Origin of the sequence: Phyllobacterium zundukense, assembly GCF_002764115.1 — a bacterium.
Lineage (GTDB): Bacteria > Pseudomonadota > Alphaproteobacteria > Rhizobiales > Rhizobiaceae > Phyllobacterium > Phyllobacterium zundukense.
On sequence record NZ_CP017945.1, the window covers coordinates 57,672 to 112,855 of the forward strand.

The 55,184-nt window shown below is 56.3% G+C and carries 62 protein-coding genes and 1 pseudogene (1 of these 63 only partly in view); 21 read left to right on the forward strand and 42 right to left on the reverse strand.

The features are described 5' to 3' along the window. The 4 genes in view from BLM14_RS30080 to BLM14_RS30095 are tightly spaced (at most 36 nt apart) and all read left to right on the forward strand, a layout consistent with a single transcriptional unit that may run on beyond the window. Positions 1-114: the final stretch of a YcaO-like family protein gene (locus BLM14_RS30080; protein WP_100003861.1), read on the forward strand. The gene continues 1,041 nt to the left of window position 1, outside the view; the window shows 114 of its 1,155 coding nt (coding positions 1,042-1,155); the start codon falls outside the window, past its left edge; its stop codon occupies positions 112-114. Between the two features lie 8 nt (positions 115-122). After that, positions 123-887, forward strand: a complete 765-nt coding sequence (locus BLM14_RS30085; protein WP_100003737.1) for a TfuA-like protein — start codon at positions 123-125, stop codon at positions 885-887. Positions 888-923: 36 nt separating this feature from the next. Then, positions 924-2,108 carry a gluzincin family metallopeptidase gene (locus BLM14_RS30090; protein ID WP_100003738.1) on the forward strand — a complete coding sequence of 395 codons (1,185 nt, stop codon included), beginning with the start codon at positions 924-926 and terminating at the stop codon, positions 2,106-2,108. 19 nt (positions 2,109-2,127) lie between these two features. Further along, the gene (locus tag BLM14_RS30095; protein ID WP_100003739.1) at positions 2,128-2,829 is read left to right on the forward strand and encodes a hypothetical protein; all 702 of its coding nucleotides are present in this window, start codon (positions 2,128-2,130) and stop codon (positions 2,827-2,829) included. Positions 2,830-2,886: 57 nt separating this feature from the next. Here the strand turns inward: BLM14_RS30095 and BLM14_RS30100 are convergent, their stop codons facing one another. Continuing rightward, complete coding sequence (locus tag BLM14_RS30100; protein ID WP_100003740.1) at positions 2,887-3,672, reverse strand: LssY C-terminal domain-containing protein; 786 nt, start codon at positions 3,670-3,672, stop codon at positions 2,887-2,889. A gap of 33 nt (positions 3,673-3,705) precedes the next feature. Next, positions 3,706-4,470 (reverse strand): bestrophin-like domain, encoded by a 765-nt coding sequence (locus tag BLM14_RS30105; protein WP_100003741.1) that lies wholly within the window; start codon positions 4,468-4,470, stop codon positions 3,706-3,708. A 344-nt stretch (positions 4,471-4,814) separates the two neighbouring features. Between BLM14_RS30105 and BLM14_RS30110 the strand changes: the two genes are divergently transcribed. Further along, positions 4,815-5,927, forward strand: coding sequence for a calcium:cation antiporter (locus tag BLM14_RS30110; RefSeq protein ID WP_100003862.1), 1,113 nt, complete (start codon positions 4,815-4,817; stop codon positions 5,925-5,927). 187 nt (positions 5,928-6,114) lie between these two features. Further along, positions 6,115-6,459, forward strand: a complete 345-nt coding sequence (locus BLM14_RS30115; RefSeq protein WP_100003742.1) for a PilZ domain-containing protein — start codon at positions 6,115-6,117, stop codon at positions 6,457-6,459. A 31-nt stretch (positions 6,460-6,490) separates the two neighbouring features. On the opposite strand, the gene BLM14_RS30120 is transcribed toward BLM14_RS30115, so the two are convergent. The 6 genes from BLM14_RS30120 to flhA form a co-directional block, all read right to left on the reverse strand. Beyond that, entirely contained in the window at positions 6,491-6,961 is a 471-nt protein-coding gene (locus BLM14_RS30120) for a hypothetical protein (protein WP_100003743.1), read from the reverse strand. After that, positions 6,958-7,395 (reverse strand): flagellar protein FlgN, encoded by a 438-nt coding sequence (locus BLM14_RS30125; protein ID WP_418314294.1) that lies wholly within the window; start codon positions 7,393-7,395, stop codon positions 6,958-6,960. Before BLM14_RS30125 ends, BLM14_RS30120 begins: the two co-directional genes overlap by 4 nt. A gap of 26 nt (positions 7,396-7,421) precedes the next feature. After that, the gene (locus BLM14_RS30130) at positions 7,422-8,003 is read right to left on the reverse strand and encodes a rod-binding protein (RefSeq protein ID WP_100003864.1); all 582 of its coding nucleotides are present in this window, start codon (positions 8,001-8,003) and stop codon (positions 7,422-7,424) included. A 75-nt stretch (positions 8,004-8,078) separates the two neighbouring features. Next, positions 8,079-8,483 (reverse strand): hypothetical protein, encoded by a 405-nt coding sequence (locus BLM14_RS30135; RefSeq protein WP_100003744.1) that lies wholly within the window; start codon positions 8,481-8,483, stop codon positions 8,079-8,081. A 3-nt stretch (positions 8,484-8,486) separates the two neighbouring features. Continuing rightward, the gene (fliR, locus tag BLM14_RS30140) at positions 8,487-9,236 is read right to left on the reverse strand and encodes a flagellar biosynthetic protein FliR (protein WP_100003745.1); all 750 of its coding nucleotides are present in this window, start codon (positions 9,234-9,236) and stop codon (positions 8,487-8,489) included. Between the two features lie 7 nt (positions 9,237-9,243). Continuing rightward, positions 9,244-11,334 carry a flagellar biosynthesis protein FlhA gene (flhA, locus tag BLM14_RS30145; RefSeq protein ID WP_100003746.1) on the reverse strand — a complete coding sequence of 697 codons (2,091 nt, stop codon included), beginning with the start codon at positions 11,332-11,334 and terminating at the stop codon, positions 9,244-9,246. A gap of 125 nt (positions 11,335-11,459) precedes the next feature. On the opposite strand from flhA, the gene BLM14_RS30150 reads away from it, so the two are divergent. Next, positions 11,460-11,756: a ribbon-helix-helix domain-containing protein gene (locus BLM14_RS30150; RefSeq protein WP_237143762.1), complete on the forward strand. Its 297-nt coding sequence runs from the start codon at positions 11,460-11,462 to the stop codon at positions 11,754-11,756. Here the strand turns inward: BLM14_RS30150 and BLM14_RS30155 are convergent. From BLM14_RS30155 to BLM14_RS30295, 30 genes and pseudogenes are all read right to left on the reverse strand, one after another. Further along, complete coding sequence (locus BLM14_RS30155) at positions 11,707-11,973, reverse strand: flagellar biosynthetic protein FliQ (protein WP_100003747.1); 267 nt, start codon at positions 11,971-11,973, stop codon at positions 11,707-11,709. The genes BLM14_RS30150 and BLM14_RS30155 overlap by 50 nt on opposite strands. Positions 11,974-11,975: 2 nt before the next feature. Beyond that, positions 11,976-12,371, reverse strand: a complete 396-nt coding sequence (flgD, locus tag BLM14_RS30160) for a flagellar hook assembly protein FlgD (RefSeq protein ID WP_100003748.1) — start codon at positions 12,369-12,371, stop codon at positions 11,976-11,978. Next, positions 12,368-12,808: a flagellar biosynthesis repressor FlbT gene (gene flbT / locus BLM14_RS31650; RefSeq protein ID WP_204252066.1), complete on the reverse strand. Its 441-nt coding sequence runs from the start codon at positions 12,806-12,808 to the stop codon at positions 12,368-12,370. The genes flgD and flbT overlap by 4 nt, the downstream gene beginning before the upstream one ends. A gap of 6 nt (positions 12,809-12,814) precedes the next feature. Next, complete coding sequence (gene flaF / locus BLM14_RS31655; protein WP_204252067.1) at positions 12,815-13,159, reverse strand: flagellar biosynthesis regulator FlaF; 345 nt, start codon at positions 13,157-13,159, stop codon at positions 12,815-12,817. A 47-nt stretch (positions 13,160-13,206) separates the two neighbouring features. Further along, the gene (locus tag BLM14_RS30170) at positions 13,207-14,256 is read right to left on the reverse strand and encodes a flagellar hook-associated family protein (protein ID WP_100003749.1); all 1,050 of its coding nucleotides are present in this window, start codon (positions 14,254-14,256) and stop codon (positions 13,207-13,209) included. 2 nt (positions 14,257-14,258) lie between these two features. Continuing rightward, positions 14,259-15,722, reverse strand: a complete 1,464-nt coding sequence (flgK, locus tag BLM14_RS30175; RefSeq protein WP_100003750.1) for a flagellar hook-associated protein FlgK — start codon at positions 15,720-15,722, stop codon at positions 14,259-14,261. A gap of 31 nt (positions 15,723-15,753) precedes the next feature. Then, entirely contained in the window at positions 15,754-17,016 is a 1,263-nt protein-coding gene (locus BLM14_RS30180; RefSeq protein WP_100003751.1) for a flagellar hook protein FlgE, read from the reverse strand. Between the two features lie 127 nt (positions 17,017-17,143). After that, a complete protein-coding gene (ftcR, locus tag BLM14_RS30185; RefSeq protein ID WP_100003752.1) occupies positions 17,144-17,815 on the reverse strand; it encodes a flagellar transcriptional regulator FtcR in 672 nt (223 codons plus the stop codon). Positions 17,816-18,052: 237 nt separating this feature from the next. Next, on the reverse strand, positions 18,053-18,643 hold the full coding sequence (locus tag BLM14_RS30190) for a transglycosylase SLT domain-containing protein (protein WP_100003753.1): 591 nt from the start codon (positions 18,641-18,643) through the stop codon (positions 18,053-18,055). Then, the gene (locus tag BLM14_RS30195; protein ID WP_100003754.1) at positions 18,576-19,784 is read right to left on the reverse strand and encodes a flagellar hook-length control protein FliK; all 1,209 of its coding nucleotides are present in this window, start codon (positions 19,782-19,784) and stop codon (positions 18,576-18,578) included. Before BLM14_RS30195 ends, BLM14_RS30190 begins: the two co-directional genes overlap by 68 nt. Further along, the gene (locus BLM14_RS30200) at positions 19,781-20,986 is read right to left on the reverse strand and encodes a chemotaxis protein MotC (protein WP_100003755.1); all 1,206 of its coding nucleotides are present in this window, start codon (positions 20,984-20,986) and stop codon (positions 19,781-19,783) included. Before BLM14_RS30200 ends, BLM14_RS30195 begins: the two co-directional genes overlap by 4 nt. Next, on the reverse strand, positions 20,983-22,230 hold the full coding sequence (locus BLM14_RS30205) for a MotB family protein (RefSeq protein WP_100003756.1): 1,248 nt from the start codon (positions 22,228-22,230) through the stop codon (positions 20,983-20,985). The genes BLM14_RS30200 and BLM14_RS30205 overlap by 4 nt, the downstream gene beginning before the upstream one ends. Next, complete coding sequence (locus tag BLM14_RS30210) at positions 22,227-22,886, reverse strand: hypothetical protein (protein ID WP_100003757.1); 660 nt, start codon at positions 22,884-22,886, stop codon at positions 22,227-22,229. Before BLM14_RS30210 ends, BLM14_RS30205 begins: the two co-directional genes overlap by 4 nt. Then, positions 22,886-24,532, reverse strand: a complete 1,647-nt coding sequence (fliF, locus tag BLM14_RS30215) for a flagellar basal-body MS-ring/collar protein FliF (protein ID WP_100003758.1) — start codon at positions 24,530-24,532, stop codon at positions 22,886-22,888. Before fliF ends, BLM14_RS30210 begins: the two co-directional genes overlap by 1 nt. Before the next feature lie 143 nt (positions 24,533-24,675). Beyond that, positions 24,676-25,476, reverse strand: coding sequence for a flagellin N-terminal helical domain-containing protein (locus tag BLM14_RS30220; protein WP_100003759.1), 801 nt, complete (start codon positions 25,474-25,476; stop codon positions 24,676-24,678). Between the two features lie 258 nt (positions 25,477-25,734). Beyond that, positions 25,735-26,618, reverse strand: a pseudogene (locus BLM14_RS30225) (flagellin N-terminal helical domain-containing protein). A gap of 159 nt (positions 26,619-26,777) precedes the next feature. Continuing rightward, the gene (gene fliP / locus BLM14_RS30230) at positions 26,778-27,512 is read right to left on the reverse strand and encodes a flagellar type III secretion system pore protein FliP (RefSeq protein WP_100003760.1); all 735 of its coding nucleotides are present in this window, start codon (positions 27,510-27,512) and stop codon (positions 26,778-26,780) included. Continuing rightward, a complete protein-coding gene (locus BLM14_RS30235; protein ID WP_100003761.1) occupies positions 27,509-27,997 on the reverse strand; it encodes a flagellar basal body-associated FliL family protein in 489 nt (162 codons plus the stop codon). The genes fliP and BLM14_RS30235 overlap by 4 nt, the downstream gene beginning before the upstream one ends. 14 nt (positions 27,998-28,011) lie before the next feature. After that, positions 28,012-28,725 carry a flagellar basal body L-ring protein FlgH gene (gene flgH / locus BLM14_RS30240; RefSeq protein ID WP_100003762.1) on the reverse strand — a complete coding sequence of 238 codons (714 nt, stop codon included), beginning with the start codon at positions 28,723-28,725 and terminating at the stop codon, positions 28,012-28,014. Further along, positions 28,722-29,255, reverse strand: coding sequence for a MotE family protein (locus tag BLM14_RS30245; RefSeq protein ID WP_335672100.1), 534 nt, complete (start codon positions 29,253-29,255; stop codon positions 28,722-28,724). The genes flgH and BLM14_RS30245 overlap by 4 nt, the downstream gene beginning before the upstream one ends. Next, positions 29,252-30,478 carry a flagellar basal body P-ring protein FlgI gene (locus BLM14_RS30250; RefSeq protein WP_100003763.1) on the reverse strand — a complete coding sequence of 409 codons (1,227 nt, stop codon included), beginning with the start codon at positions 30,476-30,478 and terminating at the stop codon, positions 29,252-29,254. Before BLM14_RS30250 ends, BLM14_RS30245 begins: the two co-directional genes overlap by 4 nt. Next, positions 30,478-30,957, reverse strand: a complete 480-nt coding sequence (gene flgA, locus BLM14_RS30255) for a flagellar basal body P-ring formation chaperone FlgA (protein WP_418314295.1) — start codon at positions 30,955-30,957, stop codon at positions 30,478-30,480. The genes BLM14_RS30250 and flgA overlap by 1 nt, the downstream gene beginning before the upstream one ends. 10 nt (positions 30,958-30,967) lie before the next feature. Then, positions 30,968-31,756 (reverse strand): flagellar basal-body rod protein FlgG, encoded by a 789-nt coding sequence (gene flgG, locus BLM14_RS30260; protein WP_100003765.1) that lies wholly within the window; start codon positions 31,754-31,756, stop codon positions 30,968-30,970. 9 nt (positions 31,757-31,765) lie between these two features. After that, entirely contained in the window at positions 31,766-32,089 is a 324-nt protein-coding gene (gene fliE, locus BLM14_RS30265) for a flagellar hook-basal body complex protein FliE (RefSeq protein ID WP_100003766.1), read from the reverse strand. Then, positions 32,089-32,508, reverse strand: coding sequence for a flagellar basal body rod protein FlgC (gene flgC / locus BLM14_RS30270; protein ID WP_100003767.1), 420 nt, complete (start codon positions 32,506-32,508; stop codon positions 32,089-32,091). The genes fliE and flgC overlap by 1 nt, the downstream gene beginning before the upstream one ends. Positions 32,509-32,512: 4 nt before the next feature. Continuing rightward, positions 32,513-32,893: a flagellar basal body rod protein FlgB gene (gene flgB, locus BLM14_RS30275; protein ID WP_100003768.1), complete on the reverse strand. Its 381-nt coding sequence runs from the start codon at positions 32,891-32,893 to the stop codon at positions 32,513-32,515. Between the two features lie 128 nt (positions 32,894-33,021). Continuing rightward, positions 33,022-33,594, reverse strand: a complete 573-nt coding sequence (locus BLM14_RS30280; RefSeq protein ID WP_100003769.1) for a hypothetical protein — start codon at positions 33,592-33,594, stop codon at positions 33,022-33,024. Continuing rightward, on the reverse strand, positions 33,591-34,937 hold the full coding sequence (fliI, locus tag BLM14_RS30285) for a flagellar protein export ATPase FliI (protein WP_100003865.1): 1,347 nt from the start codon (positions 34,935-34,937) through the stop codon (positions 33,591-33,593). The genes BLM14_RS30280 and fliI overlap by 4 nt, the downstream gene beginning before the upstream one ends. A gap of 76 nt (positions 34,938-35,013) precedes the next feature. Further along, positions 35,014-35,739: a flagellar basal-body rod protein FlgF gene (gene flgF / locus BLM14_RS30290; RefSeq protein WP_100003770.1), complete on the reverse strand. Its 726-nt coding sequence runs from the start codon at positions 35,737-35,739 to the stop codon at positions 35,014-35,016. Beyond that, positions 35,736-36,518 carry a DUF1217 domain-containing protein gene (locus tag BLM14_RS30295; RefSeq protein ID WP_100003771.1) on the reverse strand — a complete coding sequence of 261 codons (783 nt, stop codon included), beginning with the start codon at positions 36,516-36,518 and terminating at the stop codon, positions 35,736-35,738. The genes flgF and BLM14_RS30295 overlap by 4 nt, the downstream gene beginning before the upstream one ends. A gap of 196 nt (positions 36,519-36,714) precedes the next feature. Here BLM14_RS30295 and motA point away from each other — a divergent pair, with 196 nt between their 5' ends. From motA to BLM14_RS30330, 7 genes are read left to right on the forward strand one after another with little or no spacing between them, the layout of a single operon-like run. After that, positions 36,715-37,587 carry a flagellar motor stator protein MotA gene (motA, locus tag BLM14_RS30300; RefSeq protein ID WP_100003866.1) on the forward strand — a complete coding sequence of 291 codons (873 nt, stop codon included), beginning with the start codon at positions 36,715-36,717 and terminating at the stop codon, positions 37,585-37,587. 5 nt (positions 37,588-37,592) lie between these two features. Continuing rightward, positions 37,593-38,531 carry a FliM/FliN family flagellar motor switch protein gene (locus tag BLM14_RS30305; protein ID WP_100003772.1) on the forward strand — a complete coding sequence of 313 codons (939 nt, stop codon included), beginning with the start codon at positions 37,593-37,595 and terminating at the stop codon, positions 38,529-38,531. Then, complete coding sequence (locus BLM14_RS30310) at positions 38,512-38,994, forward strand: BAB2_0123 family type IV secretion system effector (protein WP_100003773.1); 483 nt, start codon at positions 38,512-38,514, stop codon at positions 38,992-38,994. Before BLM14_RS30305 ends, BLM14_RS30310 begins: the two co-directional genes overlap by 20 nt. Before the next feature lie 24 nt (positions 38,995-39,018). Beyond that, complete coding sequence (fliN, locus tag BLM14_RS30315; RefSeq protein WP_100003774.1) at positions 39,019-39,372, forward strand: flagellar motor switch protein FliN; 354 nt, start codon at positions 39,019-39,021, stop codon at positions 39,370-39,372. A 49-nt stretch (positions 39,373-39,421) separates the two neighbouring features. Continuing rightward, positions 39,422-40,450: a flagellar motor switch protein FliG gene (locus tag BLM14_RS30320; RefSeq protein ID WP_100003775.1), complete on the forward strand. Its 1,029-nt coding sequence runs from the start codon at positions 39,422-39,424 to the stop codon at positions 40,448-40,450. A 20-nt stretch (positions 40,451-40,470) separates the two neighbouring features. After that, positions 40,471-41,535, forward strand: a complete 1,065-nt coding sequence (locus tag BLM14_RS30325; RefSeq protein WP_100003776.1) for an EscU/YscU/HrcU family type III secretion system export apparatus switch protein — start codon at positions 40,471-40,473, stop codon at positions 41,533-41,535. 27 nt (positions 41,536-41,562) lie between these two features. After that, entirely contained in the window at positions 41,563-42,003 is a 441-nt protein-coding gene (locus tag BLM14_RS30330; RefSeq protein ID WP_100003777.1) for a hypothetical protein, read from the forward strand. A gap of 4 nt (positions 42,004-42,007) precedes the next feature. Here BLM14_RS30330 and BLM14_RS30335 read toward each other — a convergent pair whose 3' ends face one another. Then, positions 42,008-42,799 (reverse strand): helix-turn-helix transcriptional regulator, encoded by a 792-nt coding sequence (locus BLM14_RS30335; RefSeq protein WP_100003778.1) that lies wholly within the window; start codon positions 42,797-42,799, stop codon positions 42,008-42,010. 329 nt (positions 42,800-43,128) lie between these two features. Here BLM14_RS30335 and BLM14_RS30340 point away from each other — a divergent pair, with 329 nt between their 5' ends. Beyond that, positions 43,129-44,283, forward strand: coding sequence for a DUF3095 domain-containing protein (locus BLM14_RS30340; protein WP_100003779.1), 1,155 nt, complete (start codon positions 43,129-43,131; stop codon positions 44,281-44,283). Between the two features lie 14 nt (positions 44,284-44,297). On the opposite strand, the gene BLM14_RS30345 is transcribed toward BLM14_RS30340, so the two are convergent. Beyond that, the gene (locus BLM14_RS30345) at positions 44,298-45,629 is read right to left on the reverse strand and encodes a nucleotide sugar dehydrogenase (RefSeq protein WP_204252069.1); all 1,332 of its coding nucleotides are present in this window, start codon (positions 45,627-45,629) and stop codon (positions 44,298-44,300) included. Between the two features lie 385 nt (positions 45,630-46,014). On the opposite strand from BLM14_RS30345, the gene BLM14_RS30350 reads away from it, so the two are divergent. Beyond that, on the forward strand, positions 46,015-47,352 hold the full coding sequence (locus tag BLM14_RS30350; RefSeq protein ID WP_100003780.1) for an adenylate/guanylate cyclase domain-containing protein: 1,338 nt from the start codon (positions 46,015-46,017) through the stop codon (positions 47,350-47,352). Then, complete coding sequence (locus BLM14_RS30355) at positions 47,349-48,314, forward strand: polysaccharide lyase family 20 protein (RefSeq protein ID WP_418314296.1); 966 nt, start codon at positions 47,349-47,351, stop codon at positions 48,312-48,314. The genes BLM14_RS30350 and BLM14_RS30355 overlap by 4 nt, the downstream gene beginning before the upstream one ends. An 8-nt stretch (positions 48,315-48,322) precedes the next feature. Here the strand turns inward: BLM14_RS30355 and BLM14_RS30360 are convergent, their stop codons facing one another. Both BLM14_RS30360 and BLM14_RS30365 read right to left on the reverse strand, forming a co-directional pair. After that, the gene (locus BLM14_RS30360; protein WP_100003781.1) at positions 48,323-48,715 is read right to left on the reverse strand and encodes a type II toxin-antitoxin system VapC family toxin; all 393 of its coding nucleotides are present in this window, start codon (positions 48,713-48,715) and stop codon (positions 48,323-48,325) included. After that, positions 48,702-48,977 (reverse strand): AbrB/MazE/SpoVT family DNA-binding domain-containing protein, encoded by a 276-nt coding sequence (locus BLM14_RS30365; protein WP_100003782.1) that lies wholly within the window; start codon positions 48,975-48,977, stop codon positions 48,702-48,704. The genes BLM14_RS30360 and BLM14_RS30365 overlap by 14 nt, the downstream gene beginning before the upstream one ends. A gap of 187 nt (positions 48,978-49,164) precedes the next feature. On the opposite strand from BLM14_RS30365, the gene BLM14_RS30370 reads away from it, so the two are divergent. From BLM14_RS30370 to BLM14_RS30385, 4 genes are read left to right on the forward strand one after another with little or no spacing between them, the layout of a single operon-like run. Continuing rightward, positions 49,165-51,054, forward strand: coding sequence for an ABC transporter ATP-binding protein (locus tag BLM14_RS30370; RefSeq protein WP_100003783.1), 1,890 nt, complete (start codon positions 49,165-49,167; stop codon positions 51,052-51,054). Further along, positions 51,048-52,958, forward strand: coding sequence for an ABC transporter substrate-binding protein (locus BLM14_RS30375; protein WP_100003784.1), 1,911 nt, complete (start codon positions 51,048-51,050; stop codon positions 52,956-52,958). The genes BLM14_RS30370 and BLM14_RS30375 overlap by 7 nt, the downstream gene beginning before the upstream one ends. A gap of 1 nt (position 52,959) precedes the next feature. After that, complete coding sequence (locus BLM14_RS30380; protein WP_100003785.1) at positions 52,960-53,958, forward strand: ABC transporter permease; 999 nt, start codon at positions 52,960-52,962, stop codon at positions 53,956-53,958. Next, positions 53,955-55,130: an ABC transporter permease gene (locus tag BLM14_RS30385; RefSeq protein ID WP_100003786.1), complete on the forward strand. Its 1,176-nt coding sequence runs from the start codon at positions 53,955-53,957 to the stop codon at positions 55,128-55,130. The genes BLM14_RS30380 and BLM14_RS30385 overlap by 4 nt, the downstream gene beginning before the upstream one ends. Positions 55,131-55,184 lie beyond the last annotated feature (54 nt).

Sequence of the window (55,184 nt, forward strand, 5' to 3'; positions counted from 1 at the left end):
TCTGCCGGGTTGGGGCCGGTCCTGGCTGTCCCCGTCGGCTCGGATGCAGGCACGGGTGTTCAGTGCGTGAAAACCATTCTTCCTGGCACCCTTCCCTTCTCAGTTGTGCGTTGAGTATTCAGATGGCCGCATCGAGCAACAAAGGGCCGATTTTGGTGTTTCTTGGTCCGACGCTCCGGCTGCCCGACGCTGAGAAGGTGCTCGATGCTATTTACTTGCAGCCTGTTGCACAGGGCGACATCCTGCTTGCCGCCCATGCTTTCCATCCGCGGGCGATGGTCTTGATCGATGGACAATTCGAGGACAGGCCTGCTGTCCGGCATAAGGAAATCCTTTGGGCGATGGCTCAAGGAATAATCATGATCGGTGCCGCGAGCATGGGAGCGCTGCGGGCGGCAGAACTGAGCAGCTTCGGAATGGTCGGTATCGGTCTGATCTACAGATGGTACCGGCGGTGGCCGCTTGCTCCGGATGATGCGGTTGCGATACACTCTGCGCCTGCGGCGCTTGGCTTTCTCCCTTTGACGGAGTCATTGGTCGACATTCAACGGACGCTCTCTAGCCTTATGCGACGCGGTATCATCACCCCTGCCGAGCGTAACGAACTCTGCGCCCTCGCACGCAGGATCAATTTTCGTGATCGCACGATACCAGCCGTGTTACGCGCTGCGGAATGGCCCACTAACAGGTATGCCGAGATACGACAGGGGTTCACAGCGCAAAAACGAGCTGACGCAATGCTCGCGTTGAAATTGGCACCATCTATAGTCAATCAAATTAATCAAAAAGAATTATATACATGGATATCAACTAATACTTTCGATAGAGACCTCGAAGCATCTGGGATTGACAGAAAACTTCTCAACACTTATAAGAATAATGTATAGTTGGGGAACTATTCTTACCGAAAGAGCTATTGTACGATGGCTGTGCTTGAAAACACTGCCCTTGAACGCGTGGCAACGCGGGTAGGGACGCGATTCTGGATTTTCCCGCAGCCTCCGTTCATTCCGGGCTACGAACAGCCAGATCGCGTTTGGCTTTCAATACTGCCCGATGAGATCGGCGACGGTCCCAGCGACGTTTCAATGTATGTGGCGGACCCCCTTTTTGACAAGGCACCATATGGTCTTAGCCGGTTTCCACCATTCGATGGAGCAAGGCGCCCGTTGGCCAAACCAGGTCCGGATCGTCATTTTGACAATCTGGATCCAAACTCGAGGGCTTTTCTTGGTGTCCACGCCTATGCATGCGTTCACTTCGTTCTCGATATTTGGCAGAGCTACCTGGGTCGTCCGATCCGTTGGTTCTTTGACCAGGCTTTTCCAAAGCTTGAAATCGTTCCTCTTGTGGATTGGGAGAATGCCCAGGCAGGCTATGGCTATCTTGAATTGGGCTACGCACAGGTTGGCGGCATAAAACGGCCCTACGCATTGAACTTCGACACTATAGCCCACGAGGTAGGACATTTCATAAGCCTGTCGCAGACGGGGATTCCCGGGGGAATCCCACGCGAAGCCGATTTCTTCCCGTTTTCCGAAGCGTTTTCAGACCTTGTGTCGCTCATTTCATTCCTGCATTTTGATTCCGCCATCGATCGACTGCTTCGGCGAACGAAGGGCAATCTTCTGCTCTACAACGAGCTTAACCGCTTTGCAGAAACAAGCCCGGAGACGCAGATCCGCCTCGCAACCAATTCCCGGCGAATGTCCGAGGTAACCAGCCAAGTGCACGACCGCGCCCTTCCTTTCATCGGTGCCGTATTCGACAGTATTGTTGAGTTGTATCATCGCCAACTGGTGGCAAATGGTTGCGCGGATGAGCGGCTTCTGCATGTCGATCTTCGCCAACTGACCCTGGACGAATTTGATGGGTTTCGCGAAATGACAGCGGAAGCTTTCAAGTACAAACCACTCTTTTTCAAACTCGCGCTGATCACTGCCCGAGACCAGGTTGGCCGGGCACTTGCAGCGTCATTGAGATCTCTCGATCCAAATACACTGAGCCTTGAGCAGGCGGCAGGCGCCATAATCTCCGCTGCCGAAGGGTCCGCCGCCGAACGGCTAGAAGAGAATTTTGCATGGCGCGAGGTTCCCGGCTCAAGATGAGCCAAAAAAGGAGGGGAAGATGAGCAATTATTGTGTAAATCCCGGTGTGGGTGATCCTCCAGATCGGCTGGGATCCCTGGATTATAATTCCTATTGCCCAGGCGAAGTACGACTATATGGACGCCCCGCTTTGCGGCGGCAAATACCCAAAATGTCCGCTAAAGATTTTGAAAAGAAAATAAGAAAAGAACTACAAAAGAACGACATAACTGCTGAAAATATAGGGGATATAACAGGAATTATAAAAGCAATTATGGAAATGATCGAATGGAATATGAACTCAGAATACATCATGGGTATCGTTAGCAAGAATATCACATTCGCGATATACGATGGAGAATATATACATGCCCTGCCAATAGATTTTAATATGCCTTCAAAGGATTATTCTGAAGATTATTATAAATATATAAAGAGTATAGGAGTCATATATGGCTATGCCTACGAAGGGCATTGCTATAAATTACCAAAGCCGCAGATCATGTTTTTGCCTGAACCTGCGCGAAATATTGTCCCCGGTGATTGCGGTGGTGATTGCGGGTATGACCCGAAACTCGGTTATGCCGTGTGGCAGATTGACAAGCTTGAACGTGTCATAGCGTTGAACGTTCGTTCCGATGATGTCAAAACACTGGTTTTAGACGAAAACATGCCGGGAAGCCGCTCACCACAGGCTTACGCGCAATCGATGATGCTGGCTCCGCAACGCCCACATGACTAGTTGATCGTACAGTTAGCGGGGCGGATCAATCATGTTTGGGGCCATAGAGCAACCGCTTCAATATCCAAGCATGCTCTTGATCCCCTGCCACGCCCTGTCCTTGGCCTGTATAAACGCCGGAGGCGCAAGTGTCTCGGGAGGCAGGCTTCGGCGCTTTCCGTCAAGGACAAGAGTGAGCATGCGGATCTCACCGTCGGTAAAGTAGCGGCTTCCCTCCCCATTGCGCCCGTTGAGCGTTGGCCCAACACCCGAGACCTGATAGATCGCCTCCACCATGCCGGCATTCGTGAGATCCGTCGAGAAATAGTCCCGCTCAGCGTCGATATCCGGGGCAATATCGTGCGTGACCTGGCCCGTATATTTGCTGAGTCCTACGCCCTGATCGAAAGTTGCCGACCCTAGCCAGACCGGACGCTGTTCGGCTCCCGTTTCGAGGACTTTCCACAAACGCACGTGATGACGCTGACGCGCGCTGGTACCGACGGGCTTCTCGTAAGCGAGATCCTCGCGCCGCCCATCGTAAAAGAGTGGGCTGACCGGAGCCCTGTCATATGGCCGGTCAAGCACAACGCTTCCGATAATATCGAGGCTTGACCGTAGGGTGACAGGGTCGGCGGGAAACCACGCGCCAGCATGCATGGCACGAATAATGTCCTCACGATCGCCGATCAGGCCGACATTGAGTGGATCGCCCGGAATACCGCCTGCTGTATTGGTAACCATCGGATGGCTGGCAAGGTCTGGTTGCCGTTCATAATGGGTCCAGGCTGCAGGAAGCGCTACATAAGCGAGAAGAACATATACTAAGATGAGGACGGCACCGCTAACGAACAGACGCTTCATTTCCCATCCTGTATATTGCGTTCCTTCCCATCCTCAGTTTCCCCCGAGATTGGCAAGCGCCGTTCGCAACGGAGCATCGGAGACCTGAATGAATCCGAGATAGGGATGGGCCATGTCGATGATCAAAAATACCGCACCCGCCACCGACAGTGCACATACAAACAATACGCAAACAACCGTACCGTTGCTGGGCGCCAAAAGCCCGAACGTGAAGAACAGAAGAGCGAGCCAGAACACCAGAATCGCGAGGAATGCCCATGGCAGTCCCTCATTGTCTTTTTCGATAAGCAACCAATGGGCCTCCGCTATTTGCCCGCTCACTTCAAGGCCGCGCGATTGCAGTGAGCCTCTGGCATCGGTGTCGGGAGACAGTGCTCGCAATTCGTCTTGCACAACCTCAATGCCCCGATCGCTCATGGCGCCACCTGTTGCCGGTTGGTCATCGTCCCTGCCACCCCAGGCTTTGCGGAGCCGTATTTCAACGAGTTCAGCGAGCATCCGACGTGCCGTCGCAGTCTCTGGGCCGTAGTGCGCCATGACACGGTCCAGCAACACCAACCGCGCTACCGATGTTCTCAACTCGGCTTCTGCATCGTCAAAAGTTGTCTTCGCCGACGCGATCAAGAAGCCGAGGGCCAGGGCCGACAATGTCCCGACCACCGCCGTTGCAAGCTTGATCGCATCTCTGGACTCAGTACTGAGATGATGATCCGGCAATCGTTCGCGAAGAACCATCCCTAACATTGCAGCAAGGGACAGGCAGATGAACACGATCCCGCCGATGGCGAGCGCGCTCATAGGTGATGCCAAGTTGCTGATCTCACCAGGAATACCTCTCCAACTGAAGCACGATGCGGGTGACAATTCGCGCACGTCATTCGACTAAGTGACGCCCGATCATACAATGATGATCTCCAACTGCATCAACAGAATCTGGCAGAAGCAGCCTTCTATGTACTACGTGATGACGAAGCGCCCGGATACTGGGGACCACAAAGTTCTCGCGTCGCATTGATCCTCCACGGGCTGGGCTATGAGTCGCGAGGGTGGTATGAGATCGTCGCGCCTGATTTTGCTGGAGGCACTCCTTGCCAGCTCACGCGTGTATGATTTTGCCGAGCTTTACCTTCGGACCCGTGCTTATGACCACTAATACTTTGCCGATCCATACCTACCTGCTCCCGATCGGATCGGTCGTGCTTGCAGCAGGGATCCATCTGATCGGCGTCCCGATAGGCGATGGGTATCCGGGGGTACGCATCCTGGTTTCGTTGCTCGCCATTTGCGTGCTGCTTACAACAGTGTTCGTCGTTCTCCAGCATGCCGAAATGTTGGCGGTGCGCCTCGGCCAACCTTACGGAACACTGCTTCTCACGTTCGCAGTCACTACCGTCGAAGTTTCAATCATCGTTTCAATGATGCTGCATGGCGAGAACAATCCGACGCTGGCTCGTGAATCCGTATTCTCCACCATTATGATCGTTTGTGCCGGCGTCGTAGGTCTTTGCCTAACACTCGGCGGATGGCAGCATCGTCAGCAGGATCTGAAAAGGCAGGGCACGAATGCATTCCTTTCTGTTCTGACCGCGCTGGCAGTCCTGACACTTGTCTTGCCCAACTTCACTCTTGCAGCAAAGCCGGGAACCTTCTCACCCGTGCAACTCATCTTTGTCAGTCTCTGCTCTGTCCTGCTATATGGCAGCTTCGTTTTCGCGCAGACCGTCGGGCATCGTGACGATTTCTTGGATGATGGCGCAGGCCATGACAGCCAGCATATGAGCCACGTCGTTGTAAGGGGAACCATATGGGTGAACGCCGTACTTCTTCTGACCGGTCTTGTTGGCATCGTTCTTCTCGCCGAGCAGGTGGCCATCGGCGTGGAGGATGGTCTTGCGGCTCTTCACGTTGAACAGACCGACACGATCGTCGGCGCCTTCATCGCCACTCTGGTTCTTTTGCCAGAAGCACTCTCGGCCATTCGAGCCGCCCTCAACAATGAGCTGCAACGCAGCCTCAATATTGCGCTTGGATCGGCACTCGCGACCATTGGCCTGACCATTCCAGCTGTCGGAATAGCCAGCCTCGTGACAGACCGGGAGCTCACCCTTGGTCTGCCAGCCGGTGACTCGATCCTTCTGGCGCTGATACTCTCGATCAGCATTCACAGCTTCGGGACCGGTCGAACAACCGTACTGACGGGGCTCGTCCACCTTGTTGTCTTTATCGCTTTCCTCATGCTGATCGCGTTCCCCTGAAATCCGCGACGTCGCGCCTGTCATCCGCTGCTAAGCGAAGCTGTTCCATCAGGCGCGTCAGGCCGGTTGTGCATAACGGATTTGCAATTGTTTTTCGTTAAAAGCTTCAGGTGAAATCGCCGATCTGGACGGATGCTCTTTCGCCTCTGACCGTGTCGGTCGCGCAATCCTGTCGAGCCAACTGTCCATGCCGCCTTCTGGAACGGATAATAAAACGGAAAAACGAACTGAGGAGCGCAAGCGGACACGGCTGCGTTCGGGCAAACTCGTAATGCTCACGGGCCAGTTTCTCACTGAATGTCATTTTCAAAATCTTGCCGGTGGCGGTGCCAAAATCAGGATTGTCAGCCAGTGTGCTGTGCCCAATCGTTTTTGGCTGTTTGACGATCAATATTGCGGCGCGCTGATGGCGGAAATCGTCTGGCGGAAGGATTCGGATTTCGGCGTGCGCTTTGTTCAGGACCCCAGCATCGTTCCCCTGAACGACACCATTCTGAGTACGCTTGCAGGAAAATATTATTCTCTCCGATGAGGCGCTGTTTCAAGCAACTGCGCGCGTACCGCTACTCGCGCTCGAGGCCCTTGGTATTCTGCTCGCGGATTTCCTTCGCCGTAATGTAATTGAATTGCTCGACAAGCAGGTCCTGCACCAGCGGCTGTGAAAACCGTGCATTGACCCCGTCAATAATCGATTTCTTGACGTCATCGAACTTGATTTTCTGTACGTCCTTCACGTCCGAAAAATGCCCGTAGAACTGACGGAAAACCTCATCATTGATAAAATAAGCCACCGGCACGTCCATGGCTTCCTTCGCGCTCTTATCCAGGGTGTAGCCAAGTTGGGACACCACGTAGCCTTGAACGGCCCCATCGATAATCACGGGCACGCTGAAGACGTCCGTCTTGCCAAAGTCGAGCACTTCCTTCGCCGATGAAGATACCGCCGCCGTTGCTGTGTTTTGCCAAACTGCGAAATACAGTGACCCAAGCGCGACGACGCAGATCCAGAGGCCGATCAGCACAATACGGATCATGCGCCCTGCCCGTTCCTTACCTGATCGGCGGTGTAGGTACCATCCGCTTCCTGCGTTTCAAGTGCGTTGCGGATAATTCCAGCCAACTCCGTCACTGCGCGCAAATGCAACTTGATAGCATCGCAATTGCGGTCAAGCTTCTTGCGCAAGCTGTCAAGAACCGGCTGCAGCGATTTGAGAGCAAGTCCGTCGACGGTCTTTGCTGCCTTGCTCATCGCCTTGTTGAAGTCGCGTAGACCGCGGCTCTTATGCGCATTGATGTCCGCGAGATCAATCGTCTGCCCATCAAGGAGCAGCCGCGTTTCACGCTCAACGACTTCTTCCAGACGCCGGATGGCGACAAGGACAGGCTCAAGAGCGGGTTCGTTTCGGGGTGCAGGTGTTACGTGTTCAATCATTTCGCCACGGTTCTGGTTATCGTTCATTGAATCCATATCCATTTCCTCCAATCTTTTCGGCCTCAGCTCTGTCGGGTTTCTTCAACGTTTTCCGTTGTTTTTAATTGCTTATGAATCAGTTGCCGTTCGATCTGGTACAAAATGACGTTTGAATCGTGCTTCTGAAAATGGTTCTGGTCATTGAAAATTCCTGGCGTCGCAGCTTCGGATCCTGCCGCTTCCGATTTGGCTTTTTTTGCACTTTGCTGTTCCAGCATGCGTGCAACGCCGATGCCACCCGCATCGGTCATCTTGTTCGCAACGGCTTCCGCCATCATGGATTTCCAGTAGTCGCCGGCGATGCCCTGGCCGAACACTGCCTGATTGTCCCCTGTGAACATGGATTCAACAAAGGATTGCAGCATAAACGCTTCGAATTTCTTGAAGGCCGGATTCGGCGCCTCGGGCGCCTTGCCGGTACCGGAAGTATCGTTTGCCAGCCCCATCGGCTGCATGGATGCAAAATTGTCGCGAGACAGCTGCATCTGGGCAGCGACGCGTGCGGACGCAATACTGCGCAGTTTTTCCACAGAGGCCCGCAATGTATCGGGATCCGCCGCCATGGCAACATCCAGCACCAGGTCGGAAGGTGGACTAATGGCCATCGATTGCTGTCCCATCCTGTTTCATGACCTGCACTCTAATCGCCCAAACTTACGGGAGGCTTGAGCCTCACACCTTTAGATTGAATGTTTTGCGAGCAGATGACCGACATATTCATCCATTTCCATGGTCGCCTCGGCCCGAAGCTTCTCTCTTTCAAAGGACCCAAGGCGACCGTTCAATATATCGAGCGTCCGTGACACTTTCAGCAAATCCCGTGTTTCCCTGGCGATATGTCCAGACAACTGTCCCTGCAGCGTCTTGTTTGTCTCGAGGCGCTTCATGATAACATGCACTGGGACAAAAGTAGCGTTGTCCCCGAAGCGCTCATTCTGCATTTTGAATAGGGCGTTATTCTCGTCTTCTATGGTGGAAAACTGTGCACTGAGTCGCGACAGTTCCATCTCATGGCGGGCCTTGGCGAGTCTCTGCAACCTGATCATTCCAAGATAGGCGGTCCGGGATGCGGTACTCATCGTCATTGCTTAAAAGCTCCTGAGATAAGTGCCGGCCTCATTGGTAAAAAACCGCAGAAGGTCCGACATACTGAAATAGAGCAGCATCAACCCACCTGCCAGAACAAATGGCATCGAGATAAAGTAAACCGGAATGGCGGGCGTCAGCTTGTTGATCAATCCCACAGCAATATTGACCACGACGGCAAAGACAATGAAAGGAGCAGCGATGCGGACGGTGCTCAGGAATGCCTTTGACAGTGTGTCGGTAAGATTGACCATAGCGGTGTCTGGCTGGAAGATACCATCGACCGGGATTGCCGAATATGAGGAAAGCAGCGCTCGAAACACTTCGAGATGCAGATCCGTCACGAAAAAGAGGCACAGGGCAGACAGGGTAATAATACTGGCTATTGCAGCTTGTGGTTCGTCCGATTCAATTGGAGCTCCGGGCGAGCCGGAATAGCCGGTCGCCATGGCAATTGCATTGGCCATGAACTGCAATGCCCAGAAATAGAGACGAGCAAGGACGCCGATCAGGCCGCCAACGATCATCTCGATGACGATAAGCCGCATCAGCATGAGCGGTGGAGCTTTCGCAGCGGGAGCAACCTGTGCAAGTACCAGCGGGACGACCATCAGCGAACAGGCAAGAGCCAGGAAAAGCCGGACTTGCACCGGAATGCGCGGGCTCGATATTCCTGGCATGATCAGCAGGCAGGCACCGACACGCGCAAAAACCAGAAAGGCCGCGATGACCGTATCGCTCAACGCCGGCATGTAGGCATCACGAGATAGTTCCGAGGGAGCGGACTTCCACGCCCCGCGCGATCTCGACATGCGACAGAACCGACAGCGTCGCAAATAACCGCTCGATGATCATGCGTATGTAGGGCCGCGCCTCCGGCGACGCGACAAGAACGAAACGCTCGCCGGCGTCGAGATGCTTGCGGATCGCAACACTTGCCTCGGTGCCGAACTGTTCCAGCAGCCGCGGATCAATGTCGAATTCGGTAACCTCGCCCTTGGCATCGCGCTTGAGGCTCTGATGGAAGACCAGATCCCAGCGATTGCCAAGCCGCAATACTGAGAGAACACTATTGTCGGCCAGGTCGCCGCAAATCTGTTGTGCCATGCGCATGCGTACATGTTCGACAATCATTTCGGAGCGGCGGATATGCGGCGCAACTTCGGCAATAGCCTCAAGAATGAGGTTGAGATTGCGGATCGAAACCCGCTCCGAAAGCAGCAATTTGAGAACCGCCTGGAGACCCGAATAAGAGAGATGGGCGGGGCAGATATCATCGAGCAGTTTGCGGTATTCAGGCCCAAGCCGATCAAGGAGCGCACGCATGTCCTTGTAGGAAAGCAATTGCGCCAGATTGTTACGAACAATTTCACTGAGATGCGTCAGAAGCACCGAGAGATTGTCGACAGTCATGTAGTTGTCGCGCTTGAGTTCAGCGGCAAAGGTTTCCGGGACGGAATAGGCCTTCATGCCAAACGCCGGTTCCCTCACCTCTTCACCCGGGACGTGCGGCGGCGGGCGGTCACCGGGAATAACCAGGATTTCACCGACCCTGAGTTCATGCGAAGCAACCACGGTCCCATGGATCTTGATGCGGTAGGTCTTTGGCGGCAGCAGAAAATCGTCCGTTACCTTGATCTCCGGCACGACAAAACCGTACTCGACAGCGAACTTCTTGCGCATCTTGTTGACGCGGTGTGCCAGTTCCAGCTGTGATGCAAGAAGCCGCGTCGAAAGCTGCTTGCCGAGACAGAGTTCGATCTGGGCTGTCTCAAGCGAGGAGCGAACGGAGTTGCGGTCTTCCTCATCAGCAGTTTTCTGCTTCAGATCCAGTTCCGCCTGCGCGGCGGCAGCTACGCGCGCCAGCTTGCGCGGCACGGAAATGCCGATAGCCGTAAGGCCGATCGCCAGCACGAAAAATGGAAAGGCAGGCAGACCCGGCAAGACACCCAGTACGAACAATAGCAGGGCGGCGACAAACAGTGCCTTCGGGTAAGCGCCTAGCTGACCAAAGACAGCTTTGTCGGTGGAACCGCGCGTACCACCCTTCGAGACCAGGAGGCCCGCAGCAAGCGACACGATCAGCGCTGGAATCTGGGTGACGAGACCGTCGCCGACCGAGAGTTTGGTGAAGACGTCAGCCGCCTCGCTGACTTCCATGCCATGGCGGGTCACACCGATGATGATGCCGCCGAAGATATTAACGGCAGTGATGATGAGACCGGCAATCGCGTCGCCACGCACGAATTTCGAGGCACCGTCCATCGAACCGAAGAAGGCGCTTTCCTCTTCCAGTTCACGGCGCCGATGCTGCGCCTGCTTTTCATCAATCAGTCCCGATGAAAGATCTGCATCGATCGCCATCTGCTTGCCGGGAATGGCATCGAGCGTGAAGCGGGCTCCAACCTCGGCAATACGTGTCGCACCCTTTGTGATGACGAGAAAATTGACGATGATCAGGATGGCGAACACCACCAGACCGATGACAAAATCGCCGCCCATCACGAATTGCGAGAAGCCATGGATGACCTGTCCAGCCGCTGCATAGCCCTCGTCACCATGGGTGAGAATCACACGCGTCGTCGCAATGTTGAGCGACAGTCGCATCATCGTTGCAATCAGGAGCACAGTCGGGAACGCCGAAAAATCGAGCGGCCGCTGGATCCAGAGCGCCACCATCAGGATCAGTACGGACAAGGCAATCGAAAAGGCAAGACCGATATCGAGGATAACCGGGGAAACCGGCAGGAAGAGAACCGTGAGGATGATTACGATTCCGAGCGCCAGTCCGACATCGCTGCCGGTCAGGTAGCCCTTGTCACCCAATCGTTTTACTGCGGCCTGCTGCACGGTCTTCTCCTATTGTCGGGGAAACAATAGAAGCTGAAGCTTACGCGAAGCCAACGCGAGAGGATTGATACTGGAAAACGCAGCCTTATCGATATACTGCCGATATCAGATGTAGGAACAGGGCGATGCGTGCGCTAATCAACATAGATGAGCTTCAGATCCGCGAATTTGACCGGCTCGCAAAAGAAGAAAAGCAATCGCGGGCGGCATTGGTCCGTCAAGCGATCAATGACTTCCTGAAAAAGCAATCGGCTGAAAGAGCCGAGGATGCATTCGGTCTCTGGGGCAAGCGTAAAATCGATGGCCCGTCTACCAGGAGGCGGTTCGGAGCGAATGGTGAAGGCGTTTTTCCAGATCGAGCAATAGACTACTTCAAAAGCCCTTCTCAATCCGCGAATAAGTCAGCAAAGTCAGGGTGTTGATCTGCGAACCAACAAAGGGTGCCGTCAGGGCGAGAACCGCCAGAATGACCAGGATCTTCGGCACGAAGGTGAGCGTGACTTCCTGAATCTGGGTCAATGCCTGAAACAGTGCGATGCAGACGCCAACCAGCATCGCCGCTCCGACCGCTGGGCCGGAGGCGACAATTACGGCCCAGATGGCCTGATTGACGATATCGAGCGCATCCGCCTCATTCATGACTAGCTGACAACAATTCCCGCCGTGATTGGTAGTTTGGCACCACCCTTGAGCGTTGCGATCATTCCATCACTGTAGATGCGGACGGATTCGACTATACCGCTAATTGTGCCATCCGCACTGGTTACAGTTCGGCCGATAATGCCGTCAGCCTGTGACAGGGATGAACTCGCCAAGAGCTGGTCAAGCTTGGTGTTGGTCTGGATTGCCTGCTCGACACTGGAAAACTGCGCCAGCTGCGTGATCTGCTGTGTGGCGTCCATCGGCTTGGTCGGATCCTGGTTTTTCATTTCCGCAACCAGCAGCTTCAGAAATGCCTGATAGTCCACGCCCGGGCCGGTTGCCTTGGTCGTATCTGTCGTCGTGCTGGTGCTTCCAACTGGAGTAGTCGTGGTCATGCGCTTGCCTCCGGCCTGATGTTCTGGTCCGCTTGAGAAGGAATGATTGGCTCTGCATCGCCTGAAAGAATCTGCGCTTCCAGCGCATAGAGCAATCGGATGGCTTTGAGCGCTTCGAATACACGGTCGTTGCAAACCATTTCGTCGATCAGCTTCAACTCTTTCAACATCTGCTGATTTTCGAATGTTGCGAGGAGTGAAGCCAACATGCGCTTGAATGCAAGACTTGCTTCCTGCTTCACAGCGGGATCAACGAGCATGATTTGCGCAGCAAAATAGAGCTGGCGCAGAGGCGTTGTTGTTTCGTCCGCCTGGAGCACGTGGCTCTCGAGAAGGAACGTCACATCGTTCATGAACTCAAGAGAGACTTTCCGGTCGGCACGCAACACCGCCCCATTCACGTAAACTTTTTCTCCGGCACGCAGCGAAATCTTCATGGCGCTTCAGATCCCGTCACGAATGATTTTGGTGATGTCGATGATGCTGTCATAGTCCGTGGAGGTTTCCTGACGGATCGCCTCCAGCGCCTTGAGAATGAAAATTCCAATCGAAATCAACGATGCGCGCAGTTCTGGCGGCAGCCCATTTGCCGGGCTGCCAAGGTCTTCGATGACAATCATCCATAAACGGGACGTAAAATGAACGGCCTCGATACCTTTGTAGGAATAGCCGCCCTCGTTACGTGCTTCTTCCAGCATCATGATCGATTGATCGAACAATGAACGCTCGCGGTCTCTGGCGCTTTCAGAACCGTCGCTCATAATGTCGTCGTATCGGGCCTGGTACATGTGTCTTTCCGCGTGTTAACGGGCGCGATGGCTGCGTCCGTTACGATTTACTTCAGATAATTGAGCAAGCTTAGGCTTTGGATCTTCACAGTGAGTGCGTAGGACGCATCGATCTGGGTTCTCAATGCTTCAACCCGGTTTGCGGCCTCGTAGGGATCAACTGCCTCCAGATCAAGGACGGAGCTATTCAGCACATTGATCTGCACCGTGAGGCGGTCGGTTGCATCTTTGGTTCGACCCTGAGCATTGCCGAGAAAGGATTGCGCGCCGGCCAGCGAGGTCGTGGTTTGCATCGTTGTGGCAGCGGCCTTGTCGATCACCGCATCAAAAGCTGTCTGATTGAGGCCAATGTCGCCGAACTCAGCTATCATCGTGTAGCTCATGGCGAGTTGACGGAAGCCCGCATTATTGGCACTCACAGAGGTCTCCGCGAGTTCGGTCGGCGCGATCCGGCTCTTGACGAGCGTATCCGATGCCGATGAAAAATTGGTGGACCAGGAGCCTGCATCGAATTCGGCCGCGAAGGAGGTGTCGAGATAATCCTTCATGTCGGCAGCGGTAATGTTTGCCACCTGGGGATCGGTGGTTGGAAAACCGAAATAATCCTGGAACGACTGCAATACTGCCGCCCGTGCCGGATCGCCGGCGGCACCATAGTCGCCGAGCGGTTTCACGTCCGTGTTCTCGCCGGCAAAGATATACTCGCCATTATAGGTGGTGTTGACGAGGTCGGTCGCGGTTTGCAACAGACCTTTCGCCTGGTCGACAATAATCGCGCGCCCCGTGGCCGATCCGCGCATCGCCGTCACATCGCCGAGAAAGCCCTGCGATCCCTTGATGATGTTACTTAGGGCATTTTGTGAGGCCGTCATCCGCTCCGCAATCACCCCGTTGGTCTCGGTCAGGACCGTCAGGCGATCATGCTCCTTGCGCAGCGAGATCGATTGGCCGGTGCGGCTTCCGAGCGCCAAACCCGTATCGAAAACGAAACCTGTCGTGGCCTCTTTTTGTGCCCTGACCAACTCTGCCTGGGCTTTTGCCAGGATATTGCGGGTCGAATTGGCCAGCATGTAGGATGAAACGGACTGGGTTTTCATGTCTATCTCACCGCCTCCAGGAGTTCGTTCAACATGGCGTCAACAGCAGAGATGATCCGCGCCGACGCCTGGTAGGAATGTTCGAGATCAAGCAGCGACTGCATTTCCGTATCGATATTAACGCCGGTTGCGTTGGAAATTGCATCTTGAGCTCGCGATGCCATAACACCGTTATATTCGTTGGTCTGAGTAACGGATTTTCGCTTGGTTTCGAGTGAGCTGATCGTTGCTGCGGAAAAGTCCAGCAGGCTCGTGTTGTTGCCGGCTGCCGCATCTGGATCGTAGCTGCGTGGCGCCGCGATAGCACTAAGGAGATTTTGCAAGCGTGCTGAAAAGCCGGCCGAGCCGTCCGTGTTCTGCACATAATCTGCTCCAGCCGAGCCGCCGTCGCGCAGAAGCGCGGGATTACCGCCCTCGGTCAGAATGAAGGCGGATGACACTTTGATCGTGCCAGCGATTCCTGGAAGGATTGTTGCGTCCGCAGGCATTGCGGGAGCACCGGAATAGGTGAAGAGACCCGGCACTGTCGGCAGTGTTGCAGGCGTATTCTGATCCGTTTCAGCAAACATGCTGACGAGGCTGCGCGCAATTTCGTCCAGCTGGCTTTGATAGGCCGGCGCTATCTCGTCGCGCAATTGCAGCAGGCCGCTCAGCCGGCCGGTGCCGTAGGGCTGCTGGAACGTGCCGTGCGACAAAGGTACGCCGTCGACATAGACCTCGTTGCCGCTTGTGCCTGCACTGAAGGCGCTGGTCGCCGTGAAGCTGATGGTTCGGGGAGATCCTTCAAAAAGCGTCACGCCGGATTCCGCGAAGATCACCATGTCGTTATCGCCGCGCGTCAGCGTCGTGATGCCGATTTCACCGGAGATCTCTTTCAGTAGCCCATCGCGCTGGTCAAGATAATCCGAAACGTCGGCACCTGTCCGTGTGTTGATGATGCGATTGTTGACTGTCTCGAATTTAGCCAGAAGCGTGTTTAGATTCTTGACCGAGTCGCTGATTTCACTATCCGCATCCTGGCGCAGTTTCTGCGTTTCTTCCGTGCCCCTGTTCAGCGCGTTGGCCAGGTCAACTGCCTTTGACACAGCTGCCTCCCCAACAGATGTATTACCTGGTTGCGATGCGTAGAGCTGCAACGAATCGCGCAGGTCGCCAAGAAGCGCACTGGGGGAGCCTGATGCATCATTGGCAGAATAGATACCCGACAGCCGGTCAAGGCCGCTCTGGAGTGTATCCGAAGCACCGAGCTGGCTGTTGCTTTCGATATATTTGGACAGAAGCGCAGCGTCCGCAGAGCGGGTCATGGAAAGATACGTCGAACCATTCGGGCCGCTGACCACCGAACCTATACGCCGCGAAAAATTGGGATCGTTGGCACCTGCAATATTGCGGGATACCAACGCGGTCTGCTTCGATACGGTCGTAAGAGCACTCTGAGCGGTGAGGAGCGCCGAAGTTAGTGACATGCCCTTGGTCCAATCGCCATTAGAAGTTCAACTACCTTTTCAGATTGACCAGCACGTCCATCAAATCCGCACCGGTCTGGAAGACCTTCGAATTTGCCGTGTAGCTTCTCTGGGATTCGATCATTTCAGTCAATTCTTGTGCAATGTCGGCATTCGACTCTTCCAGCGCTCCGGAAGTCAGGCTGCCGAAACTGCCGGTGCCGGCAAAGCCGAGCTGAACATCGCCAGACTCTGCACTCGTCGAGAAAACATTCCCGGACAAGACAAGCAGATTGTCGGGGCTTGGAACGTCGGCGAGCGGAATCTTGTAGATCGCGCGCTGCGCACCGTTCTTGTACAAGGCAACCACAGTGCCATCGGCACTGATGTCAACACTTTCGATCGGACTCGGCGTATTGCCGTCGATATTCACTTCGATAGGTGTGTAATCACCTGCGAGCTGCTTGGTGGCCGACAGATCTATCTCAAGCGCCTGGCCGTTCGGAACGGTGACGGAGAGCGATTTGTCGACCGATGTGAGTTTGCCCGTTACCCCATCAAACGTGTAGTTTTCCGTTGTGAGCGGAGCAACCGGCGTATAGGGGAAACCGCCAGCCGCCGAAGCGTTTGCATGGTCGTAAACGGCAGCTTCCCAGGTATTGGCAGCGGTCTTGGTGAAGTACACGTCGAGAACGACGACATTGCCAAGATTGTCAAATGTCTGGATCGATGTCTTGGCTGTATACTGAGCCGATGCAGTTGTGTTCGTGGGAGGCCGGTCCGCTGCTGCGATGATTGTGGCACCAGCAGGAAGGTTGGCGGTGAACGTGCCTACCCGGCTCGGATCAGCAATCAGATCGTTCTGCGAGATATTGACCTTCTCAAGCCCCTGGAAACCGTTTGTGACCGAATTCACCTGGCCGTTCACAATCGGGTAGCCCATCAGGTAATAACCCGCGGTGTTAACGAGGTTGCCCGCGGCATCCGGTACGAATGATCCGGCGCGGGTCAGGTAGGGCGTGCCCTCGGCGTTGCCGACGACGAAGAAGCCTTTGCCCTTCAAGGCAAGATCCGTTGTGGAGGTCGTGAAGCGGAGAGAACCGTCATCGGAGATGTGATGGCGAACAACCGTTTCGACGCCGCCCGAATTGTAGGCGCCGGCCGAGCTTGGCAGGACAAGCGAGGCGAACTGGGTGCTGGCACGCTTGTAGCCGGTCGTGCTGGAGTTGGCGATGTTGTCGGCCACGGTCGACAGCCGGTTGGCTTGGGCATTCATGCCCGATACACCGGTTCGCATCATTCCATAGAGGCTCATTTCCGTCTCCTTGACACCGTGATTCCGTTCAGAATCGTTAGCGCCCGATACTTGCGCGAAGCTGACGTTGGTTGTGAAAGAATTCTCAGTTCTGATCGTCCGCCAAGGGCGGAAAATCCCTCGACGATCAGTCGAGGTTGATGCAGTAGCCAAGGAAGCGCTTTGAATCGATCGGGTCATGTCCGAGCTGCTCGCGCAACTTCTTGCGCAGCTTGCTGATATGACTTTCGACGACGCTTTCCTCGACGTCACTGTCGAAAATGCCGTAGATCGCGCTGAATATCTGAGCCTTGTTAAGGCGACGGCCGCGGTTGGCAATCAGATATTCCAGTATGCGGCGTTCGCGGCGTGGCAGGGAGAAATCAACACCGTTGATCTGCGGATCGCGGCCATCGGAAAAGACCCGGATGGGACCGATCTGCGTTCCAGCATCGCCATTGCCATAACGGCGGCGAATGGCATTGATGCGCGCAAGGATTTCACGCACGTGCATCGGCTTGCGAACGACATCATCGACACCGGCCTGGAAAAGTTCCAGCGTATGCTCCAGTGATTGTGTCTCGTTTACGGCAATAACCGGCGCCGAGCAGCGCTCACGAATTTTGTGTGGAAACTGGCTGCGATTGGCACATTCCCCTATGAGAAATGCCTCGACTGCCATAATGTCGCTCTGCTGAACGGTGGCGACCCAATCGCCAAAATCGTCCGGAGCAAAACCTGTTGTTGTTATGCCCTCACGGGCGAACCACGCCGAATACCCACTCGTCACCAGACTTCGTTCGTCGACGACTACGATCACTGCCCCACCTTCCGAATCAATATGATGCCCCAAGCAACACACAACTAGCGGGGCGAATGACTCGGCGACAATCCCCAATAAATTGCACCTAATTTATTGGGAGTCCTAAATAATTTGGGGGATATCAATTTTGGGGAGCAAGCGCACGTTTCAAGCGGCTGGAGTATTATTGCTTTGAGCCTAACAAATGATGAGCGTTCGAGCAAATTCACGTTTTATTACCAAGTATTAACACGATCACTTATCGCAAAACATCCGCGCCTTTTGCGTCCAGTTTCCAAAGCCCGTGGCCACCATGTTTTCCATTACCCGGCAAACATATTGCTTCTGTGCCGGATCGTTGTTTGGCCCGGCGTGATAGCGCGCCACAGCCATGGTCCAGCTCCCTTCGCGCTTGCGGAGCTGCTTCAGGAATCGCGCGGCGTAATCCACATTGGTTGCGGGGTCCAACATTGCACTTACCGAGGAGAAAGCGCTGGCGTGAAAATAGTGATTGATCTGCATGCATCCGAGGTCAATCAGCTTTGCTCCCTGTGAATGTACCTCGTTGAATTTGACCACCGCGGCGGCAGCGGATGGCATGAATACAGCCCTGCCCTCGATGTTCATCGCATATGGCTGGAGCGAATCCTTATGGCCGGTCTCGGTCAGACCAACCGCATAGAGAATGCCTGTCGGAATATCGTATTTTGTCGAGGCACGATGCATTTCTCGTTCGCAGAGATTTTCCGCAGAAGCGGGCTGGGTTGCAAGGAAAGCGCTAAACAACCAGACCGCGAGAAGAGCGATTTTCCACTTCGGCTTTTGCAGATACTTCCTCGCGATCATCCGGTTTGACTTCTCCAAAAGGCTGCTGGCTGGTTGAGCGCTCGCCCGGTGTTCCTTGAAAACCGGAATGTGCCTGCCCGCTCGCCTGTTGCTCCTGCCCGGTCAAACTCTGCTGTCCCGTCTGCGCGTTCGAGGAGGCACTGGAGCGATCGATAACCGAAATGGTGACCGAGGAAGCATCATCCGCGACGCCCGCTCGCTGCAGGGCTTTGCCAAGTGCGTCGTGGTCGAGATGTTCCGCCATCTCCTTGTTTTCAGCCATGAGCTGGATATGCATGCCTTCGGGAGTAAGGCGCATACGGGCGGTAACCGTTCCGAGTTCGATTGGCTGCAACTGGATCACCAGGGTCTTTGTAGCTCCACCAGCACGCTCGGAAAGGACCAGGACGCCGGTGACATGGGGGCGGGCAGTCTGCACTGGCGGCCCGTTACTTGGCGCCGTTGCACCCAGTTTTGCTTCCGCCTGTACCGATAGAGAAGACGTAGAAGTTGCCGCGTCTGCAACTGGCGACGAGGGCTTCTCAACTGCGACCTTGGTCACTGCCTTGTTTTTTGGGGCTTCGGCGGATGGAACGCTTTGTTCCACGACTGGTTTCGATTCCGGGTCCTGTTTGATCGGTGCCTGACCGGTTTGTGCAACCGAGGCGCCAAATTCCACAGTCATTTTTGCTGTCCGTACCGATTGCCGTTCAGTCTTCTCGTCCGGCGCGGATGCCGGGTGGTGCTGTTCGCTCTCAAGACCGGTCGGCGCACCGATTTCGACAGATGCCGCGACTGTGTCACCCTCCGGCAGTACCTTGGGCTCGCTGGCAGGTTGCTTCTGATCGCCGTTTTCCCTTCGCTGCCGCTCAAGCAGTTGTTCGAAGGCAAGAATCGCCTGCCCGAACGCGTCCGAGGGAGCTGAGGCGGGAATATCCTTGTCCTTGTCCGACTCAACAGCGTCTCCAGACTCTTCTTCCAGCGTCGTATCGTCTTTGTCGAGCTTCAGCTTTGGCGCTGCGGCCTTCACCATGGACTTGAAATCCGTGGGGGTATCCTTTCCCCTCGCCGACTTTTGATCAGGCGTGTGATCGTCTTTGCCCTTGTCACGGACAAGCGCATCAAACCGCGATCTGAGAGGCATATCAGCTCCAATGGTCATTTTCTGGCCTTCCCGAGAAGCGCATCAATGGCGTCGAGTTTCTTTCGTGTCTCATCGATCATGGGATCCGCCTGCTCAACTGGCATCGGATCGACCCTGGCAGGTGTCCCGGCGGATACAGGATCGCTTTTGACTGCGGCCTTTTGCGGCGTATCCAGCCCCGGTATCGGCTGGGCGAGGATTCTTCCGGCCATTGCCGTTGCTGCTTCCAGCAGTTTTATATCGCGATCGTGCAGGCGCTCTTTCGGCAACTTCGAAAGCATGAATTTGGCGTCACCGGTTTTATCCGAACCGACATTGCTGATCGCCAGATAAAGCTTGGCCTGCGTGTCGTCCGCTTTGAGCGCAACTGCCAGCGCGTCAGCACGTTCCGACGCAAAACGCGCACGTTGCAGATCTCCGCTCACGATTGCACCCCGGGCAATGCGTAGATAAAATGGCAACCGGGCTCCCGGCCAGGCGAGGGACGCGATCTCCTCGATCTCCTCATTGCTGATCTTGCCCTTTATCTCCATCAATGCATCGACAAGCTGACGGAAGAAATCCTCGGAATAAGGAGAAAGAGCAAAGCGCTGCAAATAGTTGCGTGCAAGCAACCTTACCTTGTCCTTGTCACCGAGACGCGCCGCAATCATCAATCCGCGTCGCAGCGCTGCCTCTTCGAGCAGCGTCCCCGGTACAGTGAGGCGAATGTAGTCCAGCCGCTTGAGTGCTGTTTGTGCATCAATGGCAGCGAACTGTGTTGCGGTTACCAGGTAAATCGACGCGATAAGTTCGCTTGGTACATCGGCAGGCAGCTGTTCAGTAAAATTTTCGACGACGCGAACGGAATCACCATCGGCATAGGCCAATGATCCTGCAATCAGCTTTGGGCTGATCCGGTCCAGCTTGGCCGAAGTCAGAATGTTCCGCACAACCTGCGGATTGCCGCCGTTGAGCAGGTAGACGAAAATAGCGTAGGCATTGGCCGGCTTTTGCCAGACCTCGGGCTTGGCTGACGCAAGCTGATCGGCAATATGGCCAAGGACGCGGTTCAGCATCGGCAGCGCCTCCGGCTTTCCGGATGCCACCTGGTCCTGCAGCATGCGCATGGACCGTACCAGAAGATAGGGCTCCGGCGATGGCATATCGGCCCGCGCCGTCGCCAGCGGAAGGCTGATAAACCCGAAAAATAACCACCGGATATATCGCCGTGTCATCATCTGGAAGCCGTCTTGAGGAAGATGTCGATACGTCTGTTTTGAGCCGCATAAGGATCGGCCGGAATCTTGGGATCACGGTCGGCATAGCCTTCCACACGCAGGATACGCTTGGCGTCAAGTCCGCCCCGGGTCAGCATGTAATAGGCCATGTGCGCCCGCGCGGAAGACAGGCGCCAGTTGTCATAGGTCTCGCTCTTGAATGGCCGAGCATCCGTATGGCCACTGATGATCACATCACCCTTGCGGGTCGCAATGATCTTGGCGATCTCGTCAAGCACCTGCACGACACGCTTGTCGGGCTTGGCGGATCCAATGGCGAACATGCCGTAGTCGACCTTGTCGGTGAGCTGGATCATAACACCATCTTCGGTGGGTACTACCGTGATGTCGGGTGCCTTTTCTTCGTTGGCAGCACCGGTTTTCTTGGAGATTTCCGCAGCAAGCTCGCGCGCTGAAGCCATCTGCGCTGCGTCCGGCTTTGCATCCTTTTCCGCCGATGTCTTTTTGTCCGCAGACTTGGCATCCTCCGCCGCAGCGGCTTTCGTTTCAGCCATGGGCTCGCCAGCGGTTATCCGTTTCTCCAGGGCCGCCTGTTGCGCTTGAGCTTCAGCATTGCCTCCTTCACCCGCTTGCTGCTTGGTCGTCTGGTCCTGCGAGGGAGGTGCAACGGCTGGACTTGCCGTCAGCGGGAAAATCTCGTCCTCGACATGTGTGGACCAATAATTCGGATTGAAAGGATCGCGATAGGCATCACCACCCTCGGCCCCGGTCGAGGGACCAGCCTGACTGGAACCGCCATCACCTTTCGCCGACCTGTTTTGCAGGACACCGGAATCCGTGGCGATTTCAGCGAGCACTGCATAGGGGTCCTTGAAGATTTGCCGTTCTTCCTTTTCCGGCACAGGCTCCATCTGCTTTTCGTTGCGCGCGCTCTTCGTCTCAGGGTCAGTTGATTCCGGGCTTTCGAAACGAACCTTGCCTTCCTCGTTTTCTGTTTCCTCGATGCCCTTCGGCCGCGACTGCCGATCCATCAACTTGACCGGGTTGAAATAGCTGGCAACGGCCGCTTTCGTTTCCTCGTTCGCCGCATTGATGAGCCACATGACGAGAAAGAACGCCATCATGGCGGTCATGAAGTCGGCATAGGCGATTTTCCAGACACCGCCGTGGTGCCCTTCCTCGCCGTCGCCGCGGCCACGGCGGACGATGACGATCTCGCGGTGCGTTTCGGGGTCGATGTTCATCGGTTTAGATCCTTCAACGCGTCGATCAGTCGGCCCAGCCGCGTCTCGACCACCGCGTCATCCAGTTTCAACGACAGTTCCGCTTGCTGCGCTTCGGTGAAAGTGAAGCGTATCGAGTCGATCTCCGGCTGTTTGCGCAACGCCTCGAGTAGATGCCGGGGGCCACTCACATCAACAGCCGTGCCTTCAAGCCCCTTGGTCAGCCGCCCCACTTCGCTGACAAAACCGGCGATTGCCCGCTCCCGCAGACTCTCTTCGACCAATGGGGCCAGGACCGCTGCGAGGGAACCAGAAAGTTCGGCCGCCATGGCAGCCAGACCATCGCTGATCTGCGCTGCCATGCGGGCACCGGTCTGCTCCAGAAACTGGGCATCCGCTGCGGCCAGCTGTTCCTGGAATTCGCGCTCAAGTCGAATTTTCTCGGCCTCGAACAGTACGGCAGCCTCCGATTGCCCCGACTCGCGTCCCGCTGCAAAGGCCTCCTTGACCTTCAACTCGTAGTCGATGATATCGACAATATCTTCCAACGGCTCGATCGGCTCCTCAGGGGGATCGGTCCGTTCCTTACCCGCACTGGTGAAAACCGTGACGCGGTCCGCTGGCACGTGTTTTGGCGTGAAGTCCGTCAGCATGCTGGCAATGGATCGTGCGGCCATCACGCTGCCTCGTGGACCCATTGTTTCAGGATCGCCGCCACACGCTCCTCATCCATGTCGATCATCTGTTCCAGGCGATTCTGAGCCGGAACACGCATGCGCCGTCTGAGCTCGCTGAGATCGTCATAGGGCAGGCTGTGCTCCATACGGGCGGGCGGCACGGCAGGAAGACTGGTCGCGCTGGCTAGGTTCTGGATTGTGACGTCCGATCCTGCAGCGATCTGCGGCACCTCCTGAGGCTTGCCCATTTCACGCATCAGTGGACGAACGCCGAACCAGATGACCAGCACGACCGCTCCGATCAGCGCAGCCGCGTTGACGAAGCTGCCAGCCTGACGGACGATCATTTCCGACACGGGCGTTGCGGTCGGCTGCATTTGTTCGTCATCGGCTTCCATGAAGTTGACTGCCGTCACGTTGATGACGTCGCCCCGTTTCTGATCGAGCCCGGCAGCTGTCGCCACGAGTTCCGTGATCTTGGCGATCTGCTGCTCGACAAATTTATCCGGTACGGGTGTAACACCGGCGGTTGCCAGCAGCCGCGCCTGATCAATGACCACAGCAATCGACAGGCGCTTGATCTGATAGCTGTCACTCGTTGTGGAGACTGTCTTCGAATTGAGCTCGTAATTGGTCAGTTCTTCGCGCTTGTCGGTCTTTTCCGTCGAGCTGTCGCCGTTCTTGCTCGCGATCTCTTCCTGCGGGATGTTCTGTTCGACACCCGTTGCATTGTCACTGGTCGAGTTTTTCGAGTCGCCGCTCTCGCGCACCACCCGCACCGATCGTTCCACGCGCGATTCCGGATCGAACACGGTTTCATTGGTCTGGCGCCGGTCGGTATCAAGTGCAACCTGCACGCTGGTCTGGAAATGGCCAACACCAAGATAGGGGGCAAGAGCTTTGCGGATATTGTCGTCCACGGACGCCGAGACATTTTGCTCGAGCGTCGCCGACATCACCGCGCCGGCATTCGTGCCGTCATCCTTGGAAGCGAGAAGGCGGCCATAGGTGTCGAGGATGGTGACCTCGGTAGCGCTCAGCTGCGGGACCGCGGCAGCAACGAGCTGGCGGATCGACTGGGCGGATTCCATCGCAAAATCGCCTTCCGTGCGAATGACGACCGACGCCGATGGTGCCTGATCGCCCCGGCGGAAACTGCCTTTCTCGGGCAGAACAATGTGAACACGCGCGGCCTTGATGCCACGAATGGCCTGGATCGTCCGGGCGATCTCGCCTTCGAGGGCACGAACGCGGGTAATTTCCTGCATGAACGATGTGAGGCCCAGCGAGCCCATGTTGTCGAAGAGCTCGTAGCCGGCATTGTTGCTTGTTGGAAGTCCCTTTTCCGCCAGGTACATGCGCGCCTGATCAGCCTTGCCGAATGGCACGAGAACTGAAGTACCATCCGACTTGACGTCGAATGGGATGCCCGCTTCGCCGAGCGCCATGCCCATGCGATTAATGTCATCACGGCTAAGGCCAACGTATAGCGTCTCGTATTGAGGGCGATTGAGATAGAAGCTCGAAACGAGGATGGCGCTGAACAATGTGACGCCGATGATACCAAGGGCAATGAGCCGCCGCGCGCCGAGCTTTTTCAGGGCTGCCGAAAGCTGCTCGAATGTTTGTCTTACGTTCTTTTCCATCAATTCCCACCACGATCCGTAATGGAACCATAGAGGACGAAGCTTGCGCGAAGTTAGAGCGCCGCAAGCAGCTGGCGTGACGGAACGAAAAAGGGCCACGCGCGAAGCGTGGCCCGAATTTGAATCCCGAAGGATCTAAATTATTAGCCGCGGAACAGCGACAGGATGCTCTGATTGCTGGAGTTAGCAATCGAGAGGCCCTGAACACCGAGCTGCTGCTGTACCTGAAGAGCCGACAAACGAGCCGATTCTGCATTCATGTCAGCATCGACGAGGACACCAACGCCACGGTCGATGGCATCGATCAGCTTACTGTTGAAAGCAGTCTGCGACTCGATACGGCTTGCCTTGGAACCGAGCGTAGCAGCGGCTGCACGCATGGCAATGATCGTGGTTTCCGCAGCCATTGCCGTCGCTGGTGCTGTCGTGAAGGCGGCTTCGAGGTCATACTTGGCAACTGCCATGGTGTTGAGGGCAGCTGTACCACCGCCGGCAGCGGAGGTGTAACCGGTCGTGATCGTAACGGCAGTGCCGGCTGTCGACAGAAGGTTCTTGCCTTCGATCGAAGCAGACTTTGCAATGTCAACGATCTGCGCGCTCAGTTCTGCAACGTCAGCATTAACAATCGCGTTATCAACGCCGGGGCTGTTAAGCGTAGCAAGCTTCGCCTGGATTTGCTCGGCGATTTTGATCGACTCTTCGAGACCGGTAACAGCGGTGTCAACGACTGCCTTACCAACGCCGAGCGCTTCCTGCGCAGCGGAGATTGTCTTGCTCTGCGACTGCATGCCAACCGAGATCGACCAATAAGCAGCGTTGTCCGATGCTGTATTGACCTTGCGGCCGGTGGAGATACGGTCCTGCGTTGTTGCCAGATTTGCGTTGGTCTGCTTCAACGTCTGGAGAGCCGTCATTGCAGACGTGTTTGTAAGAATACTAGCCATTTTGAGAGAGTCCCTAATGAGATACTTTGATGGGACATACCGGGTTTTCACCGGTCTGACGGGGCGGCATGATGCCTGTTGTCTCAACGACAACCCGTCACGGTTGTGATGAGTACGACTAAAGTATTACTGTTTTAATAACAAGGGGCTTCGCTTTTTATGTGATGCAAAATTTGAACTACGGCTCGGTGGCACAAATCAAAAAAAGGGCCACGCTCGCGCGTGGCCCAATTCACATTGGATTGATATTGACGCTGGTTAGTTGCGGAACAGCGCCAGAATATTCTGGGCGTTGGAATTAGCGATCGACAAAGCCTGCACACCGAGTTGCTGTTGAACTTGGAGAGCCGACAAACGCGCAGATTCTGCATTCATGTCCGCATCGATCATAGCGCCCACGCCCCGGTCGATCGCATCGCTCAGCTTGGAGATAAAGCTCGTCTGAAGGGTGATGGTGTTTTTGGCAGCTCCGAGAATGGCAGCGCCCGTAGAAAGCTTCGCAAGAGCGGTTTCGACCGATTCAATTGCTGTCATGACTGCGGCGTCGTCGAGCCGGGTGGTGCTGGAGTCAAAAAACGTTGTAGCAAGAAGGCCGCCGACGATGCCTCCGGTCCCGGCGACGTCCAAGATCTGGGTATCGGCCGCTGCAACGTTAATCGTATCTATGGTTACCGTTGTACCAACGCGGTTATAGGATGCGGTCACTTTTAGATCAGAGGTGGCAGTCCCGTCGTTCTGCAGCAGATTCGAACCGGCATAATTGGCATTTGTCACGGCCGACTTAATAATGTTCTGGTAGGCCTTGATCTCCGTCTGGAGTTTCTGTTGATCCTCCAGGCTGGCACCTTTGGCGGCTACCAGTTTCTTTTTGATTTCGTCCACGGCATCCTTGACGACGTTAATAGCTGTATACGCAGTATCAACCTTGCCTGTCCCAAGCCCAAGCGCATCCGTAACCGCCGATAGAGCTTTGTTGTCTGATTGCATTGTGGTCGAGATCGACCAATAGGCAGCATTATCCGAAGCTTCAGAAACGCGCAGGCCGGTTGAGATACGGTCTGGGTCGTAGCGAGCTTCTTGTTGGTGGCTGTAAGTGTCTGAAGCGCGGTCATTGCCGACGCATTGGTCAAAATACTGGACATGAAATAATCCCTTGAAAAATATGGCAGGGACATACCGGATCGGCCGGTATAACGGAGCGGCCTCATGCCTAGCGCCTTAAATATCGCGACCCGTTATACGCCGATGTTAAATCGACACGTACTCAACTTTCAATTCGACTTAGGATGTAGGGTTTTGTGCTAAGAATACGAGCGTATCAAGCTTCCGACCAGAATATTCCAGCCATCGATCAGCACAAAAAACAGGATCTTGAATGGCAGTGACAAGACCGTTGGCGGCAGCATCATCATACCCATGGACATGGTGAGGGTCGCGACGATCAGATCGATCACCAGAAAGGGCAGGACGATCAGAAAGCCGATCTCGAAGCCGCGGCGCAGTTCGGAAATCATGAAGGCCGGAACAAGAATGCGCATGTCAACCACTTCATTGGCCTTGGTGCGAAAGGATTCATCCGCCAGATCCTCGAACAGACGCAAATCCTTGTCGCGCACCTGCCGCAGCATGAATTCGCGAAATGGCGTCATGATCTCGTTGATCGCAACGTCCTGCGTGATCTGATTGTTGACGAGCGGCTGAACACCATTTTGCCAGGCCCGGTCGAAGACGGGCGCCATCACATAGAATGTCATGAACAGGGCGAGGCTGATCATGACCAGATTGGCCGGTGTGGTCTGAAGACCAAGTCCTGCACGCAACATAGAAAAAGCGATGGCGAAGCGCGTAAAACTCGTCACCATGATCAACAGGCCCGGCGCTATCGAAAGAACCGTGAGCACCGCCAGCATCTGGATGATCTGGCCGCTGGTCGAGGCGCTTCCCGGCGGGATCAAACCTTCGAGCAAGGAGGTTTGTGCCAAGGCCGTACCGCTGAAGGCAAGAAACAGCGCGGGTGTCAGAAGACGTCGTTTCATTCCATCACCAGCGCCCAGATGTACACTTTCTCGATCTTGCCTTCGGAGCGCATGACCGCCCTCTCCTGGAGATCCATCCTCAGATATTCAAGCCCGGCCGGACCACGCAGCTGCATCAGGTTAACTGTCTTCAGGAAAGCCATGAAATCGCCGCCGATCATCGCAGCAAGATCATCCGATATTTTTTCGCCGGGCCGTGCAACGACGCCGGCTTCCAGCCTGATCCACACGTCCTGCGGCAACTTTATATTGGTGAGGATCGGCTTGAGCGGTACGACGCTTCCCGAAGGCATTTCTTCGCCCGGTTTTTTCCTGGGAGCCTCCACCGAGGCTGTGCCGCCGCCATGCGTGGTCAGGCCCAGCTGACCACCAAGGAACCATCCACCGCCCGCAGCGACGAGGGTTAGCATCGCCACGACGGCGATCAAGGCCACGGTGGACGGGCCTTTCGGCTGCGATGGTGTGTCTTCGGCAAGGCTGCTCATCTTCCTCGCCTCTCTTAGAACGGTGCAACGGTGTCGAGGACCTGCTGCCCCCACGGCGGTTGCTGCACCTCGCTCTGGCGTCCACGCCCGCCATAGGAAATGCGCGCCTCCGCGATCTTTTCGTACGAAATCGTATTGTAACCGGAAATATCCCGAGGCCGCACAACGCCTGCAACATTAAGAATACGTAATTCGTTGTTGACGCGGACCTCCTGCGATCCCTGGATGATCAGATTGCCGTTCGGCAGGATGTTGGTGACGATCGCCGCAACCCGCAGATCGATCTTCTCGGATCGCTCGATCTTGCCCTCGCCCTTGGAACTGCTGTCCGAATTCAGATCCAGATTGCCAGCAATATCACCGCCCGAAATTCCGCTGCCGCTGATATCAGCCGTCGCGCCATAGACCTGCGATGAAACACGCGACCGGTTGGACTTGTTGTCGAATTTTGCCTCTTCGTCGATCCTGATGACAACGGTGAGCACGTCGCCCGGATTGCTCGCGCGCGGGTCGCGGAAAAAACTGACCTGCTGGGCAGGCCACAGCGAATACTTCTGCGGCCGGGGCTGCGTCGGATAATAGGCCGGGTCCGAAACACTGAAGGAGTATCCGACACCGGCACCGACCGGCGACATAGCCGGCGCACGATTCAGATCGCGAAAATTGTCTGCGCATCCCGAGAGAGCGAGAACACTGACAAGGACCATCGAGGGTGCCGCTTTTTTCATTGGGCGGTTCTTTCTGTTGCTGGAACGACACGTGATCCCACAATGACCCGGGCAAGCCGGGACGATTTCTCGGCGGGCATCTCGTTCAAGATGACGCTGGATACGCGTGGATTGAGCTTCAGCAACAGCGCCGCCGCAGCCTCGTCGCCGAGCAACGCCATCTGTGCCGCGGCAGCGTCCGGACGCATTTTGGAAATGATGCCGACAAGCGAATCCTCGGCCTTGTCCATGAATTCATCACGTCGCTTCAGCCAGACCTCGTATTCCTTGCGCTTGGCATCAAGCTGCTCGATGCGGCTGTCGATATCCGCACGAAGCTGTGCGAGTTCGCGCGTCTGCATGGCATAGCGTGCGTCCGTCGCCTTGTCGGTGATGTTGGTGCAATAACGATCGATTTCCTGACCTGTCTCATCCTTGGGCGTTGCTTCCTGCGTAAGCCCATAGGCGATCGGGAAAAGCAGCGCCGAGTTGAAGGCGAAGACGGCGCAACTCACTCTGATGACCTTCTTCATGCGTATTGCCGTGCTCATTGGACCACCAGTTCCGCATGCAGGGCGCCCGCTGTCTTGATGCCTTGCAGGATGGCAATGATACCTTGCGGCTTCACGCCGATCTGGTTCAGGCCCTTGACGAGATTCTCGAGATCCGTTCCGCCGAGGAGGCCGATGTTCGACGTTTGCGTGGCCTCGATTGCCGTGTTCGGCTCGACCGCTGTGACGCCATCTGAAAAGGGCTCAGGCTGAACGATCGTCGGCGTTTCAGTCACGCGGACCGACAGGCTGCCATGACTGATCGCCACCCGCGAGATCCGCACCTTCTCGCCGATGACAACTGTCCCGGTGCGCTCATCGACAACGACCCGCGCCACTTCATCTGTCACCACCGGCAAGCCCTCGATTTCGGCAAGAAAGCGTGTCGCAGAAATGTTCTTTGGCTTGCGCAGCCGGATCGACTTGGAGTCGCGTTCCTTGGCCACCGGCTGGTTGTAGCGCCGCTTGGCAAAGGCATTGATCGTGTCGGTAATGCGCACTGCGGTGGTGAAATCGGGTTCCCGCAGCTCGACGACAAGTTCATCCTGACCAAAATTTCCGGTCACTTCCTTTTCAACGAGCGCTCCGTTCGGAATGCGGCCGCTTGTGGGAACACCCTGCGTCAGGGTGGAGGCATCGCCTGATGCGGTGAAGCCGGAGACGATCATATTGCCCTGCGCCACCGCGTAGGTCTGCCCATCCGCAGCCGCCAGCGGCGTCATGACCAGAGTTCCACCCGCCAATGATGTCGCATCACCCAGCGAGGAAACAGTGATATCGATGCGGGAGCCGCGTCCGGCGAAGGGCGGCAGATTGGCGGTGACGATCACCGCCGCAACATTCTTCACACGAGAAGCGCCTGGCGGCGGACTGATGCCAAGATTGTCCAGCATGGCGCGCAAGGACTGTTCGGTGAAGGGCGCGCTCCGCAGACTGTCGCCCGTCCCATTGAGACCAATGACAAGACCGTACCCAACCAGCTGGTTTTCACGGACGCCCTGTATGTTGGCGATGTCCTTCAGGCGTGCGATCGCTCCGCCTTCCCCCAAGGGCGACGCGGCACCACCCCACCGTCCGTCATCGGCCTCCCGCTCAGCCTTTCGCCAGGCAGCCTGCGCTTCAGCAGGCGTGCGAAAATCCTTGGCATTGGGAGACGATTCGGCTGCGTGGACGACGGCCGTTCCCGCAAGAAACATCAGACAAAGGGCAGCGGCAAGACGCATCATTGCATCCCGACCTGGATGCTACCGTCGGCCAGGACTGTGCCTGATACAATGATGCCGCTGTCGATATTTCGTACCTTGACGAAATCGCCGGAACGTCCAGGTTCCATCGGTATGCCCTTGGCGGTGATGACCAGCGCTCCCGTGTTGTACACCAGCGCTACAGGCACACCGCGCTGGATCAGGTTAGGCTCGTTAACCGCCGTGACTAGAATCGGCTGTCCCGGCAAGAGCGTTCTGCGCGCGACCTTGCCGACGAGTTGTTCAGCGGACATGACGTATTGACCTGCCGCACTCGCCTTGATGGTGAAGAACTTTTCCTGAAGTCCCGCATTGCCAATGGTCTGGCCAGGATAAATAATCTGCGACGGAACGAGGAAAGCTATCCGGTCTGCATGGGCGGCAAATGCAAAGGGTAGCATGCATATGGCAAGCGCCAATATGCGGATGATCGTCTTACCCCGGTATGTTGCCGCCATCATCAAATCCTTAGCGCAGGTTCTTCGAAACGACGGCGGCCATTTCGTCGGCGGCCTGAATAACCTTGGAATTCATTTCATAGGCCCGCTGGGCCGTGATCAGATCGGTTATTTCCTTGACCGGATCGACGTTGGAGCTCTCGAGATAACCTTGCTTCAAGGTCCCAAAACCGGGATCGCCGGGGACACCCACAACGGCATCGCCGGAGGCATCGGTCTGGCGGAAGAGATTGTCCCCGAGCGGTTCCAGGCCAGCCTCATTGGCAAAATTGGCAATTTGCAGCTGGCCAAGATTCAAGAGCTGGGTCTGATCCGACATTTTGGCAAAGACCTGGCCACTTTCAGTGATCTTGACTTCGATCGCGTCGGTTGGGACGACAATATTTGGCTCGACGAGGTTGCCGTCCAGCGTCACCAATTGCCCCGTGCCGTTAGTGTTGAACGCACCGGCGCGGCTGTAGAGAGTGTCTCCCGCCGCATTCTGGATCTGAAACCAGCCGCGGCCGACCAAGGCCACGTCGAACGGGTTGCCCGTCTGATTGAGCGCGCCCTGAATGTGCAGGTTGCGCACGGCTGCCGTCTGTACGCCAAGTCCGACCATCGCCCCTTCCGGAATGACACTCTGGTTCGCTGCGTTCGGCACGCCTGCGGTGCGCTCCGCCTGATACAGAAGATCCGAGAACTCGGCCTTGGCGCGCTTGTAACCGGTCGTGTTGATATTGGCGATGTTGTTGGCAATCACTTCCAGATTGAGCTGCTGGGCGTTCATGCCGGTGGCAGCGATGGTGAGCGCTTTCATTGAGATTCCTTAAATCGGCATGCGACTGATTTCGAGGTAGGCCTGAACGATCTTGTCACGGATGGCGATTGCCGTTTGCAGCGATTGCTCCGCATCCATGACCGCATTGACCACGTCGCGGGTCGGCACATCGCCCGTCATGCTCTTCATCGAAACCGCTTCGGCACTTTCAAGCTTGCCGCTGACCGATCCCGCCAGCTGCGACAGGACATTGTCAAAGGAGGGCTGACCGGTGGCAGCAGCCGGCGAGGCTGCAGCGGTACCCTGGTTTACGGTCTCCGACAGCTTCGAAAGGGCGTTGCGGGTGGAAACACTGAGAAGTTGGTCTATCATCAGGAATTCCTCAAAAGATCGACAGTCATCGCAATCAGTTCGCGTGCTTGCTTGACCACCTGGAGATTGGCTTCATAGGAGCGATTGGCTTCACGCATGTCCGCCATTTCGACGACCATGTTGACATTGGGATATTTCACATAGCCCCTGGCATCCGCTGCCGGATGGCTCGGGTCATACTGTTCGGTAAAGTCGGAGATATCCTTGCCAACTTCCGCAATCCGCACGGTTTCAACGCCGGTGCTGCGATCAAGCTCGGTAGCAAAGGACACGGTCTTGCGGCGGTAAGGATCGCTGCCCGCCGTCTTGCCGGTCGACTGGGCGTTGGCAAGGTTTTCCGACACGATGCGCAAACGCGTCGATTGCGCAGAGAGACCGGAGGCTGCAACCTTGAGGGCGGCTTGTAGCGGATCGGACATGCCCTTAGCCCTTCACAGCTGACAGCATCATGCGGTGAAACGCCTTCACGATGCTGGTGTTGAGCGCAAACTGGCGATTGATCTCGCCGGATTTCACCATTTCCGCTTCGAGGCTGACCGTGTTCTTCGAATGATTCTGTTCGGTCACGGCATCCTTGCGCAGAGCAGTTGCCGCAATGCCGGAGGCGTCGATTTCGAGATGTTTCGGATTGGTTGCTGCCATGGTCAGCTGTGTCTGTTCCAGCACGTCCTTGAACGGCTCGACGTCGCGTGCCTTGAAAGCCGGCGTATTGGCGTTGGCCACATTTCCCGAGACTGCTGCCTGTCTCACCGAAAGCCACTCAGCCTGACGCGACGCCAGATCGAACAGATGGATTCCCTGCATGTCTTTCCTCGCACGTCTGACCCGATTAATCTGGCCTTAACCTATGCCGTCAAACTTGCGTGAGACTTGCGGCGTGATCAGCTTCCGAACTTATGTCCAGAACGAGAGTCATTTGCCCGCCGGCAAAATCAGTTCGTGCGGTTGATCACATCCCCGTCTGACGTCTTGATCTGCCAGCTGCCTTGATCATTGCCGCGCTCAATCGCAACAAGCTTGCTGCCATCCGGCAGTGTCGAGCCTTTTTCGACAAACCAGTAGCCGGTTTCGTCTTCGATCATGACCAGCCCGCCGACGATTTCGCGCACCAGGAACACCGGCTTTCCCGGGAATGGCTGTTTGCTGGCTTCTTCGATGCGCGCCAGCCTGTCTGCTGTCTGCTCTGAAGTTGTTGCCGTGGTCATCAGATCAAGATCTTCACCTCGCCTCTGATGCAGGGACGAGCCCTGGTTGCCGTGAGTCGCGCGTACGACTTTCTGGTTCGTCCGATCGAGCGGGTCACGCACCTCCTTGCCCGATGCCGGCGGCCTTGGCCGTGCTTCGAGAATGTCGTAGTACATGACAAATGGCAGAACAGCGCAGATGGTCGCGAGAAAGAGGCCCGCTCCCTTCAGATAGCCATCGAAGCGCTTGTCGCGCGGTCGGGATACAACTGCGGCCACTGCAACGGAAGATTTACCCGGCGCGGGTTGCTTTTTGGTCACGATGGCTCCTTTGGTCTGAGCGCCGCGGCAAGATCGCTATACGGATCCTGGGCGAGCGGCGAAGCAGGCGTCTGTTGCATGGCGTCATAGATGAGCGGGACAAGGTTGACTGCCTGATCGATGAGGGGATCGCTCCCGGCCTGGTAAGCGCCGATCATCCGCAAGTCCCGGGTTTCCTCGAAACGCGCGACCAGACCACGCAAACTTGTCACGAGCTTGGCCTGTTCCGACGTCCAGTTGTGCTGGGCAAGACGCGAGATCGAGCCCAGAATATCGACGGCGGGGAACCGGCCTTGCGCAGCAATGCCGCGCTCGAGCACGATATGGCCATCCAGGGTACCGCGGATGGCATCCGACACGGGATCATTGTGATCGTCGCCGTCAACGAGAACGGCATAGATACCGGTGATCGTACCGCCACCCGCGAGGCCGGGCCCTGCTCGCTCCAGCAGCCGAGGAAGCTGGCTGAAGACACTCGGTGGATAGCCGCGTGAAACGGGCGGCTCTCCTGCGGCAATGGCGATTTCGCGCGCGGCGTGCGCAAAGCGAGTAATTGAATCAACAATCAGCAGGACGTTGTCGCCGCGATCGCGAAAATACTCGGCAATGGCGGTTGCGGAATTGGGTGCAAGCCGGCGCATCATCGGACTTTCGTCGCCGGTGGCAATGACAGCAATCGTCTTGTCGAGTTTGCCCGCCATGGTGTCTTCAAGCATGTCCCGCACTTCTCGCCCGCGCTCACCGGTCAGCGCTAGCACCACGGTGTCGAAATCAGTGGCTTTGGTCATCATGGCGAGGAGCGTTGACTTGCCGACACCCGACCCGGCGAAGACGCCCATACGCTGGCCAAAACACATTGGCACGAACACATCGACTACATTGACGCCAGTGCGTAGTCCTGTCTCCACCCGGCTTCGATCCATGGCAGACGGTGCAGGGCAATCGACCGGCTTCGGGTCGGTTCCCGCCGACAGGAGCCCCTTGCCGTCGAGTGGCGCGCCAAGCGCATTGATCACCCTGCCCTTCCAGTCAGGTGCAGGGGCAATCCGAAATGGCCCGTCGGGAAAGACAGGTGTTCCAAGGGGCGGCATGATGCGGTCATCAAACGGCTTGACCAGTACCCTTGCCTGTTCGAGCCTGACGACCTCGGCCGGGTGGAGCCGATTATCGCAGCGGATCATCACCATATCGCCGAGCTGTACCCTGTCCGAAATCCCGCGAACACCCATTGCCGAGCGCGAAACTTCATTGACATAGCCGCCCACCACGACCGGCGCACGTTCCTGGCCGATCTGCGAGACCAGTCTTGCCAGCGCCTCAAGACTGCCTGTCCTGCTGCTCATCGTCTGCAAAGCCGTTTCAAGAGCCTGCATGATCAACCGGCATGCTCGTGGATGGAAATTGCGAGTGATTGATCCGTCACGTCTTCGATCCGAGTGTCTTGATCGCTTCAGTGTAGGCATTCTCATTACCGCGAAGCAGTGCATCAACACGTTCGAAGGCGCGCGTCACGCTCATCAGGCGCGTCATCTCACTGATGGCGTCAACATTCGAGCCTTCGATTGAACCCTGGATGACTCCTGCATTCGGATTATCCAGGGCCGGCTGCGCAGCGACACTTGGAATTACTGCAGAATTGTCGAAATAGGTGAGCTTGGCATTGGGACTGATGGTGAAAAGCCCGATTGCGCCCAATTGCCGGCCGTTCTGATAAACAGCGCCATCCGATGAAATTTCCGGTGGTCCGCCATTCGGATCGATCGTCAGCGGCTGCCCCCCCGCATCCAGAATGGGATATCCCTTGACCGACAGCAATTCGCCGGTCGTCGACATCTGCATGCGCCCGTCGCGTGTATAGACCTGACCGGCGGGCGACCGAAGCGCGAACCACACGTCGCCCTTGGCGGCGACATCCAGCGGATTGCCGGTCTGGGTGATCGGTCCTGCCTCGGTCTTGATATAGCTTTGCCCCGCCGAGACAAAGCTCGAATCTTCCGCAGCCTTCGACACCATGGTCTCGAATTTCATTCCCGTGGCGCGAAAGCCCGGAGTCGACATATTGGCCACATTCTGAGCCAAGACATCGAGGCGTCGCTCCAGCGAGATTTGCGAGGAGAGTCCTACATAAATCGAATTTTCCATCAGCGTCCGCCCAACTTGAAGGATTGCAAGGTTGTTAGAATGCTGTCCGCGATGCCGATCGTCGTCGATCCGCCGATCAACATCGAAGGGATGCTGGTTGCCGTTGAAGGGTTTTTCAGCTCGTACATGGCAGTGAAGCGGGTCATCAGCTTGTCAAGCTTCTTCGGGTCTTTCAGATCGGCGAGATTAAGCTTTTCCTCGACCATCTTCGCCTGCCGGTCGATGTCCATATTGGATGTCGCCGCCGGGATGGAGAACGTTGTCTGAAACACTTCCAGCAGCGCCTTGTCGCCAAGAATTTGATAAGCGCTGGTTATTGTTGGTGCCTTGCGCGCGAAATAAAGGGCGAGCCGAACCCCGTCGTTCTGCTGTCCGGTCTCAACCTCCAGCGTTTGACGGACATATTTGTCGACGACTGGCTGGAGCACGCCCGGCTGGCTGGTCGCCTTGTCACCCAGTTTGGCGAAATCGAAGGCGGCGGCAAATTCCTTGTAACGCGTATCGGTCAATTTGTTGGCAAAGCTGTTCTTATCCGTAACACCTTCCGTCAGCACCTTGCGAATGAAGGCCTTGGCATAGGCCATATTATCAAGGCCAAAGGCTTTCAGGGCATAGTTGTAAAGTTTGGTGTCCTTCATGAAGTCATCGATTGTCTTCACATTGCCGATGTTCTTCAGGTAATAGTCGCTGTCGCGCTGCACCACCGGCTCCTTGGCGACGCGGGCGAGTGAGCGCGGCAAATCCGCAGCAATCAAGCGGTAGCTCGTCATTGTATTGATCATGATGCGCCTTTCCCGAAGCGTTTGTCCCATCTGTGTCAAATCAAGCTTGCCTGAAGCTGTCGATCATGAATTGAGTGACAGCTTCAAGCGGCACGACCCTCCTGGCTTGGGCCTCCAGTTTGGCGCGCTTTCTGCAAGGTTCACACAAGCCGACGCTGCTAGCCCTGCAATGCTGGCAAATGTGCAGGAGAGCGTCTTGGGTATTCTTGTTGGACTGGTTGTGACGATGGGATGTCTGCTTGGCGGTTTTATCGCCATGGGCGGCCACGTCTCGGTTCTCATGCAGCCATGGGAATTCGTCATTATTGGCGGTTCGGCGCTCGGCACATTCCTGGTGGCCAATCCGTTTTCTGCCGTCAAAGATACCGGCCGCGCCTGCATGGAAGCCTTCACCAACAAGATCCCCAAGCAGCGGGACTATCTTGACGTCCTCGGCGTCCTCTACGCCCTGATGCGCGAATTGCGCGCCAAATCGCGCAACGAGGTTGAGGTCCACATCGACAATCCGACCGAGTCGGCGATTTTCCAGACTTTTCCGAGCGTGCTGAAAAATCACGACCTGACACATTTCATCTGCGACTATTGCCGGCTCATCATCATCGGCAATGCGCGCTCACATGAGATCGAGGCATTGATGGATGAGGAAATCCACACCATCTCCCGCGACAAGCTGAAGCCCTATCATGCGATGGTCAGCGTTTCCGAAGGCCTGCCGGCGCTCGGTATTGTCGCGGCGGTCCTTGGGGTCATCAAGGCAATGGGTGCTCTCAATGAATCGCCGGAGATTCTCGGACACCTGATCGGTGCGGCACTCGTCGGAACCTTTGCAGGTATTTTCCTCTCCTACGGCGTCGTCGGCCCGATCGCCACCAAGATCAAGACGACCCGCGAAAAGCAGAACCGCCTCTACATGGTCGTCAAGCAGACATTGCTTGCCTACATGAATGGCGCCCTGCCCCAGATCGCGCTCGAATATGGCCGCAAGACCATTTCCGCCTATGACCGTCCATCGATTGATGTGGTCGAGCAGGAAACACTCACGACCGTTCCGATACAACAGGCGGCTTAGAACCCATGGACGTCGAGACTGAACAGAAACGACCCGATGTACTCGCTGAAAGCATCCTGCGTGCTGCAGGCATGTCGGTCGACGATCTCAAATCGCTGGAAGCAGTCTTCCGCGATCTCGCGGCGTCATTCGGTGCGAAAGTCGCGGCGCAGACCGACGTTGCAGTTGGTGCGGAATTCGTCCGCATTGAATCGCTGGAGAAAGACGAGATTGCCGACACGCTGCATCGGTCCGGTCTTGTCGGCATGGTTCCGGTTGCCAAATGGGGATCCCGGCTGCTTCTCATTGCGGATCGCAGCTTTGTCGATTGCGGCATCGAAGCGCTTTTCGGTTCGGGCGCCAGTCACGAGACCGGCGCCGCGAGCAGGCCGCTGACAACCGTCGATCTCGGAATTGCCCGGCAGATCTTTGCCGATGTGACAGCCTCGCTCGACCACATGTTCGCCGGCGGGAACGAGCCGTTGTTTCAGATTGGCGATCTCGTCGAAGCCGCGCATCTCGCGCCCAACACAATCACTGAAACACGCATGATTTGCTGCGCGATCACGCTGAAAGCTGCTGGCCGTTCAGGTCAGATCCTGATCCTGCTGCCGCGCTCGAGTTTCCGACCAATGCAGGATGCCATTGCGCGATTGCTTCGTCAGCCGGCACATCATTCCGATCCGGCTTGGGCAAAGAAACTTCGTCTGGAAGTCAGCCGCGCTCACATCGATATCGAAGCCTATCTGCAACAGGGATCGATGACGCTGGAGCAGATCGCGCTGCTCAAGCCGGGCCAGGTGCTGCATTTGCCAAAGGATGCAATCGATCAGGTTCGCCTGCGCAGCGGCAAACAATCGCTTTACAAATGTCGTCTTGGCAAGGCCGGCAGTGCTTTTACCGTGCGGATCACCGATCCTATCAACGAAGAAGAGGACTTGCTCGATGAGCTTGCTGCTGGTTAATCTTTTTTCGCTAGCGCTGACCGCAGCGTCGCTCCTTGTCTTCTTTACGGCCCTGCGCAAAGCCAATCGTCTGATGGCGATGAGCCGCACTGTCGCGCAGCAGGTGGCCGGTTCAGCGGCCAGCCTCGAGCAAGCCTTGTCGGTTCTGCGAACCGAGCGGGAAACCTGCCGCGATGAGAGTGTCCGCCTTGAAGCCAGGCTGAAGGATTCTGACCGGGCCCGGTCAGAAATCACCAAGGCCATTGATCTGGTCAAGCGCGCGAAGATAGATCTCAACGAGAATGTAGTGCCTTTCCCGGCAGCAGCCTCGACGCAAAGCGCAGCGCCAAGGCAAGCGGCGCCAGTGTTTGTCTCCCAGGCCGCACCTGTTATGCCAACACAACCCGGCGTTCCGGCAAAGCCCCTCCCCGTGTTCGTCAACCGCATCGTCCGCTCTGCCGATGTGGCAAGCGCCGTCCTTTAAAACCTTTTCCCGGGACCCTAGACCATGGCCATTTCCGACAAGAATTCGATCGAAGACGAGCTTAACGAAGCTATCGAAGATCTGAAGCGTGACAATCCTCAGCCCAATCGCAAGCCGCAAGGGTCGAAGCCGAACATCGATCTGATCATGGGCATTCCCGTGGATGTTCAGGTGGTCCTCGGAAGTACGTCTATGCCCGTCGCCAATCTGATGAAGCTCGGCCGCGGCGCGGTCGTCACACTGGACAAGCAGATCGGCGACCCGGTCGATATCGTCGTGAATGGTCGCGTCATTGCCCGCGGCGAGGTGATCGTTCTCGAGGACGACTCCTCCCGCTTCGGTGTCAGTTTGACCGAGGTTATCGGCAGCGGCGTCTGAGCGAGACTATATCCGTTTACACTTCACAACCCTTTAGAAGCCGGGCCGCATGAGCGATCAAGAAACACCTCAAAGTCCAAGCGCCATCAAGGACCTGTCAGGTCCAGAAAAAGTGGCGGCTTTGCTCGTGGCGATCGGGCGGCCATCCGCGTCGCGGCTTCTCAAACATTTCAATGCTGATGATCTGCGTTCGCTGGCCGGGCATGCACGCAAGCTCGAGCCGATTACGCCGGGTGATTTCGAGGAGCTCGTGAAACAATTCGAGAATGCCTTTGCCGACGGCGCACCGGTCTCGGAGGCCGGAATACGCTTTGAGGGACTGCTGCGCGAGACGCTTTCGGCGGAAGATGCCAGTGCGGTAATTGAGAACCGACGTCCCGAACTGCTGACGCAAGAGTCGGTATGGGATCAGCTTCCACGCATACCAACCGACGTCCTTCACAGCTACCTGGTTGCCCAGCACCCGCAGGTCACCGCCTATGTCATCTCCCGCCTGCCCTCGGATATTGCGGCAAAGCTCCTGATCCGCTTCGGTTCATCGGAGCGCAGCGCCATCATCCAGCGCACCCTGCACATCCGCAAGGTTGAGCCAGCCATATCGACGATGCTGGAGACGATCCTCCAGCGCGAAGTCACCGGCAAGGACAATACCAGTTCCGAAAAGAGCCACCATGGGACCATCGCCAATATCATCAATCAGCTCGATAAATCCGAGAGCGATGAAGTCCTGGCCGGCCTCACCGATCTTGGCGCAGATGATCTCGCCAAGATCAAGGCCAAGCTCTTCACCTTCGAGGACATTGCGCGCATTTCCCAGCGCGCGCGGCTCGTACTTTTCGACGAAATCCAGACCGATGTCGTCACGACCGCCCTGCATGGCTGTGAACCGCAATTGCAGGAACTCATCCTCCAGTCGCTGTCGACCCGCGGACGCCGGATGGTGGAAACGGAGCTCTCCAGCCAGACCAATATCAATTCCAATGCCGTGACGGAAGCGCGGCGTGCCATTGCCCGTACCGCGATCGTGCTGGCGGATCGAGGCGACCTCAAACTCGACGCGGAGGATCCCGCACCATGAATCAAAGATTCTGATCGCTGATGTCGGATGGCGCCGATAAGGAAAGTAAAACCGAGGAAGCGACTGAGAAGAAAATCAGTGATGCGGTCGAGAAGGGCAATCTTCCTTTCTCCCGCGAAGCACCAATCCTCGCGTCCATTATCGCGCTCCTTGTCATCCTGATATTCGTCGTCGTGCCGGGCGGGACGAAACTGACATCTTTCCTCTCCGAATTGCTCGACAAGAGCGATGATTGGCGGCTCAACAGTGCCGACGATGCCCGGCAATTGTTCGGGATCATCGGCGCAGCAGTTGGCGTTGCGTTGCTGCCCGTCCTGATCATTATTCCGGGGGCTGGCATTCTTGCGTCTGTCCTGCAAAACGCCCCGCGGATTGTCTTCAACCGCATCCAGCCGGAAGCTTCGCGCGTCTCCATCGTTAAGGGCTGGTCGCGCATTTTCGGCTCGTCCGGCCGCGTTGAATTCCTGAAAGCCACTTTCAAATTCGCGGCGGCCAGCACCATTGTCTTCATGATCTTCTTTGAGGACAGCCATTTCTTCGTCGATGCGATCATTACCGAGCCGAGCCAGTTGCCGGAACTCATTCGCACCCATCTGACGCGGCTGCTCTCTTCAGTAGCGATCGCCGTCACCGTTCTCACCGCATTCGATCTTGCCTGGACGCGCATCCATTGGCGCAGCGAACTCAGAATGACGCGCCAGGAGATTAAGGATGAACACAAGCAGGCGGAAGGCGACCCGCTGCTCAAATCCCGCCTCCGTTCGCTTGGGCGCGACCGCGCGCGTCAGCGCATGATCGCGTCCGTTCCAACGGCCACGCTGATCGTCGCAAATCCGACACACTTCTCGGTTGCTCTCCGGTACAATCCGGCCAAGGATTCGGCGCCTATGGTCGTGGCCAAGGGACAAGATATCATTGCTCTCAAGATCAGAGAGATCGCAGAGGCGAATGACATACCGGTATTTGAGAATGTACAATTAGCGCGATCGCTCTATAAGCAGGTTCAAGTCAATAACGTGATCGCACCAGAGTTCTACAAGGCAGTAGCTGAGCTTATTCAATTCGTTAATATGCGTCGTAAATGATCGCGCTGCTTGTAATCGGATCAATATATGAAAAGAACCCAATATTCCGTTGCCCGCGTCGAGATTATCTCAAAACATATGGCAGAGGTAATTCAGGATCTGCGTCTCGTCGACGTTGCTGATTATATCGCCTTCATTCGCTGCGAGCTGTTTGGCAACATTGCCGATATCGTCAACTCTGCAACGGAATTGACGTTCTATCCCGACACGCTGACCTTTGGACTTGGCGGCGAATACACGCTCGACTGGAACTCATCGCCCAAAGTGATGCTCGATCTTGAATTCAGCAATATGGGGGTGAACGCCTATTTCCGGCTGACATTGTCGGCAGAATCCGCCGAGATCGATCTGCATCACGTGCGTTTTGCCGATACTGGAAACAGCCCCGCCGACAATACGGCGCTGCTGGCCGCGGCCTTCGGGGATGCTCGTCTTCCGCAACTCATTACACCCGGTGAAATCGACTAGGCTGCTAGAACCTGCTGGCAATGACCGGCATTTCGATTACGCCCAGCGCCAGCGCGGTAGCAACGGTCGACGTACGGTTGGAGCAGCCCAACTTGTTCTTGGCGTTCTGCAGATAGGTGACCACGGTCCAGCGGGCAATGTTGAGGATCTCGCCAATTTCGCCATCGGTTTTGCCGTTGGCGGCCCAGTAGAGGCAATCGATTTCCCGCTTCGTCAAAAGGCTGGCGACGGTAGCGGCGAGCGCCGGATTGCGATTGCCATGCAGTACATTATGCAGGCGTGTCGAAACTGCTGCCAGTCTCTTGCGCATGCGATCGACAAACGCAATCTGGTCCGATGGCTCCACGTCGAAGGTAAACAGCGTGACGCCACGAAAACCATAGGCATTCGCGACGCTCACAGTCAGAAACAGATTGCCGAGTCCACGCAACTTGCAGTCACGCAGAAATTGAGTTGCCTCAGGTGCCAGCCCGGCTTCCGCGGAGAGATTCCGGAGCGTCCCGGGCACGCTCGTCTGGCGCTGGAACAGCACAACTCCCTGTATCAGCGGATCCACCTTATAGTAGTTTTTCGCGGAGTAACGCACGACCCATTTCATCGGAAAGGTCGTGAGCACTGAGATGTCCTGAGCCTGAACCTGCTCGCCCGCGAACTGGTCTGAATGACCGACATGAGTGATATAACGGCAGCTCAGCTGCTTCCTGATATCCACAAGCATTTCAAGGGTATCGTGCTTGACGTTGCCACTGAAAAAACCTTCCTGGAAATCCGGGAAATGGGCCAGATCAAAATGCATCGGGAGCGCAAACCATTCCTGTTAGCAAGCATAATATGCCCGCACCATCACTCGTAACTCTAAAAATCAAGATTGCTTTTAATGTCAAAGAATCAATAGCGTGTATATGGTTGCACAACCTTGACCCCGCGCACAAGTCGATGAACAATTGTATTCTTCATTTATCACCTATTTGCAACGAGACACCCATTTATGGTTGACAATCCCCTAATTTTTTCTCCCAAATTTTAGGGATCCGGAACGGATGTGGCGGTCATTTTATTGCACTACCACCCCGCACGATGCAGTCCTTCATCGCCGACCACTTTAGATTGTGATAATGGCCTTTCATGGCAACAGAAACGAATGACACTTTCTTCGATACGCTTCCCGTTTTTGTAGAATTCGAGGGCGTCGCTGATGTTGATAATTACAAACCGCTCCCCGATGACTGGGTGCTCGCGACAGCGGATATCGTCGGTTCGACGAAGGCCATCGAGGCTGGCCGCTACAAGGCAGTCAACATGGCGGGTGCCAGTGTTATCTCCGCACTCCTGAACGCGCTCGGCAAACGCAATTTTCCCTTCGTTTTCGGCGGCGACGGCGCTTTGGTCGCGCTTCCGGAGTCGGCGGTATCCCGCGCCCGTGAGGCGCTGTCGGCCGTGCAATCCTGGGTCAGGGATGATCTGCAATTGAACTTGCGTGCCGCGCTTGTTCCGATGCGCGATATACGGGCGGAAGGCTTTGACGTGCGCGTCGCCCGCTTCAGGGTCAGCCCCGATGTTTCCTACGCCATGTTTGCTGGAGGCGGTGCTAGCTGGGCGGAGGCCCAGATGAAGGCAGGCAAATATGCAATCGAACCAGCTCCTTCCGGCACCCGGCCAGACCTTGCCGGCCTTTCCTGCCGTTGGAATCCGATTCAGGCCCGCAATGGCGAGATCGTGTCGATCATCGCTGTACCAGGCACGGCTGGTGCGAGCGAGCAATTCCAGGAACTGGTTGCCAATATCATTGCCGTGGCGGCCGAGCAGAACCGCGGTGCTCACCCACTTCCTGAAGAAGGACCACCAATCGTCTTCAACACGAAAGGTATTGACACGGAAGCCCGGGCAACCGCCCCGGTAGGCAAGCGTTTTTCGCGTAAGCTGGCGATTCTTGGCCAGATCCTGTTGATCGTCGCACTCGACAAGCTTGGACTTACAGCGGGTGGATTCGAACCCGGACGATACAAGCGGGAAGTGGCGCAGAATTCCGATTTTCGCAAATTCGATGACGGCCTGAAAATGACCATCGACATCGATGCCGACCGTCTGCGCCGCATCGAAATGCTGCTGGAGGACGCGTCAGCCGCCGGGATCAGTCGGTTTGGACTGCACCGGCAGGATTCGGCCCTGATGACCTGCTTCGTGCCAACGCACCGCGCCCACGATCACATCCATTTCATTGATGGCGCCGCGGGCGGCTATGCCATGGCGGCAAGCAATCTGAAGGCGAAATTGTCATAGACCAAAGCGGGCCCCTATGACTTAACAATATGTTCCGCCATCAGCCCAAGCTTGGCAAAAACATTGCGTGTGTCGATGATCAGCGGCGCCCATCCGGCCACAGCTGCATAGTCGACATCGTCATGATCGGTCGAGACCAATATCGCGTCATATGATCTTACCGCTTCCTCCGTCAGCTCTACGGATTTGCGTCCCTTCAAGGCCATATACTCGCGTGTCTTCGGGATTTCGGCAACGAACGGATCGTGATAATCCGCCCGCCCTCCGCGTTCTTCGATGATCTCGATCAGCCGCAATGACGGGCTTTCGCGGATATCCGGTACGTTCTTCTTGTAGGCAAGGCCTAGGACCAGCACGCGCGACCGGCTGAGCGCTTTTCCGGCACGTATATCAAGCGCTTCGGCCAGGCTGCTGACAACATAGCGCGGCATGGCGGAGTTGATCTCTCCCGCCAGCTCGATGAACCGCGTCGGAAGTTCATACTCGCGTGACTTCCACGTCAGATAGAACGGATCGATCGGAATGCAATGCCCGCCGAGCCCAGGCCCAGGATAGAACGGCATATAGCCGAAGGGTTTGGTTTTTGCCGCCTCTATGACTTCCCAGACATCGATGCCCATTGCCGCATAGACAATCTTGAGTTCGTTGACGAGCGCGATATTGACCGATCGGAAAATGTTCTCCGTCAGTTTGACCGCTTCCGCTGTCGCATTGGATGACACCGGCACCACGGTTTTCACCGCTGCGCCATAAAACGCCTGCATCAGCTTGCGCGCATCTTCGCCATCACCAGCAACAATTTTTGGTATCGTGGCGGTCTGGAAATCGCGGTTGCCCGGATCCTCCCGTTCGGGTGAGAAGCCAAGGAAGAAATCAGTACCGGACTTGAGCCCCGTCTCCTCCAGGATTGTCTTGACAACATCGTCGGTCGTACCGGGATAGGTGGTCGATTCCAGCACGACCAGCTGGCCGGGTCTCAAGTGTGCGGCAATCGACCGGCTCGTCGCCTCGACAAATGAAAGATCGGGATCGCGATGTTTGGTCAATGGCGTCGGTACGCAAATGATGATCACATCGCATTGCGCAAGTTCTACAAAATCGCTCGTTGAGCGAAACCGACCTGCTGTCACTTCCGCTGCCAGTGCTTCATCGGTCACCGCTTCGATATAGGAGCGGGCAGCATCGAGTGCGACGATCTTGCCTGGATCGATGTCAAAGCCGGTAACGGAAAAGCCGCTGCGCGCCAGCGTGATCGCCAGAGGCAGGCCGACATAGCCAAGACCGATGACACCGGCATGTGCCTGACGCGTTTCGATTTTGTCTGAAAGTTCTGAGAAGGCGGTCAAGATGATCTCTTTTGTACGAGCGTGCCACCACCGGCAAGTCGGATTTAGATGGCCGCTATAGAATTGCCTGTCAAGCGAAGGGTCGCATGCACTTCTTCTCACATTGAAGTGACAATGACCTATTGTTTCGAATTCATGACATACCCATCTGAATGGCTCGGAACAACGACTGATAGAGGACCGCCCGTCGAGTTACCCGCTGAAGTAATATCGGACTGGTGAGATCGCAGTGTTGGCATTCCTGTTGCCAGCGTTGACACCGTTGCCCGATTCACTCATTTTCATTTTGCTCGGCTTGGTTTGAGCGTGATCGGATCACGCCGCCCGTCCGGGAACGGTGAATCTATCCGGGAATGGACGTGGCTCGTATTTGCAAGGATCAGGGATGAGCACGACCCAATCGAACGTTTCCACCATACTTCTCGACAAGGTAGCCGACTGGCTTACACAATCTTCTCTTGCGGGCGACAATCTCGAAACCATCGTACGCGGCTTTTGCGAGCGGATCGCAGCGGCGGGCTTGCCGATTGCCCGCGTGAATCTTTCGTTCTCCATGCTGCACCCGCTTTATGACGCCTTGGGCTTCACCTGGAAGCGCGCCAGCGGGATGACCGTCGAAGGCTACCGGCATGATCCTACAGGAAAGCCTGAACGCTTCCTGCTCAGCCCCTATTTCTATCTCCTGACCAATAATCTGGAACATCTGCGCCGCCGCATCAGTGTCGATGGACCGATGGAATTTCCGGTCCTCGATGAGTTGAGGGAAGAGGGCATCACCGACTATCTCGCTTTCCTGCAGCCCTTTGGCGGCCAGTCTACCCAGGGCATGATGGGCTCGTGGTCGACGGACAGCAGCGAAGGATTCAATGACGCGATGATTGCTGCGCTGCTGCGGCTGCAGAACCATTTGGCCGTTGCCGCAAAGATGGCGGTTCTCGGCAAGCTCGCGGACAATATGCTGACGACCTATCTTGGTGGCAATGCCGGTAAACGCGTCTTGAACGGCCAGATTCGCCGCGGCGATGGTGAGACCATCCGAGCGGCCCTGGTCATGGGCGATATGCGCGAGTCCACCGTGCTTGCAGAAAAAGAAGGCCGCCAGGCCTATATCGATACGCTCAATCATTTCTTCGATGCGATTGCTGCGCCGTTCAACCGGAGTGGCGGCGAAATACTGAGCTTCATGGGTGACGGATTTCTGGCGGTTTACCCGTGTGGACGGCACAAAGACCCATCGAAGATTGCGTGCGAAGCGGCACTTTCCGCCGTGTTCAAGGCGCAGGCTCGCGTCGCCGAACTCAACAAGGAGCGGCGCAAGGACGGTCTTAGCGACGTTCGCTATGGCATCGGCCTGCATGTCGGCAATGTCATGTTCGGTAATGTCGGGCTCAAGGACCGCCTGACTTTTTCCGCCTTCGGTTCGGCAGTGAACGAAGTTCAGCGCCTGCAGGGCCTGACGAAGAAGTACTCGCGCGAAGTGATAGCCAGTCAGGCATTCGCTACCTATTGTGGCGGCGAATGGACCACTTTGGGTGAAGAAAAATTGCGTGGCGTCGGCCAGAAAGTCACAGTACTTTTGCCGAAGTCGTCTGGCCAGTCCGTTCAACTGGACGACGCTTATGACGATGTCGCCTATGATGGACTGTCCGAGGCGGAACAGGTCATGCTGCTGCACCGGGATAAGAAGACTGGACGCCCCTTGCTCGAGAAATTCATGCAATGACAGGAAAGACACTCGCCATGGCTCTTCTGGCCGCAACTCTCAATTTAACAAGTGCGGCAGCGGACCCCGGAGGTGACGTGCTCATTGACACTTTCGACGGTCAGGATTTTGCCGCGGGCGGCGGTCTCTATTACCGGCAGAATTTCGAACAGCGTGCCGGAAAAGTCGAATTCCAGTCGGAGGTAAGGCAAACCGGCACAGGCGCCCTCAAACTGAGTGTCAAACCATTCTGCCCGAAAGCCAAGAAGAACTGCAGCGAGAGAGCCGAGATCTGGGAGAAAACCGAACGGCGTGTGCCCTATGATGAAGGGGTCTGGTACGGTTTTGCGGTGAAGTTTGCCGATCCCATCCCGCAGGGCGACCATCGTTATCTGATTGCCCAGTGGAAACGTGAAATCGGACCCGAAGCCGTCGGCGATTTCAGCCCGTTTTTGGCGCTGCGTCTCAACCAGGGCAAATTATTTGCCACTATAGAGACTAATTATGTGGCACCCTCGCCCTCCAAGGCGAAAGGATCGACCAGCGTCCAGGCGTGCGATGACAAGCAGACACCGGTATGGTTCCGGCCGGAAACCAATCAGATGCGCGCGCTCGTTGCGACGGACACGAACTGGACGCCGCAGGATGGCAGCCAGTTCACCAGCTGCACCGATGCGATCGTCGTGACCGATCATGGCAACAAACTGCCGACGCCGGATTCCGGCTGGATCGACTTTGCCATTTATACAAAACCGGGTCCCGATGGCTCCGGGCATGTCGAGATTTTCGCCAACAACAAATGGATCGTGACGGTCAAGGGCCATATCGGCCACGGTGACAAGGGTCTTGGCAAGAACCAGTACTTCAAGTTCGGTCCCTATCGCGCCGCGGACAAAACCGACTGGACCCTCTACTACGACAATTTCCGCCGTTCTCCCCGCTGTGCCGACGTGCTGGAAGCCGGTCTCTGCCCCATGCCGTGATTGGCATTCTAGTTTGGGACGCGAACTTCCAGCGCGCCTTCACGCTTGGCTATTTTTCTGAATGCGACGTCGAAGCTGATCATCGCCTTGCACCCAATGCTTGCGGCCAAATGAAACGCGTCAGCGTCGTCCATGCCCTTTTCCATTAGGTCAAAAGCCTGAATCGCAGCGGAATCATTTTCCAGTGAGACGTTCGGGAGTCTCGCGAAATGACGTAACGCACCCAAAATCGCCGTCGTACCGAATTTGTAGGTGTGACGCAGTACCCAACAGGTCTCGAGTAGAACGGTGATCGGAACCCAAACCTTTTCCGCCGACAAGAGCTCCTTCACCAGCTTTGTCTGCTCGGCATGATCGTCCACCAACAAACGAACGATGATGTTTGTGTCAATCGCGTGCATGTTTCTCTCGGAAGTATTCCTCGACACCCTTATTCATGTCTTCGACCGAGATTGGAGGTCCGTCGTATTTCAGCATTCCAGCTACATCTTCGATCTTCGTCGGCGGGAACAGTGGCTCGCTTTTCAACAGAACGCCTTCTGATGTGTGTTCTACAATCAACCGCGTTCCCGGGCCCCAATTTCGTTGCTTGCGAATAGCAGCCGGCAAGATAACCTGGCCTTTGGTCGATACCACAGTTGTCAGCTTTTCCGGCTTGTTCATTGAAGTACCTCGCGTAAGATAATGGTAAGATAGTTCTCTTCCGGCATTTTGCCAATCCCGGAGCGCATAATACCAAAGACGAGTGTCAGGGGCAGCGATACCCGCACGCTAGACTCGCCGTATGCGGTGCGATAGTCTCCATTTCAATGGGAGACAACGATACGCTATGGGGAAATAATTGGCTGGCATGAAGTCAGGATCTGATCTGTTGCGTATCGAAGATCTCGGCATTTCGTTCTCAATGCTGGGAGGGCGGCTTGATGTCGTCAAGGGCGCCAATCTGCGCGTTCTTCCAGGAAAGGTTACCGCACTTGTCGGTGAATCCGGTTCGGGCAAGTCTGTCATCAGTCAATCCGTCATGGGGATACTGCCCAATACAGGAAAGGTCACAGGGAAAGTCCTGTTCACCGATCCGCTGGACGGCAAGACCACGGATATCCTGCAATTGTCACGCGATGGCGAGGAGATCAGGGCGCTACGTGGCAGCCGCATGGCAAAGATTTTTCAAGAGCCGATGACGTCGCTGTCGCCGCTGCACACGGTCGGCAACCAGATCAGCGAAGTCCTTGCGATCCATACCAGCGCGACGAAGGACGAACGGCGCGCGCAAACCGAGGAGATGCTTAGCTTGGTTGGTTTTGTCAAGCCAAGCCGCACCTATGATATGTACCCTTTCGAACTGTCGGGAGGTATGCGCCAGCGTGCCATGATCGCCATGGCGCTGATCTGCCGTCCCGCGCTTTTGATCGCCGATGAACCGACAACGGCGCTTGACGTGACGATCCAGGCGCAAATTCTCGAGCTGCTGCGCGATCTTCAGCACAAGCTCAACATGGCCATTCTACTGATCACCCACGACCTTGGCGTCGTGGCCAATATGGCCGATGAGGTGGTGGTGATCTATCATGGCGAGATCATGGAGGCGGGGCCGGTCGACGCGATCTTCCGCGCGCCGCAACATCCCTATCTGAAGGGCCTCATGGCCGCCGTGCCGCATTTCGATATGAAGCCCGGCGAACGCCTGAAGGCGCTACGCGAAGTGCCGGTTAAAACGGACACACTCTGGGCCAAGAAGAAACATGTCGAGGGCGCACCGGAGATTCTCCTCTCCGTCCGCGACCTGACCAAAACTTACGCCATTCGCAAGTCCGGCCTGTTCGGCAGCAAGGATAATACGCCAGTCCGGGCGGTTGATGGAGTCAGCTTCGATATCAGGCGCGGCGAATGCCTCGGTCTCGTCGGCGAAAGCGGCTCCGGCAAGACGACAGTCAGCAAGATACTGATGCGGGCCGTCACACCAGATAGCGGCTCCGTCACTTTCGACGATGGCAGTGGCAAGATTGATGTTCTGGCGGCACAAGGCGCGGCACTCATGGATCTGCGCACCCACATCCAGATGGTGTTCCAGGATCCCGTTTCGTCACTCTCCCCACGCATGACGGTACAGAACATCCTGAGCGAGCCCCTCGAAATTCACGGGCGCGGCGACAAGGCCTATCGCCTTGAAAAGGTCCGCGGGCTGATGCAGGCCATCGGCCTCGATCAGCGTTACCTCAACCGGTATCCGCATAGTTTTTCCGGCGGTCAGCGTCAGCGCATCGGCATTGCGCGGGCCCTTGCCCTCGGGCCGAAACTGTTGATCTGCGATGAGCCGGTCTCGGCGCTCGATGTATCGGTACAGGCGCAAATTCTTAATCTTCTCAAGGATTTGCAGAAGCAACTCGGGCTCACCTACCTGTTCATTTCCCACAATCTTGCTGTCGTCGACTACATGGCTGATCGCATCGCTGTCATGTGCGGCGGTCGTATCGTCGAAATTGCGCCGAGGGAAATCATCCTGCGCAATCCTGTCCATCCCTATACCCGCGCGCTTCTGGCGGCTGTACCGTTTCCCGATCTTGACCGCCCCCTGGATTTCGAGACGTTGCAGGCAAGCGGGGCATCCGATCAGAGGGCCTGGGGTCCGCAATTTTCCAGCGACGGCAGCGGTGAGGCGTTGGCGCCAGCCGATCTTGGCGAGGGGCACCTCGTCCTCGCCAGGCGCAACATCGACACCCGGGAGTTACGCTCGTGGTAACGCGCCGCACTGTTCTCGGCGCTCTTGGCTGCGCCATGCTGCCCGGTCTGGCAAGCGCCGCAGACCGCGAGCTCGAGCCGGAATTTCTGGACGAGCAGCTCAGGGCCCGCAGTCTTCCCCCGCTCGCACAGCGTCTGCCTAAACGGCCGCGCATCGTCGGCCTTAAAACAATGGGACGGACGCCGGGCCAATATGGCGGGACAGTCCGCACTATCATAGGCAGCGGCAAAGATGTCCGACTGATGACGATCTATGGTTATGCAAGGCTCGTTGGATATGACGAGCATCTTGTCATGCAACCGGACATTCTCGAGGCATTCCAGTCGGAGAACGATACGGTCTTCACGTTCACGATCCGCGAAGGGCATAAGTGGTCGGACGGTTCGCTTCTGACCGTCGATGATTTCCGCTATTGGTGGGAAGACGTTCTGCTCAACAAGGACCTGACACCAGGCGGCGGCTCACTTGACCTGCGCGTCGATGGAAACCTGCCGCGTTTCGAGGTTCTCGACGAGCTGACGGTCCGCTATTCCTGGGAAAGGCCAAATCCAAACTTCCTGCCAGGTCTCGCCGGACCGCAGCCGCTCATCATTGTTGGACCCTCCGTCTATCTCAAGAAGTTTCACAAAAAGTATCAGGACGAGTTCAGGCTTTCTTCACTGATGAAGGAAAACCGTGTGAAGAAGTGGGCTGATCTCCACATCAAGATGTCACGCGAATACCGGCCGGAAAATCCCGAACTTCCGACCCTTTATCCATGGCGGGCCAGGACGGCGCCACCGGCAGAACAATTCATCTTCGAACGCAATCCCTACTTTCACCGCGTCGATGAAAACGGCCGGCAGTTGCCCTATATCGACCGGTTTGTGCTGAACGTCAGTTCGTCATCCATCATCCCGGCAAAGACCGGCGCAGGGGAAAGCGACCTGCAGGCAACAGGCATTGATTTTGCCGACTATACCTTCTTGAAAGATGCCGAAGACCGATATCCGGTAAAGGTTGACCTGTGGAAGATGACGCGCGGCTCGCGCGTGGCAATCCTGCCGAATCTGAATTGCGGTGACGATGTCTGGCGCGCGCTGTTCCGCGATGTTCGCGTCCGGCGCGCCCTGTCGCTCGCCATCGACAGGCACGAAATCAACATGGCGGTGTTCTACGGCCTGGGAAAGCCCAGCGCCGACACAGTTCTGCCTGAAAGCCCCCTCTTCAAGCCGGAATATGCCAAGGCATGGATCGACCATGATCCAGACAAGGCAAATGCCTTGTTAGACGAAGCCGGGCTGCACAATCGCAATGATGACGGCCTCCGGCTTCTTCCCGATGGGCGTCCGGCGGAAATCACCATTGAAACACCGGGAGAAAGCACAGTCGACACCGATGTTCTCGAGCTGGTCACCGATCACTGGCGCAAGATTGGCATCGCGCTGTTCATCCGCACCTCGCAACGCGATATTTTCCGCAGCCGCGCTCAGGCCGGCCATATCATGATGTCCATCTGGTACGGAATCGAAAACGGTGTTGCAACTGCCGACATGAACCCGCAGCAACTGGCCCCGACGGCAGACGATCAGTTGCAATGGCCATTGTGGGGTATGCACTATCTGTCGCTCGGGCAAAATGGTCAGGCACCGGATCTGCCCGAAGCCGCAGAGTTGATCAAGTTGCAGAACAGCTGGCGTGAAACAGCCCACATGGCCGAGCGTACGGCTATCTGGCACAAAATGCTGTCGATCTTCACGAGCCAGGTTTTCTCCATCGGCCTTGTCAATGGAACCTTGCAACCGATCCTCCGTTCGGCCCGCTTGCAGAACGTTCCGAAAGAAGGCCTTTATGGCTTCGATCCGACCAGCTATTTCGGGATTTACATGCCCGACACCTTCTGGTTGAGCGAGGAGCAGGCCTAGAATGCTGAAATACATTCTGTGGCGTATTGCCGCCATGATCCCCACATTGCTGATCATCTCCGCTCTCGTCTTCGTCATCATCGAACTGCCGCCCGGCAATTTCCTGGACAGCCAGATCGCCGAAATGCAGGCTCAGGGCGAGACCGTGAACATGCAGGACCTGGAAGAACTGCGCCACCAATATGGCTTCGATCAGCCGCCGGTTCTGCGCTATTTCCATTGGCTTGGCGGCATGCTGCATGGCGATTTTGGTTATTCCTTCGAATATCAGTTGCCCGTCAACGAAGTGGTCGGGGACCGCCTATGGCTGACAATCCTTGTCTCCTTTGTCACCATCCTGTTCACATGGCTGATCGCATTCCCGATTGGCATGTACTCGGCGACGCACCAGTATAGCTGGAGCGATTACGGCCTTACCCTTTTTGGCCTCCTCGGGATCGCCATTCCGAATTTCATGCTGGCGCTGATCCTGATGTATTTCGCCAATATCTGGTTCGGCACATCTATCGGCCATTTGATGGACCAGAAATTTCTCAACGAGCCCATGAGCTGGGAGAAGGCGCGATCGATCCTTTCCCATCTGTGGATTCCAGTCATTATCGTCGGAACGGCCGGCACGGCGGGGATGATCCGGCGATTGCGCGCCAACCTCCTGGACGAACTGCAGAAGCAATATGTGATGACCGCTCGCGCCAAGGGCCTCCATCCGTTCCGCACACTGGTCAAATATCCGCTGCGCATGGCCTTGAATTTCTTCGTCTCGGACATCGGCTCTATTTTGCCGTCGATCATTTCCGGCGCCGAAATCACCGCGATCGTCCTTTCCCTGGAAACCACGGGGCCTATGCTGATCAAAGCGTTGCAAAGCCAGGACATGTATCTCGCGGGCTCCTTCCTGATGTTCCTCGCATTCCTGACGGTTATCGGCGTGCTGATATCCGATATCGCTCTTGCCTTTCTTGACCCGCGCATTCGGCTGGCGGGCAGGAGCACCAAATGACGGCGCCGCTTCCCTCCCCTGGCGCGCCCTTGCAGCATTATGTCTCGACGGCGCCGTTCGACCCGATGTCGGTCGAGGTGATGACGGACGAGCAAGCGAAAATCCATCTCGCATCGCAGACGCGGCTGATGTGGTGGAAATTCAAGCGGCACAGGCTAGCCTTGGCGTCGGGCATTTTTCTGCTCCTGCTCTATGGCATGATCATCATTGCCGAGTTCCTGGCCCCCTATAACCTGCATACGCGCAATGTGGATTTCATCCATTCCCCGCCGCAGCGGGTCCATCTGTTTCATGAGGGCAAGTTCGTCGGGCCATTTGTCTATGGCCGAACCATGCAACTCGACATCGACTCCCTGAAGCGCAACTACACGGACAACAAAAAAGACGTGGAACCGATCCGCTTCCTGTGTCGAGGCGACAGCTACCGCTTCTGGGGTGTCATAGCGACGAACGTCCACCTCGTTTGTCCAGCCGAGGGAGGTCAGATGTTTCTGCTGGGCACCGACCGGCTCGGCCGGGATGTCCTGTCTCGTATCATTTATGGCGCCCGCATTTCTTTGACCATCGGGCTGATCGGCATCACCATCAGCTTCGTTCTCGGCATCATCATCGGTGGCCTTGCCGGTTATCATGGCGGGATTTTCGACTTGCTTGTGCAACGCGTCATCGAGGTGTTGCAATCATTGCCTAGCCTGCCCCTGTGGATGGCGCTGGCGGCGGTCATGCCGGTGACATGGAGCCCGATCCTGATCTATTTCGGGATCACCATCATTCTGGGCATGCTCGACTGGACCGGGCTCGCCCGTTCCGTGCGCTCCAAGCTTCTGGCCTTGCGCGAGGAAGATTATGTCCTGGCGGCGCAATTGATGGGTGCCAACAGCGCTCGAATCATCGGGCGGCACCTTGTGCCCGGCTTTATGTCGCACCTGATCGCCACCGCCACTATTTCCATTCCCGGCATGATATTGGGCGAAACAGCGCTGAGTTTCCTTGGGCTTGGCCTCAGGCCGCCCATTACCAGCTGGGGTATTCTTCTCACCGAAGCGCGCAGCGTCAGTGTCATCGCCTTTTATCCCTGGCTGCTGTTTCCAATGATTCCTGTCATTCTTGTTATTCTGGCGTTCAATTTCTTGGGAGATGGGTTGCGCGATGCCGCCGATCCATACAGATAAGAGACTTATATTTGTCATAGCTGGTTCGAGTGCACTGCGCGGGTCAACCCGCAA

Excerpts from the sequence above, each read along its gene's own strand:
- fliN (WP_100003774.1), top strand. The coding sequence starts at position 39,019 with ATGGCCATTTCCGACAAGAATTCGATCGAAGACGAGCTTAACGAAGCT.
- BLM14_RS30155 (WP_100003747.1), bottom strand. The coding sequence starts at position 11,973 with ATGAATGAGGCGGATGCGCTCGATATCGTCAATCAGGCCATCTGGGCC.
- BLM14_RS30135 (WP_100003744.1), bottom strand. The coding sequence starts at position 8,483 with ATGACGATGAGTACCGCATCCCGGACCGCCTATCTTGGAATGATCAGG.
- flaF (WP_204252067.1), bottom strand. The coding sequence starts at position 13,159 with ATGTACCAGGCCCGATACGACGACATTATGAGCGACGGTTCTGAAAGC.
- BLM14_RS30295 (WP_100003771.1), bottom strand. The coding sequence starts at position 36,518 with ATGATCAATACAATGACGAGCTACCGCTTGATTGCTGCGGATTTGCCG.
- BLM14_RS30090 (WP_100003738.1), top strand. The coding sequence starts at position 924 with ATGGCTGTGCTTGAAAACACTGCCCTTGAACGCGTGGCAACGCGGGTA.
- BLM14_RS30250 (WP_100003763.1), bottom strand. The coding sequence starts at position 30,478 with ATGCGTCTTGCCGCTGCCCTTTGTCTGATGTTTCTTGCGGGAACGGCC.
- BLM14_RS30190 (WP_100003753.1), bottom strand. The coding sequence starts at position 18,643 with ATGATCGCGAGGAAGTATCTGCAAAAGCCGAAGTGGAAAATCGCTCTT.
- BLM14_RS30115 (WP_100003742.1), top strand. The coding sequence starts at position 6,115 with ATGCCGCCTTCTGGAACGGATAATAAAACGGAAAAACGAACTGAGGAG.
- BLM14_RS30370 (WP_100003783.1), top strand. The coding sequence starts at position 49,165 with ATGAAGTCAGGATCTGATCTGTTGCGTATCGAAGATCTCGGCATTTCG.
- BLM14_RS30320 (WP_100003775.1), top strand. The coding sequence starts at position 39,422 with ATGAGCGATCAAGAAACACCTCAAAGTCCAAGCGCCATCAAGGACCTG.
- flgA (WP_418314295.1), bottom strand. The coding sequence starts at position 30,957 with ATGGCGGCAACATACCGGGGTAAGACGATCATCCGCATATTGGCGCTT.
- BLM14_RS30170 (WP_100003749.1), bottom strand. The coding sequence starts at position 14,256 with ATGAAAACCCAGTCCGTTTCATCCTACATGCTGGCCAATTCGACCCGC.
- BLM14_RS30150 (WP_237143762.1), top strand. The coding sequence starts at position 11,460 with ATGCGTGCGCTAATCAACATAGATGAGCTTCAGATCCGCGAATTTGAC.
- BLM14_RS30205 (WP_100003756.1), bottom strand. The coding sequence starts at position 22,230 with ATGAACATCGACCCCGAAACGCACCGCGAGATCGTCATCGTCCGCCGT.
- BLM14_RS30235 (WP_100003761.1), bottom strand. The coding sequence starts at position 27,997 with ATGAGCAGCCTTGCCGAAGACACACCATCGCAGCCGAAAGGCCCGTCC.
- BLM14_RS30110 (WP_100003862.1), top strand. The coding sequence starts at position 4,815 with ATGACCACTAATACTTTGCCGATCCATACCTACCTGCTCCCGATCGGA.
- BLM14_RS30200 (WP_100003755.1), bottom strand. The coding sequence starts at position 20,986 with ATGATGACACGGCGATATATCCGGTGGTTATTTTTCGGGTTTATCAGC.
- BLM14_RS30105 (WP_100003741.1), bottom strand. The coding sequence starts at position 4,470 with ATGAGCGCGCTCGCCATCGGCGGGATCGTGTTCATCTGCCTGTCCCTT.
- BLM14_RS30120 (WP_100003743.1), bottom strand. The coding sequence starts at position 6,961 with ATGATCCGTATTGTGCTGATCGGCCTCTGGATCTGCGTCGTCGCGCTT.
- BLM14_RS30180 (WP_100003751.1), bottom strand. The coding sequence starts at position 17,016 with ATGAGCCTCTATGGAATGATGCGAACCGGTGTATCGGGCATGAATGCC.
- flgD (WP_100003748.1), bottom strand. The coding sequence starts at position 12,371 with ATGACCACGACTACTCCAGTTGGAAGCACCAGCACGACGACAGATACG.
- BLM14_RS30085 (WP_100003737.1), top strand. The coding sequence starts at position 123 with ATGGCCGCATCGAGCAACAAAGGGCCGATTTTGGTGTTTCTTGGTCCG.
- flgH (WP_100003762.1), bottom strand. The coding sequence starts at position 28,725 with ATGAAAAAAGCGGCACCCTCGATGGTCCTTGTCAGTGTTCTCGCTCTC.
- BLM14_RS30340 (WP_100003779.1), top strand. The coding sequence starts at position 43,129 with ATGGCAACAGAAACGAATGACACTTTCTTCGATACGCTTCCCGTTTTT.
- fliE (WP_100003766.1), bottom strand. The coding sequence starts at position 32,089 with ATGATAGACCAACTTCTCAGTGTTTCCACCCGCAACGCCCTTTCGAAG.
- BLM14_RS30305 (WP_100003772.1), top strand. The coding sequence starts at position 37,593 with ATGGACGTCGAGACTGAACAGAAACGACCCGATGTACTCGCTGAAAGC.
- fliP (WP_100003760.1), bottom strand. The coding sequence starts at position 27,512 with ATGAAACGACGTCTTCTGACACCCGCGCTGTTTCTTGCCTTCAGCGGT.
- BLM14_RS30385 (WP_100003786.1), top strand. The coding sequence starts at position 53,955 with ATGACGGCGCCGCTTCCCTCCCCTGGCGCGCCCTTGCAGCATTATGTC.
- fliF (WP_100003758.1), bottom strand. The coding sequence starts at position 24,532 with ATGGAAAAGAACGTAAGACAAACATTCGAGCAGCTTTCGGCAGCCCTG.
- BLM14_RS30380 (WP_100003785.1), top strand. The coding sequence starts at position 52,960 with ATGCTGAAATACATTCTGTGGCGTATTGCCGCCATGATCCCCACATTG.
- BLM14_RS30350 (WP_100003780.1), top strand. The coding sequence starts at position 46,015 with ATGAGCACGACCCAATCGAACGTTTCCACCATACTTCTCGACAAGGTA.
- fliI (WP_100003865.1), bottom strand. The coding sequence starts at position 34,937 with ATGAGCAGCAGGACAGGCAGTCTTGAGGCGCTGGCAAGACTGGTCTCG.
- BLM14_RS30360 (WP_100003781.1), bottom strand. The coding sequence starts at position 48,715 with ATGCACGCGATTGACACAAACATCATCGTTCGTTTGTTGGTGGACGAT.
- BLM14_RS30220 (WP_100003759.1), bottom strand. The coding sequence starts at position 25,476 with ATGGCTAGTATTCTTACAAACACGTCTGCAATGACGGCTCTCCAGACG.
- BLM14_RS30130 (WP_100003864.1), bottom strand. The coding sequence starts at position 8,003 with ATGGCCATTAGTCCACCTTCCGACCTGGTGCTGGATGTTGCCATGGCG.
- BLM14_RS30195 (WP_100003754.1), bottom strand. The coding sequence starts at position 19,784 with ATGACCATTGGAGCTGATATGCCTCTCAGATCGCGGTTTGATGCGCTT.
- flbT (WP_204252066.1), bottom strand. The coding sequence starts at position 12,808 with ATGAAGATTTCGCTGCGTGCCGGAGAAAAAGTTTACGTGAATGGGGCG.
- BLM14_RS30095 (WP_100003739.1), top strand. The coding sequence starts at position 2,128 with ATGAGCAATTATTGTGTAAATCCCGGTGTGGGTGATCCTCCAGATCGG.
- BLM14_RS30335 (WP_100003778.1), bottom strand. The coding sequence starts at position 42,799 with ATGCATTTTGATCTGGCCCATTTCCCGGATTTCCAGGAAGGTTTTTTC.
- flgC (WP_100003767.1), bottom strand. The coding sequence starts at position 32,508 with ATGTCCGATCCGCTACAAGCCGCCCTCAAGGTTGCAGCCTCCGGTCTC.
- BLM14_RS30310 (WP_100003773.1), top strand. The coding sequence starts at position 38,512 with ATGAGCTTGCTGCTGGTTAATCTTTTTTCGCTAGCGCTGACCGCAGCG.
- BLM14_RS30330 (WP_100003777.1), top strand. The coding sequence starts at position 41,563 with ATGAAAAGAACCCAATATTCCGTTGCCCGCGTCGAGATTATCTCAAAA.
- flgB (WP_100003768.1), bottom strand. The coding sequence starts at position 32,893 with ATGCAGGGAATCCATCTGTTCGATCTGGCGTCGCGTCAGGCTGAGTGG.
- fliR (WP_100003745.1), bottom strand. The coding sequence starts at position 9,236 with ATGCCGGCGTTGAGCGATACGGTCATCGCGGCCTTTCTGGTTTTTGCG.
- flgG (WP_100003765.1), bottom strand. The coding sequence starts at position 31,756 with ATGAAAGCGCTCACCATCGCTGCCACCGGCATGAACGCCCAGCAGCTC.
- BLM14_RS30365 (WP_100003782.1), bottom strand. The coding sequence starts at position 48,977 with ATGAACAAGCCGGAAAAGCTGACAACTGTGGTATCGACCAAAGGCCAG.
- BLM14_RS30125 (WP_418314294.1), bottom strand. The coding sequence starts at position 7,395 with ATGGATTCAATGAACGATAACCAGAACCGTGGCGAAATGATTGAACAC.
- BLM14_RS30325 (WP_100003776.1), top strand. The coding sequence starts at position 40,471 with ATGTCGGATGGCGCCGATAAGGAAAGTAAAACCGAGGAAGCGACTGAG.
- BLM14_RS30100 (WP_100003740.1), bottom strand. The coding sequence starts at position 3,672 with ATGAAGCGTCTGTTCGTTAGCGGTGCCGTCCTCATCTTAGTATATGTT.
- BLM14_RS30210 (WP_100003757.1), bottom strand. The coding sequence starts at position 22,886 with ATGGCCGCACGATCCATTGCCAGCATGCTGACGGACTTCACGCCAAAA.
- BLM14_RS30245 (WP_335672100.1), bottom strand. The coding sequence starts at position 29,255 with ATGAGCACGGCAATACGCATGAAGAAGGTCATCAGAGTGAGTTGCGCC.
- flgK (WP_100003750.1), bottom strand. The coding sequence starts at position 15,722 with ATGTCACTAACTTCGGCGCTCCTCACCGCTCAGAGTGCTCTTACGACC.
- BLM14_RS30355 (WP_418314296.1), top strand. The coding sequence starts at position 47,349 with ATGACAGGAAAGACACTCGCCATGGCTCTTCTGGCCGCAACTCTCAAT.